The organism is Streptomyces sp. NPDC004732 (genome assembly GCF_040609235.1).
Taxonomy (GTDB): Bacteria; Actinomycetota; Actinomycetes; order Streptomycetales; family Streptomycetaceae; genus Streptomyces.
Map to the genome: position 1 here is coordinate 1 of NZ_JBEXJR010000026.1, position 54157 is coordinate 54157.

The following is a 54157-nucleotide window of genomic DNA, read 5'->3' on the forward strand; positions in this document are numbered from 1 at the left end:
GTATCGGGGCGACCCTCCGCCTTGCGATCGCACGCACCGGACGCCGCGGGGCCCGCCCTCCGGGCGAACGACGGGACTTCCGACACAGGCCCTAGACGGCTGCCGGGGCCGCTTCCGGAGTGGTGGCCTGGGCGGCTGCCGCGCGGTCGCGCTTCTCCCTGCGGACCAGGACCACCCAGCCGACCGGGACGCCCGCGGCGAACAGCCACCACTGGACCGCGTACGCCATGTGCGGGCCGATGCCGCTGTGGTCGGGCTCGCCGATCAGCTGGGGGGAGTTGTCCTTCGTCTCGGGCGCGGACTGCTCGACGTATCCGCCGAGGACCTGCTTGCCCAGGGCGTCGGCCTGCTGGCCGCTGCTGATCAGCATGATCTGACGGTCCGGCAGCCCGCGGACGTCCTTGATGCCGCTGGCGGCGGACGTCTCGTCGGCCATCAGACGGCCGGTGATGGTCAGCTCACCCTTGGGGGGCGCGGGGATCTTGGGGAAGGCGGTCTGCGGGCCGTCGGCGGGGATCCAGCCGCGGTTGACGAGCAGGACCTTGCCGTCGTCCAGGACGAACGGCGTCAGGACGTGGAAGCCGACCGCCTCGTCGGAGTTGGTGCGGCGCCGCACCACGACCTCGTGCTCGGTGTCGTACGTCCCCTTGGCGCTCACCCGGCGGTAGAGATCGCCTCTGGGCACCTCGTGGCCGGGCGAGGTGAGCTGCTCGGCCGGGACGGGGTCGGCGGCCAGGGCGTCGGAGATCCGCTGGTTCTGCGCGACACGGTGCTCGTGCCGGTGCAGCTGCCAGAAACCCAGCTCGATCATCACGGGGATGAGTACGAGAGCGATGAGGGTGAGGATCACCCACTGCCGGGACAACAGGAAGCGGTACACGGCATTGACGGTACCCCGGCATGGTTCGGCCCCTGTCGGGCGGGTCCCGACGGGGGCCGGGAACCGCCGTGATCACACCCGGTCGACGATGCCCACCCGCCCTTCCGCGCGCGAGCAGTGGGCGCCGCAGTACCAGTGGCCGTCCGCCTCGACGCCCTGGCCGATGATGCGGCACCGGCAGTGCTCGCAGATGGGCGCCATGCGGTGGATGGCGCAGGAGAAGCTGTCGAAGACGTGCACGGCCCCTTGGGCGTGCACTTCAAAGGACATGCCGTAGTCGTTTCCGCAGACCTCGCAACGTGCCATGCGCCACAGGGTGGGACGCCGCGGCGGTGCGGGGCGAGCGGTCGGCGGGCGAGTCGTGCGGCAATCACCCGTCTGACGCCTGTGCGGTTACGACTCCGTGGCGGGTGCCACGTCCTGGAGGAGCTGCCCGAAGGCCGCCTCGTCGATCACCGGGGTGCCGAACGAGCGTGCCTTGACCGTCTTGGAGGTGCCGGAGTCCGGGTCGTTCGTGACGAGCAGGCTCGTGAGGCGGGACACACTCGTCGCGATGTGCAGCCCGGCGTCCACCGCGCGGTCCTCCAGGAGTTCGCGCTCCACGGAGGTGTCTCCGGAGAACGCGACCCGCATGCCCTGCTTGAGCGGTTTGCCCGGTTCATACCGTCCCGGGTTCGGGTACGGGCACGGCTGGCGCTTGCGCGAGGGGCGCCAACTTCCCGGCCGGTACGACGAGGCGGGCGCCGGGCCCGTCTGCTGGCGGCCGATGCGGGGCGCGCCGTCCGACCACTCGGTGAGCGGCCGGCACTCCAGGAGCGGCAGGCGGACGTTGTCCCCGGCCGCCGCAAGCAGGCTGGGGCGGAACGCCTCGGCGAGCACGCGTGCGTCGTCCAGGGCATTGTGCGCGTGGCGCTGCTCCACGCCGAAGTGCGCGGCCAGGGACTCCAGCTTGTGGTTGGGCAGCGGCAGCGCCAGCTCCTTGGAGAGCGCGATGGTGCACAGGCGTTGACGCACGGGGGCCGTGCGCTCCGCGCGCGCGTACTCCCTCGCGATCATCGACCAGTCGAAGACGGCGTTGTGCGCGACGAGGACGCGGCCGTCGAGCCGGGCCGCGAACTCCTCGGCGACGTCCTTGAAGAGCGGGGCGTCCGCGAGCATCTCGCTGGTGAGGCCGTGGATCCAGACGGGGCCCGGGTCGCGCTGGGGGTTGACCAGCGTGTACCAGTGGTCCTCGATGTCTCCCCGGGCGCTCACGCGGTAGACGGCGGCCGACACTATGCGGTCGTCGCGGGCCAGGCCGGTGGTCTCCACGTCGACGACCGCGTATCCCGTTGGATACGCGGCCGGCCAGGGCACTGCGGACGCTGCGGTCGTGTGGTCTTCGAGCATGGTCCATGAGGATACGGGCCACGACCGACAGTCAGGGCGCCGGTCCGAGAAGCCCGGCCACCAGAGCCCTGACCGAGGTGGCGAAAAGCGCCTCCGGATCGAGGGGTCCCGCCAGCGCACGGGCGAGCGCACCGTCCTGCTCCGCCGCCTGCGCCGTCCACAACTCGTCCTCGCCGGGCCGCTGCACGGGGGCCCGCTCCCGGTTGCGCTCGACCAGGACGTGGCCGACGACGTGGACCTGGACGGCGCGTACGGCCTCGGCGGCGCGGACGCCGCGCAGGCCCGCCTCGTGGACCTCGTGCACGAGCGTGCGCTGGGCGGGCAGGAACATCCTCTCCGTCAGACCCCGTTCGTGGACCATCGCGACGAGGTGCGGGTGGTCCAGGAGCTGGCGGCGCAGGGCGCGGGCCACGGAGGCGACGCGCTGTGCGGGGGTGCGGCCGGTGGCGCGGATCTCACCGAGGTCGGCGAGGGTGCGCTCGACGAGGGCGTCCAGGAGCGACTCGCGGTTGCCGACGTGCCAGTAGATCGAGGTGACGGCGGTGCCGAGCTCGGCGGCGAGCGCGCGCATCGTCAGGGCCTGCGGGCCGTGCCGCTTGACGAGGCGGGCGGCGGCGGCGAGGACCGTCTCCCGGTCCAGATGCGCGCGGGGCTCCTGGGACGGCTGGTTCCGTGCCTCTTCGCGTTGCGTCTCTTTACCCTTCACGAGTCCTGTTGTAACTGTGTTACAGAACCGCCGCAAGTCCCGCCCGCGGACCCCTCGGTCCGCGCCGACGAAGGGTGGTACGACATGGCACGCATTCGCTATGGAGCGCGCGACGAGGCGGAGATCGCCGCCGCGCGCACCGCGAGTTCCAAGCTCCCCGACATCTGGTCCACGGGCGTGGTGGCCGTCTGGGAGAGCGATCCGGACGCGGTCGCGGCGGTCCTGCCGCCACCGCTGAAGCCCACCGGGCAGCCCCTGGTGCGGGTGAACATCAGCAAGGTCGACCTGCCCGGCTATCCGCTGGGCGCGGGCTCGGTCGCCGTCGCCGCCGAGCACGGGGGAGTGCGGGGCTGGTATCCGCTGGTGATGCCGATGACCCACGAGCGGGCCCTGATCGGCGGGCGCGAGGTCTTCGGGGAGCCGAAGAAGCTCGGCGAGGTGGAGGTCGAGCGCGACGGCCTGGTGGTGAGCGCCCGCCTCGCCCGGCACGGCATCGCCTTCGTCGAGGTGCGCGGCGCGGTCAGCGGCCCCCTGCCGCTGCCGGAGCCGACCCGGAAGACCGACTTCTACTTCAAGTTCCTGCCCGCGGTGGACGGTTCGGGCTTCGACGCGGACCCCGTGCTCGTGCACTGCGTGCGCAACGAGAAGGTCCGCAAGCTGGAGGCCGTCACCGGGGACGTGGTGCTGCGCGAGTCGATGTACGACCCGGTGGCCGACCTGCCGGTGCGCTCCCTCGTCGAGATCACCATCGGCGAGAAGACCACCGACCAGCAGGGCCGCGTCGTCGAGCGCGTCGACGCGCAGGCCCTGCTGCCCTACATCCACCAGCGCTACGACGACCCCGCACAGATCCTCGACGGTCCGCCCGAGGGGAGCGCCTGAGATGGAGCTGCGCACGGGACAGGTCGCCGTCGTCACGGGCGCGGCGAGCGGCATCGGGCTCGCCATGGCGCGCCGGTTCGCGGCGGACGGCCTGCGGGTGGTCCTCGCGGACGTCGAGGAGAGCGCACTGGAGAAGGCGGCCGCCTCCCTGCGGGAGGACGGCGCGGCGGTGCACGCGCGCGTGGTGGACGTCGGGGTGCGCGAGCAGGTCTTCGCCCTCGCCGACGAGGCGTACGACAGGTTCGGCGCCGTCCATGTGCTGTGCAACAACGCGGGGGTCGGCTCGGGCGCCGAGGGACGCATGTGGGAGCACGAGCCGAACGACTGGAAGTGGGCCTTCGAGGTCAACGTCTGGGGTGTCTTCCACGGCATCCAGGCCTTCGTGCCCCGGATGATCGCGGGCGGCGAGGCGGGCCACGTCGTCAACACCTCGTCCGGTGACGGCGGCATCGCGCCGCTGCCCACCGCCTCCGTGTACGCGGTCACCAAGGCCGCCGTGGTCACGATGACCGAGTCGCTGTACGCGCACCTGAAGGCGGAGCACGCGCGCGTGGGCGCCTCGGTGCTCTTCCCCGGCCCCCACATGCTCCGCACCGGCCTGTGGGAGTCGCACCGCAACCGGCCGGGCCGGTACGCCAAGTCCCGCCCCCGCAGGACTCCTTACCGCAGCCTCGGCCAGTGGGAGGCCGCCATGAAGGAGGCGGGCCAGGAGATCGAGTTCACGCCGGTCGAGCAGGTCGCGGACTTCGTGGCCGAAGGCATCGCGGCCGACCGCTTCTGGCTGCTTCCGGAGAGCGAGCACAGCGACCGGCAGATCAAGGCGAGGTCGCGCTCGATGCTGGACCGGGCCGACCCGGCGTACCTGGAGAGCTTCATCCTGGACTGAAGGGGCGTGTGACCGATGACCGACCAGGACCACCAGAACGATCCCGATCCCTACCTGATCATCTCCTCCGACTGCCACGCCGGGCTCCCCACCGAGGAGTACCGGCCCTACCTCGACAGCCGCTTCCACCGCCAGTTCGACGAATTCCTCGGCCAGGCGCAGGCCCGCCGCGAGGAGTCGACCCGCCTCGGCATCCGCAACGACGCCTTCGCCGAGAAGTGGTTCAACGACAACGAAGAGGGCCTGCGCGGCGGCTGGGACTCCGCGCAGCGCCTCAAGGAGCTGGACGGCGACGGGGTGGCCGCCGAGGTCGTCTTCCCCGACGCGGACGCCGTGGACAGCCAGACGGCCGCGCCCTTCGGGGTCGGGCTCGGCCTCTCCGGAGACCAGGACCCGGAGCTCGGCATGGCGGGCGCGCAGGCGCACAACCGCTGGCTCGCCGAATTCGTCTCCGAGCACCCCGAACGGCACTGCGGTGTCGCCCTGCTGCCCATCACCGGAGAGGTCGACCGGGTCGTCGCCGAGGTCCACCGCGCCAAGGAGTCGGGGCTCGGCGCGCTGATGATCCCCTCCATGTGGGTCGACAAGGCGCCCTACCACGAACGGCGTTACGACCCGGTGTGGGCCGCGGCGGCCGAGTGCGCGATGCCCGTGGTCACCCACTCCGGAGCGGCGCCACGCCACGAGTACGGCGACCACCTCGGGATCTACGTCTCCGAAGTGACCTGGTGGCCCGCCCGGCCCCTGTGGTTCATGCTCTGGTCCGGTGTCTTCGAACGCCACCCGGGGCTGAAGTTCGGCGTCGCGGAGTCGGGCTGCTGGTGGCTGCCGAACCTCCTGTGGTTCATGGACCGCCTCTACCTGGGCGCGCACGGCGGCAAGAAGCTCTCCCCGTTCGAGGAGCTGAAGCGCCCGCCGCACGAGTACCTGGACCGGCAGCTCTTCGTCTGCGCCACCAACACCAAGCGGCGCGAGCTCGCCCAGCGGTACGAGATAGGCGTCGACAACATCCTGTGGGGCAGCGACTTCCCGCACCCCGAGGGCACCTGGCCCGACACGCGCGCGTGGCTGAAGAAGACCTTCCACGACATTCCGGTGGGGGAGACCCGCCGGATGCTGGGTCTGGCGGCGGCCGAGGTCTTCGGCTTCGACACCGCGGAGCTCGCGCCGCTGGCCCACCGCATCGGCCCGACACCCGCCGACCTCGGCCAGGCCACCGAGGGCGCGGCCCAGGCGTCCGTGGAGGCCTCCTGGGCGCGCTCGCGCGAGGTGGGCCGCCACTGGCTGACCGACCACGACTTCCCGGTACTGGGGGCGGACGCATGAGTTCACGGCACAGCAGCGAGGACCGCTACACCGTCATCTCCGCGGACTGCCACGCGGGAGCCGATCTCCTGGACTACCGGCCGTACTTGGAGTCGCGCCACCACGACGCGTTCGACGACTGGGCGGCCACCTACGTCAATCCGTACGAGGACCTCCTCGCGGACACCGCGGACCGCAACTGGAACTCCGACCGCCGCGTCGCCGAACTGGAGGCGGACGGCATCGTCGCCGAGGTCGTCTTCCCCAACACCATCCCGCCCTTCTTCCCCTCGGCGTCCCTGATGGCCCCGGCCCCGACCCCCGAGGAGTTCGAGCAGCGCTGGGCCGGTCTGCGCGCCCACAACCGCTGGCTCGCGGACTTCTGCGCCGCCGCGCCCGGCCGCAGGGCGGGCGTCTTCCAGATCCTCCTGAACGACGTGGACCTGGCCGTGGAGGAGATCCACCGGTCGGTGGAGGCGGGCCTGACGGGCGGCCTCATGCTGCCCGGCACCCCGCCTGGCTCGGGCCTGCCCGAGCTCTACTCGGCGGCGTACGACCCGATCTGGACGGCCTGTGCCGAACTGGGCGTGCCGGTCAACCACCACGCGGGCTCGGCATCGCCGCCGCTCGGCGAGGAACCGGCCGCGCGCGCGGTGTTCATGGTCGAGACGACGTGGTTCTCGCACCGGGCGCTGTGGCACCTCGCCTTCGGCGGGGCCTTCCGCCGCCACCCGGAGCTCAAGCTGGTCCTCACCGAGCAGGGCTCGGGCTGGATCCCCGGGGTGCTCGACATGCTGGACTACTACCACGCGCGCCTGGTCGCCGCGGCGCAACGGGCGGGCGGCGCGGGGACGGCGGAGTCGAAGTTCGGCGCGGGCCTCGCCGACGCGATGGGCAAGGGGCCCTCCGAAGTGTGGCGCGACAACTGCTTCGTGGGCGCCAGCTTCATGCGCCCCCACGAGGCGGCCATGCGCGACCGGATCGGCCTCGACAAGATCATGTGGGGCAGCGACTACCCGCACGACGAGGGGACGTATCCCTACTCGCGCGAGGGCCTGCGCATCTCCTACGCAGGTCTCCCCAGGGACGAGATCGCCGCCATGGTCGGCGGCAACGCGGCCCGCGTCTACGGCTTCGACCTGGAACGGCTCGGACAGATCGCCGCGCGCGTGGGACCCACGGTCGGAGAACTGGACGACCCCCTCAAGAAGACACCCGCCGACGCGACGAGCCCCGTGTTCGCGACGGGAGGGTCGGTGAGGGTCTGGTGACGCACGGCGGTTGATGAGCGGTACGCCGGGGCGGCACCCGTTTTCGGGAGACGCCCCGGCCCCCCTATGGGATCCTGGCCCGCGCGAAGTTGACCGGCAGGGGGAGGCGGCAGGCCGTGGGGGAAAGCAGGAGAGCGCTGGTCATCGCGGTGCCGCGGTACGAACTTGAGGAGAAGTTCGAGGAGTTGACACCCGCCGTCCGGCGGGACGCGGAGCTGCTCACCGAGTCGCTGCACGCGTCGGGGTACAGCGTCGAGGTGCTCGGCCTCGAACCCGACAGGCCCGCCCAGCGCTCCCGCATCCGGAGCGCGATCAGCCGCATCTGCTGCACCGCGCCGGAGGACGGCGTCGTCCTGATCCACTTCACCGGACACGGCCTCGCCGTCGGCGGCGCCGACCATCTCGTGCCCGCCGACGCCCAGTTGAGCTGGGCCACCGAACCGCCCGAGGTCGCGCTCGACAGCCTTATCGGTCTTGACCTGGCCGCGCTCCTCCGCGGCAGCCGGGCGGACACCGTCCTGCTCACCGTCGACGCCTGCCGCGACCCGGCGGACGAGGGCGGCCGGTCCGAGGGTGGCCGCGCCACCGCCTTCCCCGCGGGACACGACCGCGTGGCCGTCCTGTTCGGCTGCGGCCAGGGCCAGAGCTGCGGCTCCGACGGGGAGCACGGCAGCCACTTCACACGCGCCCTCGCCGAGGCCCTGGCCGCCGACACCGCGCCGCGCACCGTCGGTGACGTCATCGCGTACGCCACCAGGAGGACCACCGAACTGGCCCGCGCGGCACGGCAGGCGCAGACCCCCGCCCCGCAGTACGCGCCGAGCGGCCCCGACGCCATCGCCGCGGTGCCGCTGTGCACCGGACGCACCCTTCAGGAGTCGTGGGCGCGCGCGGTCCGCGATCCCGAGCTGTGGGCGGCCGCCCGCTGCGACGACGAACGGCGCGCGGCGCTTCAGCGGGCACTCGTCCAGCTCACCCGGGAGTGCGCCCGGTGGTGCGACTCCGCGACGGCGGGGGTGCACGACCCGTGGGCGGACGACGACTATCCCGTACGCGTCCTCACCAAGGGCCTGAGGCTGCTCCTGGCGCCCTCGCAGACGCAGGGCGGGCCGCTCCTGGACGCGGGTGAGCTCGCGGTCCTCGCGGCGGCTCCCTTCGTGCGGGAGGCGCTGTACGCCCTCGGCGTCAAGGCGGCCGTCGCGGCCGACGCCTTCCGGCTCGAACCCGCCGTCGGTGGTCCCGGGGCGGACACTGAGCGCGCGGATCTCGAACACACCTTTGCCGCCCATGCGTTGATCTGGCGCAAGGGTCGCGAGCTGGCGGGCCGGGGGCGCGACGAGGACGCACGGGCCGTCGCCGCCTGGCTCATGCACCGGCACGTGCGGGGCAAGGAGGAGCTGTGGGACGACGCGTACGTCGCCCAGCTCCTTCGCCCGCTGGCCAGGGCGCTGCTTGGTGAGGGCACACCGGCCCCGCGTGTGGCGGAACTCGTCGACGAACTCGTGCGCGTGTGCCGCCAGACCGGCGTCGTACCCGCGCAGCCGGGCGGCGACGACCGCGAACCGCCCTACCGACTCACCGAACTCGTGCACTCCGGCGCCCCGGGAACGAGCGAGGTGACGGAGAGCTGGCGCCCCCGCGAGCTGTCCTGGCTGATCGCCGTCGCGGGGTTGCTCGGCGGCGACCTGAGGGACCTGCCCGGCGTCCTCGTCGACAACATCGGTGTCACCGACGGCCTCGTGCCCGGCCAGGCCATCGCGAGCGTACGGGGGTTGCGCTGGGCCAGAGGCCAGTACACCCGGACCGTCGACCTCGATCTGCAGTGCCCGCACCCGGCCGTGCACGCCGCCCTGGAGACACTGACCGGCTGGGCGGACGACGCCGTGCAGCGGGTGCGGGAGCACGCGGGCGCGGCGCCGGACCCGGCCCTCGCGCACCTTCCCGGGCGGGTCACCTGCCGCCGCCTCAGGCCCGAGTGGGACACGCTGGCCAAGGAGACCCTTTACGGCGTCCCGCTGATGCGCTTCGGCCTCGCCGAGGACGAGATGCGCGAACTCCTCATGGGCACCCAGCTGTACGGCGACCCCAACCTCGCCCTGCGCGAGCTCTACCAGAACGCGCTGGACGCCTGCCGCTACCGCCAGGCCAGGCTGCGCTACGGGGCGGCCGACAAGAAGATCCCGTACACCTGGCAGGGCGAGATCGTCTTCCGGCAGGGCGTCGACGACGAGGGCCGCCCCTACGTGGAGTGCGCGGACAACGGCGTCGGCATGGGCCGTGACGCGCTGCGGGGCACCTTCTCGCGCGCGGGTCGCCGCTTCGAGCAGTCCCGCGAATACCGCAGGGAACAGGCGCGCTGGCGGCGGGCCGACGAGAATCTGCGCATCTACCCCAACAGCCGCTTCGGCGTCGGGGTGTTCAGCTACTTCATGCTGGCTGACGAGATCAGCATCCGCACGCGCGCGACGGACGGATACGGCCGCCCCGAGTCCGGCCAGGGGCTGCGCGTGGACATCGCGTCCAGCGGCAGTCTGTTCCGCATCAAGCCCCAGGACGAGTCGCAGCCCGGCGGCGGGACCACAGTGCGGCTCTACCTCCAGGACGATGCCGTCGACGTGGCGGCCCAACTGGGGGCGCTGGTGTGGCGCACCGACTTCGTCATGCGGGTGGAGCGCGACGGACACACCGTGCGCGAGTGGGAGCCGGACACGCTCTACTACGAAGGGGACGCCTCACGGGCGGTGCGGGCGTCGCGGGATCTGTGGTGGGTGCCGGGGGCGGGGCGGCTGCTGGCCGACGGGGTGCTGGTGGGAGAGCCGGGGGCGGAGGCGGGACAGATGGAGTTCCACCTGCCCCGGTGGCAACGGCAGGACGACTTCGAGGAGCGTTCGGAATCCCGGCAGCAGGGCTTCCCGTTCGGTTGCGTGATGGACCTCAGGGGGACCCACGCGCCGGACATCAGCACCAGCAGAACCCGGGTCTTCTCCTACGACCAGGAGTGGGTGACACACGAGATCGTCGATGCCGGTGCGCAGTTCGAGGCGCCGGAGTGGTTCTACCTGGAGTGGCTCTGGGACTTCGCCTGGTGGGTGCCGGAAGCGGCCGCGCGGATCACGGCACGGATGCTGGCCGAGGACGCCCACGTCGCGTCCGTGCTGACCTGGGACCAGGCGACCCTGATCCCGTTCCGCCGGGTGGGCTACTTCGCCACCGATATGGCCCTCGCCGCCCAGCGTGACGCGTCCAGGTTCGGCTACTCGTCGGCGGACGAACGCCTTCTCGCCTGGCGGTCGGGCCTTCTGCGGGACGTCGGGGTCAGGCGGGGCGAACGGCAGCTGCACCTTCCGGTACCGGATTCCATCGAGGGGTATCCGTCTCCGCGCGCCTGGGAGGCCCGGGCCGTCGAGGGCTACCTGTACGCGTCCGACTTCCCGCTCCGGGCCGCCCTGCCGCCGATGCCCGAGGAGTGCACGCTCGGCCGGCTGCTCATCCGGTGCAGGCGGCACGCCATCACGGGCATCGACGTTCCCGAGGTGCTCGACCTCGAAGCGGTCCACGCCATGGACTTGGATGCCGTCGACCGTCGCCTGCTCCTGGGCGCAGGGTCCTATGACAGCTTGCGGGTCTACTGGCGGCGCGACCCCGAGAACGACGGCATCAAGGACGTGCCCTGGCTCCTCGAACGGTTCTCCATGAAGGCCGGTCTTCCGCTGCGGGAAGCGCTGGACCGGATCCGGCGGTTCGCCGCGGTCGGGTTCGCCTTCCGCGCCCCGGACACCGTCTCGCGGTCGCCCGCCGAGCACGTGGCCACTGCTGAGGAGCTCCACGCCCTGTCCTGGCACCCCTGGTACGCGGGGCGTGCCGGGCGCGGCGACCGTCCGGACCCTCAAGTGTACGAAGAGACGCTGCGAAGCTACGCCTGGCTGGGGTTGCCCGAGCTCCCCCCTGTCGAGCGGCCCGCCGATGCGCGGCCCACCCGTGAGCGCCGTGGCCTCACCGACAGTGAGCAGGACGCGTTCTCCCGGTTCTTCAGCCTGCGCACGGACGACGCGAAGGTGTCGCTCGTGCAGATGGTCATTGCCTCGGCGGAGCTGTCCGTGACGTTCGCCGAAGTCGTCGAGCGGTACGCCGAGACCTTCGATGCGCTGGGCCTGGAAGTCCCCAACCTTGGTGAGCTCGCCGGTCACGTATCCAGCAGGCTCGACTGCGAGCTGCTGAAGGGGCCCCGTGGCCGCTTCCGTCCGCTGAGTCTGCGGCCGATCCCCGCCCCGCTCGCCAACACGGCGCTCGCGGTCCAGGGCGTGCGGGCCGAGGCCGAGCAGGTGCGCCAGGCCCTCGTACGGCTCGCGGCCGGCGGTGTCGTACATTCTTCGGCGCCCGGACTCGTCGACAGTTGGCGGGAGTTGACCAGTGATGACCTAGCGTTGCTGCCAAACGACCTGGGCCTGCACGGGTTGCTGGACCGGGCGGAATTCACCGGGTTCGCGGAATTCACCGGGTTCAGTGACGAGCAGGACGCTCTCGACATGCCCTACGGACTGGTGGCCGCGGCGGCCACCGGGCGGTCGCTCGGCGCCGCCTTCGACCGGCTCGCCGCTCTCGGCCCCCTGACCGGCTACGACGCCCCGCTGAGGCTGCCGTCCCCGGAGCAGCTCGCCGGGGTGCGCCCGTCCAAGGCGGATGCCGCCGCCTGCTGCCTGCGAGGCCAGCGGGGCGTGATCTGGCGCGAGGACTCCGACGTACCCCTCCTGATCGCACATGCCCGCGAGGGGGACCGCACGCTGGGGGAGAGCCTGGACATCCTCTCCGTGTACTCCGAACTCGGCGCCCCGTGGCGGCAGATCACGGGCGGCGACCGGGCGTGGCGCGAGCACCGGCCGACCCCGCACGACACCGCCCTCTTCCAGGACGACCTGGTCGGCGGCGACCGCCGCGTCACCCCCATCGATCTCGTCCGCGTCGCCGCCCGCTTCGGCTGGCCCGTGGACCGGGCCTGGGACAGGATCGCGCTCTACCGCCCCTTCGGCGTCGAACTGACCATGGCGCGCCCGGAGATGACGACCGTGCCGTGCTGGCAGGACCTGATCCTGCTCACCGCGCGGTACACGGGCCGTGCCCCCGCCCTGGCCGGACAGGTGCCGCCCGGTCACATCGCCGTCGCCGCCCGCGAGGTCGAGGAGGCCACGCACTGGGTACGTGACCGGCTCGCCCTGTACGCCCCGCTGTTCGGCCTGACCCTGCCCGCCGACTGCCCCGCCGAGCCCGCCCCCTTCCCGCCCGCGCTCCCGTACCGGCGCGCCGCGGACTGAGTTCCCGGAAGGCCCGTATGCCCGACCATCAGCCGACTCCCTTCCAGGAGGCGGAAGTCCAGCCCGTCGACGACTTCACCGTGGTGCGCTCGCCGGACGGCCGCTGGTACACCGTGACCGGCCGCTGCCCCACCTGCCGGGCCCGCACCGTCTTCCGGGTGGCCCACGGTGTGCTCGGCCCGCTCAAGAGGCGCCTGCGCCACCGGCGCGTGCGGCCCGAACCGCTGACCGGGTCGATCCCGGTCTACTGCCAGTGCGGCTACCCGCACCCCGACCGGCCCCCGGAGTCGCCGGACGCGGGCTGCGGCGCCTTCTGGGACGTCCCGGTGCCGCCACCCGCCGAGAGCGGTGACGCGCCATGACCGACCTCACCAAGAAGCGGTTCGCCCAGCTCGGGCAGCAGCTCCAGCTCGACCAGCTGAGCGCCGTCCGCAAGCAGGCCGAGGGCTGGCGCAACGGGCTCGCCGGACTCACGGGCCTGGTCGGCGTCGTCTTCGTACTGAAGGGGCGGGAATCCGTCGCGGGTCTGCCCGCGGCCTGGCGCTGGTGCACCGCCGCCCTGCTCGTGTCGGCCTTCGCGCTGCTCCTGGCGGGGGCCCTCCGCGCGGTGCGGGCCGCGCACGGCCAGTTGGGCGCGCAGACGTGGCTCACCGGCGACCGGCTCTTCACGGCAGTGCTCGACGAGGTCGAAAGGACCCAGGACGCGCTCACGACCGCGCGGCGCTGCTCCGTGGCCGGGCTGTGCGCGATCGTCGCGGCGATCGCGGTGAGCTGGACCGTGCCCCTGGACGAGCCGAAGGAGAAGGAGGGGAAGGGCCCGGTGGGCCGGGGGGCGGCGTCGTACGTCCTCGTGGAGACCCGGCACGGCACCCGCTGCGGGCAGTTCGTGGCGAGCGACGACCGGGGCGTGCTGCTGGTCTCCAAGAAGGCGGCAGGGTCCGACGGGCCTTCCCGGCAGCGGATCCCCGCCGACGAGGTGCGCTCGGTCACGGCCGTCCCGCGCTGCTGAGCGCGGGACGGCGTGCCCCGGCGGCCGGGTGGCGGCCGGGGTGAGACCCTCCCCGGGTGAGTGACCGGACAGAACCTCCCGACCACGACGAGGCGCACGGCGGCGCCCTCGGATCCCGGCTCAACTGGCTGCGGGCCGCCGTCCTCGGCGCCAACGACGGCATCGTCTCCACCGCGGGACTCGTCGTCGGCGTCGCGGGTGCCACCGACGACCGCGGCGCACTGCTCACCGCGGGCCTCGCCGGGCTGCTGGCGGGGTCCATGTCCATGGCCGCGGGCGAATACGTCTCCGTCTCCACCCAGCGCGACTCGGAGAAGGCCGCCCTGGCCATGGAGAAGCGCGAGCTGCGCGAGCAGCCGGAGGCGGAACTTGCCGAGCTGACCGCGCTGTTGGAGGAGCGCGGGCTCAGCCGGGAGGTGGCGCGCGAGGCCGCCGGGCAGCTCACCGAGCGGGACGCGCTGCGGGCCCACGCGCGCGTGGAGCTCGGCATCGACCCCGATGAGCTCACCAACCCCTGGCACGCCGCGTGGGCCAGCTTCGTCGCCTTCACCGTGGGCGCGCTGCTTCCGCTGCTCGCGATCGTGCTGCCGCCCGCCGACTGGCGCCTCGGCGTCACGGTGCTCTCCGTCCTCGCGGCCCTTGCCCTCACGGGCTGGGGCAGCGCCCGCCTCGGCGCGGCCGACGTGCGTCCCGCGGTGCTGCGGAACATGGCGGGCGGGGCGCTCGCGATGGCGGTCACCTACGGGGCCGGGGCACTGCTGGGTGCGGTCGGCGTTTGAGGCGCCTCCTTTGGTGAGGATCACCAACAACCCGCCCCGTACCGTCGGTAATACTTGTCGGTAACAACCCCTAGTCGTGGGCCGACAGCCGTTCTACCGTGCACGCATGTCCCCGAACCTGCCCGATGTCGTGCTGTGGTCCATCCCGGCCTTCGTGCTGCTCACCGTCGTCGAGATCGTGAGCCACCGGATCCATCCCGACGACGATGCCGTGGGGTACGAGACCAAGGACGCCGCGACCAGCATCACCATGGGGCTCGGCAGCCTCGTCTTCGACTTCCTGTGGAAGATCCCCATCGTCGCGATCTACTCGGGCGTCTACGCACTGACACCGCTGAGCGTGCCCGTCCTGTGGTGGACGGTTCCGCTGATGCTGCTCGGGCAGGACTTCTTCTACTACTGGTCGCACCGCGGCCACCACGTGATCCGTGTCCTGTGGGCCTGCCACGTGGTGCACCACTCCAGCGAGAAGTTCAACCTCACCACCGCGCTCCGCCAGCCCTGGACGAGCCTGACGGTGTGGCCGTTCTACCTGCCGCTGATCGCCCTCGGCGTCCACCCGGCGGCGCTCGCGTTCTGCTCGTCCGCCAACCTGGTCTACCAGTTCTGGATCCACACCGAGCGCATCGGGAAGCTGCCCCGCCCCTTCGAGTACGTCTTCAACACGCCCTCGCACCACCGCGTGCACCACGCCTCCCAGGGCGGCTACCTCGACCGCAACTTCGGCGGCATCCTCATCATCTGGGACCGCATGTTCGGCTCGTGGGTGGCCGAGACCGACCGTCCCGTGTACGGCCTCACGAAGAACATCCACACGTACAACCCCCTGCGCGTGGCGACCCACGAGTACGCCGCCATCGCCAAGGACCTGAAGGCGGCCACCGGCTGGCGCGAGCGGGCCGGGCGGATCTTCCGCGGCCCCGGCTGGCAGCCCGCGGCGCCCGTCACCTCTGAGGCCTCTGAGGCGCCGCAGGCCGCCCTGCCCGCCTCCGACGCGACCGTCCCGGAGCGCGCGGCATGACGGGACGGCCGTCGCCGCGGCTGCTCATCGGCGCCTTCGGCGTCGCCGCGCTCGGCGACCTGCTCGCGCTCCTCGCGGACTTCGGCCCCGGCCACGCCGTCTGCAAGCCGCTGCTCATGCCGCTCCTGGCGGCCTACGTGGCCGCCCGGCGCGGGCCCCGGCTGCTCGTCGCCGCCCTCCTCTTCGGCTGGGGCGGCGACACCTTCCTGCTCTTCGACGCCGAGCTGGCCTTCCTGGCCGGGATGGGCTCGTTCGCCGCGGGGCACGTCTGCTACCTCGTGCTCTTCAAGCGGTACGGAACCGGAGCGCCCCGCGCGCGTGGGGCGGGCCTCGTGGCCGTGTACGCCCTCGCGCTCATCGGCACCGTGGCGCTGCTCTGGCCCGACCTCCCCGCCGACATGCGGGGGCCCGTGGCGGGCTACAGCCTGCTGCTCACCGCCATGGCGTTCGGCGCGACCACGCTCGGGCCCACGGCGGGCGCGGGCGGGGCGCTGTTCCTGCTCTCGGACACCCTCATAGCGACCGGCGTCGCCGAGTGGCCCCAGCTGCCCCGGCCCGACTTCGCGATCATGCTCACGTACATCGCGGCCCAGTACCTACTGTCCCAGGGAGTGCTTGCGGCGGCCGGGCGGACCGCGCCGGAGGTCACCAGCGAATCGGTACCGGCACCGCGGTGAGCAGCGCGGACAGTACTACGACGACGCCCAGCGCAATCACTTCCCCGCGCGCGGGAACATAGGCAGAGACGCGGTCCGCCGTGCGGCGCAGCCTGCGGCGGGCCAGCAGGGCGAGCAGTGCGACGGCCAGCACGAGCAGCACCTTGGCGAGCAGGGTGCGGCCGTAGGCCGTCCCGGTGAGCTGGTCGACGACCGTGCTCGCGGGCATCCGGCGCAGCGTGCTGCACACCCCGGTCGCCGTGATCGCGGCGAACAGGACGGCGGCCACGCGCGCGTAGAGCCCCAGTACCGCGACGGCCTGCTCCGGAGAGGACGTCCGCCACCGGCGCAGCATGCGCAGGACGTACAGCAGCCCGCCCGCCCACAGTGCCCCGCACGTCAGATGGACGAGCGTGAGACCGCTGCCCAGGAGTGGGTTGTCCTCCACCGGAGGGTGGGCCCGCAGCGCCTCCGCGACGATCACCGCGGCCAACGGGAGCACCGCCCCCGACGGACGCCGTGAACGGGCGCACAGCGCGGCCACGATGAACGCGTTGACCTCCAGGAGGGCCAGCCGCCCGTCCCGGGTGTCGTACAGCCGCCCGATGTCCAGGTCGGAGAGCTCCTGCGGGACCAGGTTGCCGTTCGCCACGATCGCCGCGAGCCCCAGCGCCGCGACGCACCCCGCCCAGGCCGCGTACGACGACCAGCTGCGCGGCGCCCGGTCGAGCGGCGCCCCCGGCACCCGGCGGGCGAGCCGGGTCGCGAACACCTCACCCAGCTGCACGCACAGGGCGGCGAACAGGACCGTCCGCAGGAGCGTGATCCCGGCCGTGCCGGGCGCGCGGGCCTCACCGGTGCCCTGCAGCGCCGCCGAAGGGCCGAGCAGGGGGATCAGCGCGGCGACGGCCACGAGGACGAGCACGGCGGCGGCGCGGCCCACGGAGGGGCGGTGGCGCGGGGCGCGGTGCGAGACGGGGGCGGTGGCCGGTATACCTGGCGCGGCATCGCCTCCGGGCTCGACGGACGGTCGTATGGGGCTCACTACAAGATCTTCACCAGGGCTCCCGGCGGCGGGCAAGTCCTGAGGGACAACTGGCGCAAAGGTGTTCCGATCGGACCGAGTCACTCATCTCTACCCGAGTCCCTCCCGGGTCAACTGCTCGCCGACCACCACAGCCTGACCGACTTCTCCGGCTCCGAGGGCCGCAGCTCCCATCCCTGCGCGGTCGCCGTCCGGACGACGTAGTGCCCGCCGCAGCCCCGGTAGGCGCGCCGCGGGATCTCGCACTCGGAGACCGGCATCGACTTGTTGGGTATGCGAGGGGCCGTCGCCTTGGCCGTCCACTTGGCGAGCAGCTTGTCGACCTCCGCGCGGTAGTGGTCGGCATCCCCCTCGTGGCGTACCTCGGACCAGCGCACGCACCAGCGGGGCAGGGTGAAGACGCGGCCCAGCGTCCGGTCCATGAACCGGTCGAACGCCTTCTCGTACGACGAGCTCACCGCAGCGATCACCTCGGTGATCAGGCCGATGGCGAGGGTGCCGAGGAACATCGCGATCCCGAACACGACCCAGAACGGCATGAGCAGCACCGTGCCGACGAACCGGGTCACCAGCTGCCACCGGGGGCGGGTGGGCCATGCCACCCAGTGCTCCGTGCCGGAGACGACGAACTCGGAGTTTCTGTACTCGTACATGACACACGATCCTCTCGTGGAGCGACAGGAAAGGGCCGGGCGGCCCCCAAGCCGCCCGGCCCGCCCTGTCGCGCCGTGGTGCTACTTGCGCACGGCGTTCAGCGCGTCGGCCATGCCCGCGCCGTAGAAGCCGTTCTTGTTCCTGCCGCCCTCGCAGACCGCGTCGACCTTGCCGTCACCGTCGTAGTCGTACGGATCGGTGCACGCCATCGCGTCCGCCTGGCGGTAGAGCAGCGCCTTGATCCGCGCCGCCGAGGCGTGCGGATGCGTCGACTTCAGCAGCGCGGCGACGCCCGCGGCGTGCGGCGACGCCATCGACGTACCGGCCTTGTAGCCGAACTTGCCGCCCGGCAGCGTCGACAGGATCCTGCCGTCCACGGCCGGTGCGTTCGGCGCCTGGTACTTCGTGGAGTCACCGCCGGGCGCCGTGATGTCGACGACGCCGTTGCCGTAGTTCGAGTACGACGACTTGAGGCCCTTCGCGCCGGTGGCCGAGACCGTCACGACACCGGGCAGCTGCGACGGAAGGTCGAGGCAGTCCTTGGTCTTGATGGTCCGCGGCACCGGGGTGGTGTCGTCGGGGCTCGACTCGTCGAGGATCTCGTCCTGAGCGAGGTCGGTCTTGGCGTTGCCCGCGGCCGCGACGTTCACCGCGCCCTTGCGCTCCGCGTACTTGGAGGCCCGCCCGACCGCGTCGACCAGCGCCTTCTGGTCGTCGTCGGTCTTGCAGTTGAACAGCCACGGGTCGGTGTAATAGCTGCTGTTGGTGACGTCGACGCCGTGGTCGGCGGCCCACACGAAGCCGCAGACCACGGCCTCCGTGTAGTACATGCCGGTGGCGGGCTCGGCCACCTTCAGGCTCGCGACCTTGACGCCCGGCGCGACGCCGGTGACGCCGGTGCCGTTCTTCGCCGCGGCGATGGTGCCCGCCACGTGCATGCCGTGGTCGCTCTCGTTGGCCACGGGACGCCACGCGTCGTCCTTCTGGACGGGCACGCCGCCCAGGCAGCTCGCGGACGCCCGGCGGTCGAAGTTCGGCGCGATGTCGGGGTGCGTGTCGTCGACCCCGGAGTCGAGCACGCCGACCGTGACCTTGCTGCTGCCGAGCGAGATCTCGTGCGCCTTGTCCGCCTTCATGGCGGGCAGGTCCCACTGCAGCGGCTCGAGCTCGTCCTGGCCCGCCGACGCCTTGCCCGCCGCGGCCTTCGCCTCCTGGGCGGTCAGCGGCCGCTCCGACTCCAGGGCGTCGTCGGCCTGCGCCGACAGCGGGGCGGTCCGCGTCGCGCCCGCCGAGTCGACGCCCTTGACCTTGCGGATCGTCTTCGCGAAGTCGGGGTTCGCCGAGTGGACGACGATGACGCCGATCCGGTCGTACGCGATGACGACGTCACCGCCCGCCTTGGCGATGGCCTTCTTCGCGCGCTCCGAACTCCCCTTGCCGGGGCGGACGTTCACGACGTAGCTCATCGACGCGGCGTCCGAGGCCGTGGCTCCCGAAGCCGCCGACGCCGAGGCCGGGGCGTCCGGCATCGCCGCGGGCCTGGCCGAGGCCGTGCCCGGCAGGAAGGCGACGGCCGAGACCATCGCGACGCCGAGCGGCAGGGCCAGCGCGCGGCGCGAGCGCAGGAAGGCCGCCGCCGATATGTGGGACTTGTTCACGTTCTGTCTCCCCGTCACTTCTTCTTCACGGCGTCGAGCGCGTCGACGAGCCCACTGCCGTAGAAGCTGTTGTCGTGCTTGCCGCCGCTCTGGCAGACCGCGTCGACGTCGCCGTCACCGTCGGGGTCGTACGGACCGGACGGGCACTCCAGCCGGTCGGCCTGCTTCTTCAGGAGCCGCTGCACCTCGGCGGGGCTCGCCTTGGGGTGCGTGGACTTGATCAGCGCGGCGACGCCCGAGGCGTGCGGCGCGGCCATCGAGGTGCCCTGCAGCCAGCCGTACTCGCCGCCCGGCATGGTGGAGAGGATGCGGCCGTTCTTCGACGGGGTGTCGGCCGGGATCTGGAACTTGTCGCCGCCGGGGGCGGTGATGTCGACGACGCCCTTGCCGTAGCTGGAGTAGATCGACTTCAGGTTCTGCACACCCGTCGCGCTGGTGGTGACGACGCCGGGCAGCTGGGTCGGCACGTCGAGGCACTCGTGCGGGTCGATGGTGCGGGACACCGGAGTGGAGTCGTCCGGGCTGGAGGTGTCGACGATCGCGTCGGAGTCCAGGTCATGGTTGGAGTTGCCCGCGGAGGCGACGTTGACGGCGCCCTTCTTCTGGGCGTACAGCTGCGCGCGGTTGACCGCGTCGAGGATCGCCTTCTGGTCCGGGTCGTCCTTGCAGTTGTACAGCCACGGGTCCACGTAGTAGCTGTTGTTGGTGACCTCGACGCTATGCTCGGCGGCGAACACGAAGGCGCAGACCACGTTCTCCGGGTAGAACAGCTCGTCGACCGGGTCGGCCACCCTGATGGCCGAGACCTTGACGCCGGGCGCCACGCCCGCGACGCCGACGCCGTTGCGCGCGGCGGCGATCTCACCGGCCACGTGCGTGCCGTGGTAGCTGTCCTTCGACGACGGGCGCCAGGCCCCCGGCGAGGTGTCCGCCTTGCCGCCGACACAGCTCGCGGACTGCGAGGGCGAGAAGTTGGCCGCGAGGTCGGGGTGGGTGTCGTCGATGCCGGTGTCGATCACGGCGACGGTGACCTTCTTGCTGCCCGGGTTGATCTTCGCGGCCTTGTCGGCGCCTATCGCGCGCAGGTCCCACTGGTCCGCTTCCATCGGCTCGGCGCCCGGGGCGGCGCTCCGCTTCAGGGCCTTGGCCTCGGCCTTGGAGAGCAGCTTCGCCTTGCCGTCGTCCGTGGTTCCCGCGGCCTTCAGCGGCGACGTGTGGGTCGCGCCCGCGGACTGGACACCGCGTACGTCACGTATCTGCTTGCCGAAATCGGGATTCGACGAGTGCGCGACGATCACGCCGATCTTCTCGTGCGTGACGACGACAGAGCCACCGGCCCTGGCTATCGCCTTCTTGACGTACGCCAGCGTCTTGCGGTCCGTGCGGGTGTTGACGACGTACGCGAAGACGGGGGCGTCCTCCGCGGCCTTCGCCGACACGGGGGCGGGCGACTCGCCGGTGGCCGCGGTCGCGGCGCCGGGCACGAAGCCGACCGAGGCGGCGAGCGCGAGACCGAGCGGCACGATCAGTGCCGCGCGACGTCTGGAACGCAGATGAGCCATGGGATCTCCACATCATCCGGAGACGGAGCCGTATGCGGAATTGCATACGGAACTGCCCGAACACGACTGGTGCTCGGGCAGGTACATGACGGGCCGTTCAGGGTGAAGCTAACCCTGAAGCTCCCAGGCCAGCAATGACTTACCGAAGAAATGGGGGAGTTCGACCACGTCGCACACGCCGTGAGGACGTTGAGCAGACAACGGAAGCAACATCAACCCCCTGTCGGATCACGTCCCATGGCCTTAGCATCGCCATCCGTGGCTCACGTGATCCGCGTCACGCTGGATGTGAGACCAGAGAGCCCATGGAACAACTGTCCGTCCCCACCCCACCCGCACCACGAGGAGACTCCGTGGCCACCGACGCACCGCCCCCTTCGAAGGGCGGCGGAGGAAAAGAATCCGCTCCCCACGCACCCTCCACGGAGGAGTTCACCGAGGTGCAGGAGAGCGCGGAATTCGGTGAACTGCGCACCGCGCACCGCTCGTTCGCCTTCCCGCTCACCGTCGCCTTCATCGCCTGGTACCTCGTGTACGTCCTGCTCTCCAACTACGCGGGCGACTTCATGGGCACCAAGCTCTTCGGCAACATCAACGTCGCCCTGGTCCTCGGCCTCGGGCAGTTCCTGACCACCTTCCTCATCGCCTGGTTCTACTCGCGCCACGCCGCGACGAAGCTCGACCCGAAGTCCGAGGCGATCAGGTCCCGCATGGAGAACCGCCCGCAGACCCGCCTGGAGGGCGACGCATGAGCCCCGCGCATCCCGCCGTCATCGAGCTGGCGGCCGCGTCCGACGCCTCCGAGCACCGGACGCTGATCATCAGCCTCTTCGCGGCCTTCGTCGTCGCGACCCTCTTCATCACCGTCTGGGCCGGCCGCCAGACCAAGAGCGCCGCCGACTTCTACGCGGGCGGCCGCCAGTTCACCGGCTTCCAGAACGGCCTGGCGATCTCCGGCGACTACATGTCCGCCGCGTCCTTCCTCGGCATCGCGGGCGCCATCGCCCTCTTCGGCTACGACGGTTTCCTCTACTCCATCGGCTTCCTGGTCGCCTGGCTGGTGGCGCTCCTCCTGGTCGCCGAACCGCTGCGCAACTCCGGGCGCTACACGATGGGCGACGTCCTCGCGTACCGCATGCGCCAGCGCCCGGTCCGCACCGCGGCGGGCACCTCCACCATCGTCGTCTCGATCTTCTACCTGCTCGCGCAGATGGCGGGCGCGGGCGTCCTGGTCTCGCTGCTGCTCGGCATCACCAGCGACGCGGGCAAGATCCTCATCGTCGCCCTCGTCGGCGTCCTGATGATCGTGTACGTCACCATCGGCGGCATGAAGGGCACCACCTGGGTGCAGATGGTCAAGGCCGTCCTGCTCATCACCGGCACCATCCTCATCACCTTCCTGATCCTGCTGAAGTTCAACTTCAACGTCTCCGACCTGCTCGGCACCGCCGCCTCCAACAGCGGCAAGGGATCGGCCTTCCTGGAGCCCGGCCTCAAGTACGGCGCCTCCGGCACCTCGAAGCTGGACTTCATCTCGCTCGGCATCGCCCTGGTCCTCGGCACCGCGGGCCTGCCGCACATCCTGATCCGCTTCTACACGGTGCCCACCGCCAAGGCCGCCCGTAAGTCCGTGAACTGGGCGATCGGCATCATCGGCGCCTTCTACCTGATGACGATCGTCCTCGGCTTCGGCGCCGCGGCCCTGCTCAAGCCCGGCGAGATCATCGCCTCCAACAAGGCGGGCAACACGGCGGCACCGCTCGCCGCCATGGAGATCGGCGGCGGTGGCGACTCGACCGGCGGCGCGATCCTGCTCGCGGTGATCTCCGCGGTCGCCTTCGCCACGATCCTCGCGGTCGTCGCGGGCCTCACCCTCGCCTCGTCGTCCTCGTTCGCGCACGACATCTACGCGAACGTCATCCGCAAGGGCAAGGCCACCGAGAAGGAGGAGATGAAGGCGGCCCGCTGGTCGACCGTGTTCATCGGCATCGTCTCCATCGCCCTGGGAGCCATGGCCCGAGATCTCAACGTGGCGGGCCTGGTCGCCCTCGCCTTCGCGGTCGCGGCCTCCGCGAACCTGCCGACGATCCTCTACAGCCTGTTCTGGAAGAGGTTCACCACACAGGGCGCACTCTGGTCCATCTACGGCGGCCTGATCGCCGCGGTCGGCCTGGTGCTGTTCTCACCGGTCGTCTCGGGCAAGCCGTCCTCGATGTTCCCCGACGCGAACTTCGACTTCTTCCCGCTGGAGAATCCGGGCCTGATCTCCATCCCGCTGGGCTTCCTGCTCGGCTGGCTCGGCTCGATCCTCTCCAAGGAGGAGCCGGACAAGGGCAAGTACGCGGAGCTTGAGGTCAAGTCCCTCACCGGCGTCGGAGCCCACTGATCGGGCATTGTTCACACGTTTGTAGCGGCCGCGTCGTAGAGTCCTACGACGCGGCCGTGCCGTTCCTCGTGGCAAATGGCCCATGGCGTTGTCAGAGGTCTGACGTAAGGTCGAAAGCAGTAGGAACAACAAGTCGGTTCCATCTGCATCCAACCGCCGGGGAGGGGCCGCAGTGCTCATCGACACCTATGGCCGTGTAGCCACTGACCTGCGCGTGTCACTGACAGATCGCTGCAATCTGCGCTGTACGTACTGCATGCCGGAAGAGGGCCTGCAGTGGCTGGCCAAGCCCGATCTGCTCACGGACGACGAGATCGTGCGTCTCGTGCGCATCGCCGTCACCCAGCTGGGCATCACCGAGGTCCGCTTCACCGGCGGCGAGCCGCTGCTGCGCCCCGGCCTCGTCGGCATCGTCGAGCGCTGCGCCCAGCTGGAGCCCCGCCCCAGGATGTCCCTGACGACGAACGGCATCGGCCTCAAGCGCACCGCGAAGGCCCTCAAGGCGGCAGGCCTCGACCGGGTCAACGTCTCCCTGGACACCCTGCGTCCCGACGTCTTCAAGACGCTCACCCGCCGCGACCGCCACAAGGACGTCCTGGAAGGCCTCGAAGCCGCCCGCGACGCGGGCCTCACCCCGGTCAAGGTCAACACCGTCCTGATGCCGGGCCTGAACGACGACGAGGCCCCCGACCTGCTCGCCTGGGCCGTGGAGAACGACTACGAACTGCGGTTCATCGAGCAGATGCCCCTGGACGCCCAGCACGGCTGGAAGCGCGACGGCATGATCACCGCGGGTGACATCCTGCAGTCCCTGCGCACCCGCTTCGAGCTCACCGAAGAGGGCTCCAAGGAGCGCGGCTCGGCACCCGCCGAGCGCTGGATCGTGGACGGCGGCCCGCACCGCGTCGGCGTCATCGCCTCCGTCACCCGCCCGTTCTGCTCGGCCTGCGACCGGACCCGGCTGACGGCCGACGGCCAGGTGCGCACCTGCCTGTTCGCCACCGAGGAGACGGACCTGCGCGGGGCGCTGCGTGCAGCCCCCGAAGACAGCACGGACGGCTCGGACGAGGCCATCGCCCGCATCTGGAAGCTCGCGATGTGGGGCAAGAAGGCGGGCTCCGGCCTGGACGACCCGTCGTTCCTGCAGCCGGAGCGCCCGATGTCGGCCATCGGCGGCTAGGGCCCTAGGGCCCTAGGCGTCCGGAGTCTCGCTCGCCTGCCACTCCGCCAGCGGCACGACGTCCTTCAGGAAGCTGCGCACGCCCAGGAACTGGGAGAGGTGCTCGCGGTGTTCGTCGCACGCGAGCCACGTCTTGCGCCGCTCCGGCGTGTGGATCTTGGGGTTGTTCCAGGCAAGCACCCAGACCGCGTCGACGCGGCAGCCCTTGGCGGAACAGATCGGGTTTTCGTCACTCACAGTCGCGTCCAAAGTGCTGCAAACAAGGCGACGCCGAGCAGCCACGGGGGGAGCTGCCCGGCGTCGGTCTGTCGCTCCGACGGGGGATGCGGAGCGCGTACGAAGTATGTCATGGGGGACCCGGCTACTGGCACCGGAACTACATGATTGATCTGAGGTTTTCTTGAGCTTGGCGCAACGTCGACGGTCAGTTCTGTCCGCTTGAACTGCCGCGCCGCTGGTCGTACGCGGGCCCCAGGGGATCTTCCGGGACGGATTCCGCGGCGGCGGCCGCGGCGGGCGGCGCCAGCATTGGCCGAGAAGGAGCGGGTGTGAACGTCGACGGCAGCGAAGGAGGCGTCTCCCGGCCCGCGTTGGCGATCACGACGGAGATGTACGGCAGGAGGATACCGAGCACCAGTGCGACGAGGGCGACGTGTCGCTCGACGTTCCACAGCACCGCGGCGGCCACCACGGACACGGTCCGGACCGACATAGAGATCACATAACGCCGCTGCCTGCCCCGCACGTCCTCCGCGAGACCCTGCCGGGCCCCAGTGATCCGGAAGACCTGGCCGCTGCTCTGCTTCCGCATCACGTTCCACCGCCCTGTCCGCTGTGCCGGACTCTCCCTGGTCGAGCGCCCCGGTCCGGCCCGGTCAACGTTACGCCGCGGCTGCGCCGCCTACGAGACCGGGGGAGCCTTCACCTCGGTGCCCTGCCTGCGCCGTGCCACGTATGGAGGTGCCCGACATGCGCCGTATGGAGGACGGGTCGACACTGGCGGTAACGCTCGTGTAGAGCCGACTAGGAGGCAGCTATGGGCTGGTTGTGGGCAATCATCGTGGGATTCGTACTGGGTCTGATTGCCAAGGCGATCCTGCCCGGGAAGCAGCACAGTCCGCTCTGGCTGACCACGGTGTTCGGCATCATCGGCGCGGTCGTCGGCAACTGGCTCGCGACGCAGTTCGGCATCAATGAGACCAGGGGCATCGACTGGGGCCGCCATGCGCTCCAGCTGGTCGCGGCGCTCGTCGTCGTCGGCCTCGGTGACGCGGCGTACACGATGGTCCGTGGCAACAAACGCAGGGCGTAGCCGCCTCGCGTGAGGACGCGAGGCCGCGAAGACGTGAAGAGGGGCCGGTCCTGGTGGACCGGCCCCTCTTCACGTGCGGGTGCGGGCTATCGGGTGACCTCGACCGCCGCCAGGTTCTTCTTGCCGCGGCGCAGCACCAGCCACCGCCCGTGCAGCAGCTCCTCGCGGGCCGGGACGGCGTCCTCGGCGGCGACCTTCACGTTGTTCACGTAGGCACCGCCCTCCTTCACCGTGCGCCGGGCGGCGGACTTGCTCGCCACCAGGCCGACCTCGGCGAGCAGATCCACGACCGGGCCGAGCTCGGCGACCTCGACGCGCGGCAGCTCGGAGAGCGCGGCGGCCAGCGTCGCCTCGTCCAGCTCGGCCAGGTCGCCCTGACCGAAGAGCGCCTTGGACGCGGCGATCACCGCGGCGCACTGGTCCGCGCCGTGCACCAGCGTGGTCAGCTCCTCGGCGAGCGCACGCTGCGCGGCGCGTGCCTGCGGGCGCTCCTCGGTCTGCTTCTCGATCTCCTCGAGTTCCTCGCGGGACTTGAAGGACAGGATCCGCATGTACGTCGAGATGTCCCGGTCGTCCGTGTTCAGCCAGAACTGGTAGAACGCGTACGGCGTCGTCATCGCCGGGTCGAGCCAGACGGCGCCGCCCTCGGACTTGCCGAACTTGGTGCCGTCCGACTTGAGCATCAGCGGCGTGCCGAGCGCGTGGACCGTGGCGTCCGGCTGCAGGCGGTGGATCAGGTCGATGCCCGCCGTGAGGTTGCCCCACTGGTCGCTGCCGCCGGTCTGCAGCGTGCAGCCGTACCGCCGGTTGAGCTCGAGGAAGTCCATGCCCTGGAGGAGCTGGTAGCTGAACTCCGTGTACGAGATGCCCTCCTGGGACTCCAGGCGGCGGGCCACGGAGTCCTTGGTCAGCATCTTGTTCACGCGGAAGTGCTTGCCGATGTCGCGCAGGAACTCGATCGCGGACAGACCCGCGGTCCAGTCGAGGTTGTTCACCATCGTCGCGCCGTTCTCGCCCTCGAAGGACAGGAAAGGCTCGATCTGCGAGCGCAGCCTGGCCACCCAGTTCGCGACCGTCTCCGGGTCGTTCAGGGTGCGCTCGGCGGTCGGCCGCGGGTCGCCGATCTGGCCCGTGGCCCCGCCGACCAGCGCCAGCGGGCGGTGCCCCGCCTGCTGGAGCCTGCGGACGGTGAGAACCTGCACGAGATGCCCGACGTGCAGGCTCGCCGCGGTCGGGTCGAAGCCGCAATAGAACGTGACGGGACCGTCCGCGAGCGCCTTGCGCAGTGCGTCTTCATCGGTGGACAGGGCGAAAAGCCCGCGCCACTTCAGCTCGTCGACGATGTCCGTCACGGTCTCGTGTCTCCTTGGGTGTGCTTACACAGTGCACGTAGGTGCAGGGTCCGAGGTTATACGCCCTGGCTGACCGAACTCATATTGAAATCCGGGACGCGCAGCGCGGGCATCGCGGCCCGGGTGAAGTAGTCGCCCCACTCGCGCGGCAGCGTCTTCTCCGTGCGGCCCGCCTCGGAGGCCCGCCCGAGCAGGTCCACGGGCGATTCGTTGAACCGGAAGTTGTTCACCTCGCCCACGACCTCGCCGTTCTCGACGAGGTACACGCCGTCCCTGGTCAGCCCGGTGAGCAGCAGCGTCGCCGGGTCCACCTCGCGGATGTACCAGAGGCAGGTCAGCAGCAGCCCGCGCTCGGTGGCCGCGACCATCTCCTCCAGCGTGCGGTCGCCGCCGCCGTCCAGGACGAGGTTGTCGACGGCCGGGGTCACCGGGAGCCCGGTCAGCTCCGCGCTGTGCCGACTGGTGGCGAGGTGAGCGAGCTCACCGGCGCGGATCCACTCGGTGGCGGTCAGCGGCAGGCCGTTGTCGAAGACCGAGGCGTCGCCGCCCGAGGCGTGCGCGAGCACGAAGGGCGCCGACTCCAGGCCCGGCTCGTGCGGGTCGCTGCGCAGGGTCAGCGGCAGCTCGGTGAGCCGCTCGCCCAGGCGGGTGGCACCGCCCGGCTTGGAGAACACCGTGCGGCCCTCGGCGGCGTCGCGGGCCGACGACTGCCACAGCTGGTAGATCAGCAGGTCCGCGACGGCGGTCGGCGGCAGCAGCGTCTCGTACCGCCCGGCGGGCAGGTCGATGCGCCGCTGCGCCCACCCGAGGCGCTGGGCGAGCTCGGAGTCGAGGGCGGCCGGGTCGACGTCCTTGAAGTCGCGGGTGGCGCGTCCCGCCCAGGCCGACTTGGTGCGGTCGGGCGACTTGGCGTTGAGCTCCAGGGTGCCGTTGGGCTGGTCGTGCCGGAGGCGGAGCCCCGTCGACGTACCGAGGTAGCTCGACACGAATGCGTGGTTCGCGAAGCCGTACAGCTCCCGCCCGCCCGCGCGGGCCCGGGCGAACGCCTCGCCGAGCGCCGGGGCGAACTCCGCGAAGACCGCGGAGGACGTCTCGACGGGCGCCTCGGTGAAGTCGGCGGAGGCCGCCGTGCCGGTCACCAGTGGCTGCGCGTCCTCGGCGGGCCCCGCCCCGCGCGCTGCTTCCTCGGCGGCCCGCACCAGCGGCTCCAGGTCGTCCGCGGTCACGGCCGCGCGCGTCACGACACCGGAGGCGGTGCCTTCCTTGCCGTCGACGGTCGCGATGACGGTGAGGGTGCGGCCGCGGGTCACACCGTTGGTGGTCAGGGCGTTGCCCGCCCACCGCAGGTTCGCCGACGACTCCTCGTCGGCGATCACGACACAGCCGTCCGCGGTGGACAGTTCGAGGGCGCGCTCGACGATCTCGTGCGGCTTGGTGGCGCTGCGGCTCATCGACCGGCCTCCTGCGTGGTGTTCAGAATGTTCACGCCCCGGAACAGGGCGGACGGGCAGCCGTGCGAGACCGCGGCGACCTGGCCGGGCTGGGCCTTGCCGCAGTTGAAGGCGCCCCCGAGGACGTACGTCTGCGGGCCGCCGACCGCGGCCATCGAGCCCCAGAAGTCGGTGGTCGACGCCTGGTAGGCGACGTCGCGCAGCTGCCCGGCGAGGCGGCCGTTCTCGATCTTGTAGAAGCGCTGCCCGGTGAACTGGAAGTTGTAGCGCTGCATGTCAATGGACCACGACCGGTCGCCCACGACGTAGATCCCGCGGTCGACGCCCCCGATCAGGTCCTCCGTGGAGAGCCCGCCGGGGTCGGGCTGGAGCGACACGTTCGCCATGCGCTGCACCGGGACGTGCCCGGGGGAGTCGGCGTACGCGCAGCCGTTGGAGCGCTCGAAGCCGGTGAGCTTCGCGATGCGCCGGTCGAGTTGATACCCGACCAAGGTCCCGTCCTTCACCAGGTCCCAGGACTGCCCGGCCACGCCCTCGTCGTCGTACCCGATCGTCGCGAGCCCGTGCTCGGCCGTCCGGTCGCCCGTCACGTTCATCAGCGAGGAGCCGTACGCCAACTTGCCGAGCTGGTCGAAGGTGGCGAACGAGGTGCCCGCGTACGCCGCCTCGTAGCCCAGCGCCCGGTCCAGCTCGGTGGCGTGGCCGATGGACTCGTGAATCGTCAGCCAGAGGTTGGACGGATCGACGATCAAGTCGTACGCGCCCGCCCGGACGCTCGGCGCCCGCATCTTCTCCGCCAAATGCTCGGGAATCTCGGAGAGCTCCCGCTCCCAGTCCCAGCCGGTCCCCGTGAGGTACTCCCAGCCGCGGCCGACCGGCGGCGCGATCGTCCGCATCGAGTCGAACTCGCCGGTCGAACCGTCGACGGCCACCGCGGTCAGCTGCGGGTGCAGCCGCACGCGCTGCTGCGTGGTCGTCGTCCCCGCCGTGTCCGCGTAGAACTTGTTCTCGTGCACGGTGAGCAGCGAGGCGTCGACGTGCGTGACGCCGTCGGCGGCGAGCAGCCGCGCGCTCCAGTCGGCGAGCAGCCCCGCCTTCTCCTCGTCCGGCACGGCGAACGGATCGATCTCGTACGAGGACACCCAGGTCTTCTCGGCGTGCACCGGCTCCTGCGCGAGCTCGACGCGCTCGTCCGACCCGGCGGCCTTGATGACCTGCGCGGACAGCTTCGCCATCGCGACGGCCTGCGAGGCGACGCGCGCCGCCGCGTCCATCGTCATGTCGACGCCCGAGGCGAAGCCCCAGGTGCCGCCGTGCACGACCCGGACCGCGTATCCGAGGTCGGTGGTGTCGGAGGTGCCCGCCGGTCTGGCGTCGCGCAGCAGCCAGGACGCGCTGCGCACCCGCTCCAGGCGGAAGTCCGCGTGGTCGGCGCCGAGCGCCCGTGCGCGGGCGAGCGCGGCGTCGGCGAGCGCCCGCAGCGGCAGTGCCGTGAAGGCTTCATCGATGGAATGAGGCACGGATGTCTCCCTGCTTTCGGCTCCGGTCAGGTCCGATCATGTCGCGCCCGACGCCCCGGCGGCCAGGGTTTTCTGTAGGGATCCGACAGGGAGTCCTCTTCGCCACTGTCGGTCGTCGATTCTCCGTATCGCGACAGGTACCGATAGGTTTTCGAGGTACCAGACCGCTATCGAAAGGGTGATCCGTTGAGCCGCTCGGTTCTCGTCACCGGAGGAAACCGGGGCATCGGCCTCGCCATCGCCCGCGCCTTCGCCGACGCCGGCGAGAAGGTCGCGATCACCTACCGCTCGGGTGAGCCGCCGAAGCTCCTCACCGACGCCGGTGTCCTCGCCGTCAAGTGCGACATCACCGACGCCGAGCAGGTGGAGCAGGCCTACAAGGAGATCGAGGAGAAGCACGGGAACGTCGAGGTCCTGGTCGCCAATGCGGGCATCACCAAGGACCAGCTCCTGATGCGCATGACCGAGGAGGACTTCACGTCCGTCCTCGACACCAACCTCACCGGCACCTTCCGCGTCGTGAAGCGTGCCAATCGCGGCATGCTGCGCGCCAAGAAGGGCCGCGTCGTCCTCATCTCCTCGGTCGTGGGCCTGACGGGCGGCGCCGGACAGGCGAACTACGCCGCCTCCAAGGCGGGTCTGGTCGGCTTCGCGCGCTCCCTCGCCCGCGAGCTCGGTTCGCGCAACCTCACCTTCAACGTCGTCGCCCCCGGTTTTGTCGACACCGACATGACCAAGGTGCTGACGGACGAGCAGCGTGAGGGCATCGTCTCTCAGGTGCCGCTCGGCCGTTACGCGCAGCCCGAGGAGATCGCCGCCGCGGTGAAGTTCCTCGCGTCGGACGACGCTTCTTACATCACTGGAGCCGTCATCCCCGTTGACGGCGGATTGGGCATGGGTCACTGATCACATGAGCGGAATTCTCGACGGCAAGCGCATCCTCGTCACCGGTGTGCTGACGGAGGCCTCCATCGCCTTCCACGCGGCCAAGGTGGCCCAGGAGCAGGGCGCCGAGGTCATCCTGACCGCCTTCCCGCGGCCCACGCTCACCGAGCGCATCGCCAGGAAGCTCCCCAAGCCCGCCAAGGTCATCGAGCTCGACGTGACCAACCAGGAGCACCTGGACCGCCTCGCGGGCGTCGTGAAGGAGGAGCTCGGCGGCCTCGACGGCATCGTGCACTCCATCGGCTTCGCGCCGCAGGGTGCCTTCAACTTCCTTGAGGCGACCTTCGAGGACGTCTCGACGGCGATGCACGTCTCGGCGTACTCCCTGAAGTCGCTCACCATGGCCTGCCGCCCGCTCTTCGAGGGCGGGGCGTCGGTCGTCGGCCTCACCTTCGACGCGCAGTACGCCTGGCCGAAGTACGACTGGATGGGCCCGGCCAAGGCCGCCCTGGAGGCCACCAGCCGCTACCTCGCCCGCGACCTGGGCAAGGAGGACATCCGCTGCAACCTGATCTCCGCGGGGCCGCTCGGCTCCATGGCCGCCAAGTCCATCCCGGGCTTCGGCGAGCTCGCGGAGGTCTGGGACACCCGCTCCCCGCTGAACTGGGACATGGCCGACCCGGAGCCCGCGGGCCGCGGTGTCGTCGCCCTGCTCTCGGACTTCTTCCCGAAGACCACCGGCGAGATCATCCACGTCGACGGCGGCGTGCACATGATGGGTGCCTGACCAGGCACTCGCCCCGGTAGCGGGTACGTTTTCGAGGCCCCGTCCCCCGCAATGCGCGGGTGGCGGGGCCTCACCCGTTCGGCCCCCTGGCCGGGCGGCGACGGGGGAGTGCCGCGCACTCTGAAGTGTGCGTCTTACCGGTGCGGTGCTCGTGGCTCTCGCTCTTGTGGTCGCCGCGCCGAGCGGCGTGCCGCAGGGTCCCCTCTCCGCGCGCGCGGAGGAGGAGAAACCCCGGCCCCGGCCCTTCGGCTCGGAGTGCCGCACCGGTGTCGCGGGCTCCCAGGTCGTCGCGTACTGCCACAACCCCTACCCCGAGACCGACCGGGTCCGCCTCCACGTGGAGTGCGACCAGTGGTGGGACATCGACACCGACTCCCGGCCCGTCGAGGCGGGGCCCGCGATGACGGTGCGTCTCACGGGGCGGTGCTGGAAAGCGGTCCGCTCGGTCTGGGTCAGCCACCAGAAGTGAGTGCCCGGTCCCGGTCGTCGCCCTTGGTGAGCCGCTCGGGGCGGCACATGAAGGGGTAGCCCGCCGCCTCCGTGGCGGCGGCCTCCGCGTCGCCCGCCCGGATCGCGTCGACCAGCCGGGTGTGGTCCATGTGCGCCTCGGGCGTCAGCTCCTCGCCGATGTCCTCGCGCAGCCAGTCCCGCAGCACCTCGCCGAGGTCCGCGTACAGCGCCGTCATGACGTCGTTGTGCGAGGCGGCGACGACGGCCATGTGGAACGTCGCGTCGGCCGTCACGAACGCCTCGGTGTCCCCGGACGCCCAGCTCTCCTCGCGGCGCACCAGCAGCGCGTCGAGCTGCTTGAGGTCGCGCTCGGTGCGGCGCTCGGCGGCGAGCTTGGCGGCGCTGGACTCCAGCGTGCTGCGCAGCTCGGCGATGTGCCGCGGGTCCGCGTCGGCGAACCTGCGCTGCATCACGCCTGCGAGCTCGCTCGTCGCGACCACATAGGTCCCCGAGCCCTGCCGGATGTCGAGCAGGCCGTTGTGCGCGAGGGCGCGCACGGCCTCCCTGACCGTGTTCCTGGCCACGCCCAGCTGATCCACCAGCTCCGGCTCGGTGGGGATGCGGGAACCGACCGGCCACTCGCCCGAAGAGATCTGGTTGCGCAGCTCGGAGATGACCTGTTCGGAGAGTGCGGAACGGCGAGGGGTGGTCAGCGGCATGACGTTCCTTCGTGCGTGGCCTGTGTGGGTGAGCCCTGTGGACGAGCGGTGCGGATGCGTGGTGTGGATGAGCAGTGTGACGTAATCGGATTGGACAGCCAATCATCCCATGATTCTATGATGGCTCCATGGCTAGTGAGAAAACCCCGACGATGACCCCGACAGCGACAGCCCCCGCACCCACCGAGGCGCCGGAGAAACAGGCCCCCACGCGCGCGTGGGCGACGCGCCTCGTCATCGTCGGCATCGTCCTCGCGGCCATGAACCTCCGCCCGGCCATCACCAGCCTCGGCGCCCTCCTCGAAGAGGTGCGCGACGGCCTCGGCATGAGCGGCACCCTCGCGGGCCTGCTCACCTCCGTACCGCCCCTCTGCTTCGCGATCTTCGGCGTGATGGCACCCCGCCTGGCCAAGCGCTTCGGGCCCAGCGCCGTGGTCTGCGTCGGCATGGTCGCCATCGCCGCAGGACTGGTGCTCCGGCCCTTCATCGGGGGCGTCGCGGGCTTCCTCGCCGCCACCGCCCTCGCCCTCGCGGGCATCGCCGTCAGCAACGTCCTGATGCCCGTCATCGTCAAGCGCTGGTTCCCCGACCGGGTCGGCTCGATGACCGGCCTGTACTCGATGGCGCTCGCGCTCGGCACGTCCCTCGCGGCCGCCCTCACCGTGCCCGTCACCGACGGCCTCGGCGGACGCTGGCAGTCCGGCCTCGCCGTGTGGGCCCTGCTCGCCGTCGTCGCCGTCATCCCCTGGATCCCGCTCGTCCGCGACCGCAGCCGCACGGCCGCCGCGGTGCCGGAGCACGTCAGCGCCGCCGTCCGACGCGAGGACGACGGGCTGCGCATCACCTCCAGCCGCACCGCCTGGGCGCTCGCCGTCTTCTTCGGCCTCCAGGCCACCGCCGCGTACATCACCATGGGCTGGATGCCGCAGATCTTCCGCGACGCGGGTGTCCCCGCGGGCGAGGCGGGCGTCCTGCTCGCCGTCACGATGGCCATGGGCGTACCCCTGGCGTTCGTCATCCCACGGGTCGCCACGCGCCTGACCAACCAGGGCCCGGTCGTGATCGTCCTCGGCGCCTGCGGACTCGCCGGGTACGCGGGCCTCTACCTCGCCCCCGCGGGCGGCGCCTGGGTCTGGGCGCTGCTGCTCGGCATCTCCAACTGCGCCTTCCCGCTCGCCCTCACCATGGTCGGGATGCGCGCGAAGAGCAGCGTGGGCGTGGCCAAGCTGTCCGCCTTCGCGCAGAGCACGGGCTACCTGATCTCCATCCCGGGCCCGCTCCTGGTGGGCGTGCTCTACCAGCACAGCGGCGGCTGGGGACTGCCCCTCACGATGATGGCGGGCCTCATGGTGCCGCAGATCGTCATCGGCACCCTCGCGGGCCGCAACCGCACGGTCGAGGACGAGGTGGCGGCCAAGGCCGCGGCGGCCTGACCCCGCCGGAGGGAGGACGGGCAAAGGGTGCGAGACTGGCCGTATGCCCGTCCTCGATCCGAACCCTCAGAACGGCCAGAAGAAGCTGCTCATCGTGCTCGGCGCGATGCTGGCCATCACCGTGATCATCGGCATCATCGCCTCCATCGCCTCGCCGTGATCGCTTTCACCCCGATCGCCTTCACCCCGATCGCCTTCACCGTCCTGCCGTGAACCGGCCCCCGACGGAGCGATGGTGGGGCTAGCCCCCCTATCCCCTAGGGGGTCAGTGTCAGGGTCAAGTGGGTGGATCTCCGGATGGGTTGAGGGTCGCCGATCGCCTAACTTCGAGTTGTGGCCGCGAAGACGCGGACACGACCACTCGAGGACCACGGAGGCGACATGTCGGCCCGATCGCACACCCTGCGCGACCCGGCGAAGTCGGGCAGCATCGAGGTCCAGCTCCCCTGGTGGGCGATCGCCCTGCCCGCCGTCGCCTTCGCGTCCCTGCTCCTGCTGATTCTGAACCCGGCGGACGCGCACGCGGCGACCAGCGAGCCGGTGATCACCAACCTCCTGGAGCGCATACAGACGATGATCCTGCGCACGGCCTGATGACCCCGCTCCCGCAGGCTCCGTCACCCGCGCCGGGGGACCGCGCCAACTCCCTGCGCCCCGTGGCGCGTTTCATGCGAAGCTGGGATGCATGAGCGTCGCAGAACCCCGCAGGATTGTCCTCTTCCGGCATGCGAAGGCCGACTGGCCTCAGGTTGCCGACCACGAGCGGCCGCTCGCCGAGCGCGGACGCAGGGACGCCCCCGTCGCCGGGCGCAAGCTGGCCGACAGCGGCAGCGCCTTCGACCTGGCCCTCTGCTCGACCGCGGCCCGGACTCGCGAGACGTGGAAGCTCGCCGTCCAGGAGCTGCCGCAGCGACCGAAGACCGTCTACGAGGAGCGGTTGTACGAAGCCTCTCCCGGCGAGCTGATCGCCGTGCTCAACGAAATCCCGGACGACGTGCAGGACCTCGTCCTGATCGGCCACAACCCCGGCGTCCAGGGCCTGACCGACGTCCTCGCGGGGGACTCCGAGGGTGACGCCAGAACGAGGCTGAACCGCAGGGGCTTCCCGACCGCGGCCTTCGCCGTTCTGACGTACTCCGGTTCGTGGAAGGCGCTCGAGCCCGGCGTGGCCACCCTCGTCGACTACTGGGCGCCGTCCGAGTAGTTCCTCTCCCCGTCCACCGTCAGGGGCCCGGCACCATGGTGGTGCCGGGCCCCTTTGACGTACGTACGCGATCCGCGCGGGGTGGTCAGTCCGTGTGCGTGTCCGCCGCCTCGACCTCTTCGCGGGTGATGCCGAGGAGATAGAGGACGGTGTCCAGGAAGGGGACGTTCACCGCGGTGTGCGCCGCCTCGCGGACCAGGGGTTTGGCGTTGAAGGCGACACCGAGCCCCGCCGCGTTCAGCATGTCCAGGTCGTTCGCGCCGTCGCCGATCGCGACGGTCTGCTCCAGCGGGACCCCGGCCTCCGTGGCGAAACGGCGCAGCAGCCGGGCCTTGCCCGCACGGTCGACGATCTCGCCGGTCACCTTGCCGGTGAGCTTGCCGTCGACGATCTCCAGGGTGTTGGCCTGGGCGAAGTCGAGGCCGAGACGTTCCTTCAGATCGTCGGTGACCTGAGTGAACCCGCCCGAGACGACGCCCACTTGGTAGCCGAGGCGCTTGAGGGTGCGGATGAGGGTGCGGGCACCCGGAGTGAGCCGGACCTCGGAGCGGACCTTGTCCACGACCGAGGCGTCCAGGCCCGCGAGGAGTGCGACGCGGGCGTGCAGCGACTGCTCGAAGTCCAGTTCGCCGCGCATCGCGGCCGACGTCACCTCGGCGACCTCTTGCTCGCATCCGGCGTGCGCCGCGAAGAGCTCGATCACCTCGTCCTGGATGAGCGTCGAGTCGACGTCCATCACGACCAGGCGCTGGGCGCGGCGGTGCAGGCCCGCCGAGACGACCGCGACGTCCACGCCGAGCCGCGCGGCCTCTATGGCGAGGGCGGTGCGCAGCGGCTCCGTCTCGGTGCCGGACACCGCGAACTCGACGGCGGTGACCGGGTACTTGGCGAGCCGGAAGATGCGGTCGATGTTGCCGCCGGTGGCAGTGATGCTCGCGGCGATCGCGGCGGTCGACTCGGAGGTCAGCGGGTGGCCGAGGACGGTCACGAGCGAACGCCCGAGGCCACGCGGCCGGTTGTCGCCGATGCCGGAGATGATCTCGGCCTGCATCTTCATGGACTCCGCCCAGCTGTGGACGGTGGCCCGCAGATCGCCCTCCAGACCGGCGGGCGGCTCGGTCACGAGCGCGCACAGCACGATCCGGCCACGGGTGACGACCTGCTCGATGTCGACGACGTCGACGGAGTAGGCGGCGAGGGTGTCGAAGAGGCCGGCGGTGATGCCGGGGCGGTCCTTGCCGAAGATCTTGACGAGAAGCGTCGGGATGTCGGCGGGCTGAGGGGGCTGCGAAGCACTCATGGTGATCCCTACGGTATCCGCCCCCCTGGTGCGGGTGTCCTGCGGTCCGAGTGCCGGACATCCGATGTTCTCGGGCTCGGCGCCTACGGTCTGCTGTTTCGTTGCATCGTGTTGCGTCGTGCGGTGTGGTGTCGGGCGGTGTTCCTGTACCGCCGCTTCGCGGCGGATCTCTCCCACCCGCCCACCCGTTTGCCCCGCGACGTGTTGTCGCCGCCCGCGCCCGGTGTGCCGGGTCAGCGCGAGGGGCCCTTCTTCGGGGGCGGTGGGGGAGGCGGCGGCGGTGGTGGCCAGTCGCCCGAGCGGGGGCGGCGGCGGTTCGGTGGGGGTGGGGGCGCCACCGGGCCCATCACCGTCGGCGCGCCGGAGACGTCACGGTCGGGCTGCGGGGAGTCGTCCCGGGACCGGGAGGGCGGGCGGGCCGCGTCCGTCGTACGCAGGTAGGGGTTCGTGTCGGGGTTCGGCGGCCGGTACGGAGCCCCGGGGGCGTACGGTCCCGCCCCCGAAGCGGCAGGCACGTCCGAACCCGGTCCGGCAGGGAGGACCCCCGCGCCGGAGGCCAGCGCGAACCGCGAGGCCCTGCTGCCCGCAGCCCCTGTGGCCAGGGCGAGCAACGCCCCCACCACCCCCGCTCCGAAGCCCCACGCTGCCCCGAGCAGCGCCGCCGTCCCCAGCCGCCCGTGCAACTCGACCCCCGCGCCGAACGCGTCGAAGCCGAACACGGAGAGCGAGGCGTCGGCGGACACCTCGGTCAGCCAGGCCAGGAGCGGAAGCCCGAGCGCCGTCACGACCCCGAGCCGCACCCCGCACCGCCCCGCGAACCCGAGGGCGGACACGTCAGGGGCGGACAGCGCGTCCCGGACGCGAGGAGTCCGCGCAGCCGTCAGCACCCCCGCGAACAGCATCATCACCGCCGCCGCGACGCCCAGCAGCCAGACTCTGCTGTCGAGTTCGGCCAGCCGCCCGAGCGTGAGCGGTTTGTCGGACGGCCCCGTCAGGAGATCGTCCACGGGATCGGGCAGGAAGCGCGTGAGCGCACCCGTCGCCCTGCCGTCCCACGGCACGAAGAGCCCGACCGGGATGCCGAGCCACACGCCGTTCGGCGCCCCGAGCAGCGCCGCGCCCGCGATCCGCTTCGGGTGATCGTCGCCGACCATCGCGTACGCCGCCGCGGCGAACCCCGCGGCGACCGCCACCAGCACCACCGTGACCAGCGCGGAGACGGCCGGTCGCACCACCCGGTGCAGGCCGTCGAGGGCGCGCGGCAGCGGTGTGCGCCGTGACGCGAGGAGAGCGATGAGCAGCACGCCGATCACCCAGACCGCACCGCCGAGCAGCGTCGGCCCGGTGTCGACGGTGAACCCGACCGAGGCCTTCGCCTTCGCCAGGTCCCCGAGCCGGTCCGGGAGCAGCCCGCCGATGTCCCCGATGCCGCCGGGCAGCTTGTCGGCGATGCCGTCCGGCAACTGGTCGATGCCCTCCCCGATGCCCTTGTCGATGCCGAGCTGCTTGCCGTCGATCGTGATGATGTCGTGACCGGCCCAGGCGAGCCCCGCGAGCATCGCGAGGAAGAGGGCGATCACCGCGCCCAGGCGCGCGCAGAGTTCGGCGACCGGAATGAAGGCGCCCGCCCCGCGCAGGGAGCGCAGGAAGAAGTGGGCGAGGAGCAGTGCGCCGACCAAACCCACACCGAGTGGCGCAATATCGACCGCTGTGGTCGCCTCGGCGCCGTCCAGGCCGAACGCCGAGACGTCGCCGGACGGTGTGACCGAGCCTCCCGCGCCCAGCGCGACGGTCGCCGCCGTCATCGGCCCGAGCGCGCCGACCGCGTCCGCGCCGAGCAGATGGAGTCCGAGCGCCGCCGTCCCCGCCATGCCGACCAGTGCCCAGCTGACCGCGGCGATCGCGGAGAGCAGCACATCGCCCCACCGCACGCCCCGGCTTTCACTGTGGTGTTCTTCGGCCTGCATCAGGACCCCCCGGACCGCAGCGCGTTGCCCCAAATGCACTTAATGCTCTCAATGAGCATGATCCGTATGCACTGATGGGCGCTTACTACTCTCCGGGGCGATTTCTTCTCCGTCAACGGGGCAACCCGTCACGCCCGTACGCAGTCTTCACAAGGCCCGACTTTCGGTCAGAGCCCTCCGCCTGAAATAGTTCCTCCCGATGTTCGACATCCCTAGACTCCCCATCGATGGGGGCTAGCTCGGGGGACAACTCAGTGGGGCATGGAGTGCCGGAACTCGTACTGGAAATGAATGGCAGGACCTGGACGCTGGATGCGTCCAGGCCGTACACCCTCGGACGTGATCCGCAGGGGGATATCTCGCTCGACGACGCCAGGGTGTCCTGGCGTCACGCGTCGATCAGCTGGAGCGGCCGCAGTTGGGTCATTGAGGACCACGGCAGCACCAACGGCACCTTTGTGCAGGGCCAGCGGATCCACCAGATGGAAATCGGCCCGGGTTCGGCGGTGCACCTCGGCAACGCGACCGACGGTCCGCTGGTGAACGTGTCCGGTGGTGCCGCGGGTGCGGCGGCCGCGGCCGTCTCCGCGCCGCAGCACGCCCAGCAGCAGGCCGCGCCGCAACACGCGCCCCAGCAGCATCAGCAGGAAGCTCCCGGCTGGGCCGCTCAGGCCCCGCAGCAGCAGGCGCCCCAGCAGCAGGCCCCGTACCAGGCGCAGCAGCAGGGGTGGCAGCAACAGCAGCAACAGCAGCCGCCGCAGCACCAGCAGCACCAGCCTCAGCAGCAGCACCAGCCGCACGTGCCCCAGCAGCAGGGTGGCCCGTCCGAGCAGTTCGCGCAGAAAGCTCCGGGTTCCGGCGGCGCCGCGGGGGCACCGCCGGTCTACGGCGACCGCAGCCCGACGACGTTCCACCAGCTGGCACTGGGCCGCAAGATGCGCATCGGTCGTGCGCTCGAGAACGAGCTGGTCGTCTCCGACCTGCAGGTCTCGCGCCACCACGCCGAGTTCACGGCGACGCCCGACGGCCGTTTCGAGATCCACGACCTCGGGTCCCACAACGGCACGTACGTCAACGGCCAGCCGATCGCGAAGTCCTCGACGGTCCTGATCGGCCCGAACGACATCGTCGGCGTCGGCCACTCGACCTTCCGCCTCGTCGGCGGACAGCTCGAGGAGTTCGTCGACACCGGTGACGTCTCCTTCTCGGCCCGTCACCTCACGGTCACGGTCGACGGCGGCAAGCAGATCCTCAAGGACGTCTCCTTCGGCGTCCCCGAGAAGTCGCTCATCGCGGTCATCGGTCCCTCGGGTTCCGGAAAGTCCACCCTGCTCAAGGCGCTGACCGGCTACCGGCCCGCCAACCAGGGCGACGTTCTGTACGACAACAGGAACCTCTACAAGCAGTTCGCGGAACTGCGTCAGCGCATCGGTCTGGTCCCGCAGGACGACATCCTGCACAAGGAGCTGACCGTCAAGAAGGCCCTCAAGTACGCGGCCAAGCTGCGCTTCCCCGCGGACACCACGGAGGCCGAGCGCGAGTCCCGCATCGACGAGGTCCTGCGCGAGCTCAAGCTGGACATCCACAAGGAGAAGAAGGTCACCTCCCTCTCCGGTGGTCAGCGCAAGCGCGTGTCCGTGGCCCTCGAGCTGCTGACCAAGCCCTCGCTGATCTTCCTGGACGAGCCGACCTCCGGCCTCGACCCGGGCATGGACCGCGATGTCATGCAGCTGCTTCGCGGCCTCGCCGACGACGGCCGCACGGTCCTCGTCGTCACGCACTCGGTCGCCGAGCTGGCGATCTGCGACAAGCTCCTGGTGATGGCGCCGGGCGGTTCTGTGGCGTACTTCGGTCCGCCGGAGGAAGCCCTCAACTTCTTCGGCTACAGCACCTGGGCCGACGTCTTCTCCGCCTTCGAGAACTACCGCGACTACGACTGGGCGGGCCGCTGGAAGGGCTCGCAGCACTACCAGATGTACGCCGCGGACATCGACGCCGTCGCCGCACAGTCCGTACAGATGGCGCCGCCCCAGGCTGTGCGGCCGCCGAAACCGCAGGGCTGGGGGTCACAGCTGTGGACCCTGATCCGGCGGTACGTCTCGGTGATCGCCTCCGACAAGGGCTTCCTGGGCCTGATGGTGATCCTGCCCGCGGTCCTCGGCATCGTCAGCGTCGTGATCCCGGCCGACTTCGGCCTCGGTCCGCCGAAGCCGCCGGTCAAGTTCAACGCCGACGCAGGCACGATCATGCTGATCCTCGCGGTCGGCATGTGCTTCTCCGGCGCGGCCAACTCCGTACGTGAGCTGATCAAGGAACGGGTCATCTACGAACGGGAACGGGCGACCGGCCTGTCCCGCTCGGCGTACCTGATGTCCAAGGTCATCGTCCTCGGCGTGATCACGGCCATCCAGGGCGTCATCATCTGCGGCATCGGCTTCGCGCCGCGCGACCTGCCTGCCGAGGGCCTGATCATGCCCCCGGCCGTGGAGATCTGCCTGACGATCATCGCGCTCGGCTTCACGTCGATGATGTTCGGCCTGGTCATCTCCTCGCTGGTGAAGACCTCCGAGAAGACCATGCCGCTCCTGGTGATGTTCGCGATCGTCCAGGTCGTCTTCACCGGTGTCCTCTTCCAGATCTACGGCTCGCCGGGCCTGGAGCAGTTCGCCTGGCTGATGCCGTCCCGCTGGGCCATCGCGGGCGCGGGCTCCACGCTCGACCTGGCGCACCTCATGCCGCCGTGGGACCCGAAGAAGCCGGGCGACCTCGATCCGCTGTGGGACCACTCGGTCGGCCAGTGGAGCCTGAACATCACGGTCCTGATCCTGCTCGGTGTCATCTGCGGCCTCGCGGTCGCGCGCCTGCTGCGCCGCCACGAGCCGGAGGTCATGCGCAAGTAACTGCGTCACGACGTACGAGAAGGGCGGCACCCCGTGTGGGGTGCCGCCCTTCGGCGTCTTGAGAACCTCGGCTTCGGCTGAAGAGGTCCAGTGATCAGGCGATCAAGGCTCAGTAGGCGCCGTTCACGTTGTCCATCGAGCCGTACCGGTCGGCGGCGTAGTTGGCCGCGGCCGTGATGTTGGCGACCGGGTCGTAGATGTTCGTCGAGGTGCCGTCGACGTGGTACGCGTTGAACGTCGGCTGGATGACCTGGAGCAGGCCGATCGACGGGGTGCCGTTGATGGCGTTGATGTCCCAGCCGTTCACGGCCTGCGGGTTGCCCGCGGACTCACGGATGATGTTGCGGTGCAGACCCTCGTACGAGCCGGGGATGCCCTTGGACTTCATGATGTCCAGGGACTGGCGGATCCAGCCGTCGAGGTTGTTGGTGTAGACGGGCTTGCGGGCGGCGGCGCGGCTCGCGGCCTCCTCGGCCTTGCGCTCGTCCTCGGCCTTCTTCTTCGCGGCGGCCTCGTCGGCGGCCTTCTTGGCCTCGTCGGCCTTCTTCTTCTCCGCGGCGGCCTTCTCGGCGGCGTCCTTGGCCTGCTTGTCGGCGTTGGACTGCTGCTTCGAGACGTTGGCGTGGACGGCCTGCTGCGCGTTGGCGCCCGCGGCGAAGGCCACGGGGGAGACGTCGCCGGCGGCCTGGGTGGTGGCCTCGGAATTGCCCGGCACGAGGGAGAACGCGAGGGCGGCGGCGCCGAGCGTGGCGACACCGGCGATCGAGAGCTTCTGGGTCTTGGTCACGGTCGAGCGACTATGGCCAGGAAGGCTGTGCTTGGACATGCGAGTTGGACCTCTTCGAATAGCGGAGGTCGCTCTGGTCCGGCTGGGGGACAGGTTGCTTCTCCGGCACAAACGCCGCGGTGGTGAGACCGCGGCGCCGAGCGACGGGAGCAATTCTTAGCGGCAGCAAAATTCTGTGGCAAAGGCGTGACGTACGAACCCGGATAGTGGATCAGGGGGTCGGGATGTGCCCTTTATGGCCATGGACCCCCCGAACATAAAGGGATTTCTTATCCACTAGGGACCTTCGTACGTGATGTGCGTCCTATGCGCGGGCTCACATCGAACACGTAACAGTCTCACCAGGAGTTGCCGTCGCAATGCTCTCGGTGAGGATCCTCATCCCGGAGGATGAGGTGGACGTCCCCGAACTCGTGCCACAGGTAGAGACGGCGTACCGCCTCCGCATAACCCCGCTCGACCGCCGCCCGCCCCGCGACGGCCTCCAGCATCAGCAGATGCGACGCCTCCGGCTCATGGAGCCCCGTCAGCAGGCCGTCCACCACACGCACCCCGCGCTCCGGGGTCACCACGAGCTCGGTCCTGCCCGCCGCCGCCCGCACCACCCCGTCGGACCCCGCGGCGGACTCCACGGCGCGCACGGCCGTCGTGCCGACCGCGACGACCCGGCCCCCGCCCGCCCGCGCGGCATTGATCAGCCGCGCCGACGTCTCCGGCACCTCGAAGAGCTCCGGGTAGGGCGGCTCGTGCGCCTCCTGCGACGCGACACCGGTGTGCAGCACCACCGGCGCGAACTGCACGCCCCTGCTCACCAGCTCCGCCACCATCGACGCCGTGAACGGCCGCCCCGCACTCGGCATCTCCGCACTCCCCGCCCCGTCGGCCGACGGCAGCCCGAACACGGTCTGGTAGGCGGCGAGCGGCTGGTCCCTCTCTGTATAGGAGTAACGAATGGGACGCCCGTGCCGCCGCAGCAGCGCGGGCACGTCGGCCGACACCCGCACCCACCACAGCCGCAGGCTCTGAGCCGCCATCGGCTCCTCATATACAAGGCGTACGTTTCCGGGGAGCCGCACCACCGAACCGGCCGGACCGCCACCACGCGCGCGTGTGGTGCCCTTCCCGTCCGGATCGCGCAGCTCCACCGCCCACCGCCCGTCCGCGCCCCGGGTGGAGAAGTGCACCACCACGCGCGCGTGCCCGAGTCTCCCGTCCACCGCCGCGGGCAGCGTCGTCGACGTGTTGACCACGAGCAGGTCCCCGGCCCGCAGCAGCGCGGGCAGCTCCGTGAAGGCGCGGTGCGTGACCTCGGTGCCCCGCGACACCAGCAGCCGCACCGCGTCCCTGCCGAGCCCCGCACCACGCTCCTCGGCGGGCACCCGGGCGACGAGGGAGTCAGGCACGCACAGCGGCGCGCCCAGGACGTTCACAGGGCACCCGCGGACAGCAGCGCGGACGCCGTGTAGCGCCCACTGGCGGGCCGCTCGGCGAGCAGCCGCACGAAGGCCGGTGCCACGGCCTCGGGCAGCGGCCTCCCGGACGGATCGTCGACGGGCACAGCGGCCCGGTACAGGTCCGTCCGCATGTCCCCGGGGTCGACGGCCCACACCCGGACCCCTGGCTCCTCCTCGGCGAGAACCGCGGAGAGCTGGTCGAGGGCGGCCTTGGACGCGCCGTACCCGCCCCACGTCCCGTACGCCTCGACGGCCGCGTCGGAGCTGACGTCGACCACCGCCCCCGCGGACTCCCGCAGCAGCGGCAACGCCTCCTGCACCAGCCCGAGCGCCGCCACCACATTGGTCTCCAGCGCCGCCCGCAGCCCGTCGAGCGCGAGCTCGTCCAGCCGTACGAGAGGCTCCGCACCCAGCGCGCTCGCGTTGTTCACCAGCAGATCCAGACCCCCGAGCCGCCGCGCCGCCGCCACCAGGTCCGCCCGGTGCCCCGCATCCGTGACGTCCCCGGCCAGCGCTTCCACACGCGTGCCGTACGTGCGCAGCCCGCGCGCCGACTCCTCCAGGACCTCGGCGCTCCGCGCGTCGAGCACGAGATCCCACCCGGACTCCGCGAGGGCCGCGCCCACCGCACGCCCCAGACCCTTCGAAGCCCCCGTGATGATTGCTACCGGCATGACATCCGTCCCCTCGGTTGGCTCGACCGGACCACCACCGTAGGAACGCCCACACCCCGGGCACCTCGTGCGGGAGCCGCAACTCCCCGGGGCCCTTCGCCCTAGTACCGGACCATCGACCTAGGCCCCGGGCCCTAGGCGGAGGCCTCCACAGGTCGGATACGCACTGTCACACCCCGCCGGTACCGTGTGACCATGAGTCAAGGACCCCGATCCGGCCTGACCGCGGTGAGCTCCGCGCTCCTCGCCATGAGCAGGCACCTTGAGGTGCGCGACGTCCTCAAGACGATCGTCGCCTCGGCCCGTGAGCTGCTCGACGCCGAGTACGCCGCGCTCGGGGTCCCGGACGACCACGGCGGCTTCGCCCAGTTCGTCGTCGACGGCGTCAGCGAGGACCAGTGGAAGGCCATCGGCCCGCTGCCCCGGCAGCACGGCATCCTCGCCTCGATGCTCCAGAAGGGCGAGACCGTCCGCCTCGGCGACGTGCGCGAGGACCCCCGCTTCGGCGGCTGGCCCTCCGCCCACCCCGACATGTCCGACTTCCTCGGCGTGCCCATCCGCTCCGACGACGAGACGCTCGGCGCGCTCTTCCTCGCCAACAAGAACTGCCCCAAGATCCAGGGCACTTGCGGCTTCACCGAGGACGACGCGGAGCTCCTCGCGATCCTCGCCCAGCACGCCGCCATCGCCCTCACCAACGCCCGTCTGTACGAGCGCAGTCGCGAGCTGACCATCGCCGAGGAGCGCTCGCGCCTCGCCCACGAACTGCACGACGCCGTCAGCCAGAAGCTCTTCTCCCTGCGCCTGACGGCACAGGCCGCCACGGCCCTGGTGGACCGCGATCCGTGCCGGGCCAAGGACGAACTGCAGCAGGTGGCGGTGCTCGCCGCCGAGGCCGCCGACGAACTGCGCGCGGCCGTCGTGGAGTTGCGCCCCGCGGCCCTCGACGAGGACGGCCTGGTGGCCACCCTGCGCACGCACATCCAGGTGCTGCACCGCGCGCACTCCGCCCGGGTCACCTTCGAGAGCAACGGAGTGCGGGCACTCCCCGCCTCCCAGGAAGAAGCCATGCTGCGGGTCGCCCAGGAGGCCCTGCACAACGCTCTGCGCCACTCCGGCGCGGAGCACGTCGCCGTGCTCCTGGACAAGCGCGGCGCCGGTGCCGCCCTGCGCGTGGTCGACGACGGCTCGGGCTTCGACCCGAAGTCGATACGCCGCGCGGGGCGCCACCTCGGCCTGGTCTCCATGCGGGACCGGGCGAGCGGGGTCGGCGGACGGCTGACCGTGGAATCGGAGCCCGGCAAGGGCACAACGATCGAGATGGAGGTCCCCGGTGGCTGACGCGGTGCTCAATGCGAAGACTGGGATCCGGGTGCTGCTGGTCGACGACCACCAGGTGGTCCGCCGAGGCCTGCGCACGTTCCTGGAGATCCAGGACGACATCGACGTCGTCGGAGAGGCTTCGGACGGCGCCGAAGGAGTCGCGCAGGCCGAGGAGTTGAAGCCGGACGTCGTCCTGATGGACGTCAAGATGCCCGGCATGGACGGCGTCGAGGCGCTGCGCAAGCTCCGCGAACTGGCCAATCCCGCGCGCGTGCTCATCGTCACCAGCTTCACCGAGCAGCGCACGGTCGTCCCGGCCCTGCGCGCAGGCGCAGCGGGGTATGTGTACAAGGACGTCGACCCGGACGCCCTCGCCGGAGCCATCCGCTCCGTGCACGCGGGGCACGTGCTCCTGCAGCCCGAGGTGGCGGGCGCGCTGCTCTCCCAGGAGGAGACGGGCGGCGGCCAGGGCAGGGGCGGTTCGCTCACCGAGCGCGAGCGCGAGGTCCTCTCCCTGATCGCCGACGGCCGCTCGAACCGGGAGATCGCCCGCGCCCTCGTCCTCTCCGAGAAGACCGTCAAGACACACGTCTCGAACATCCTGATGAAGCTGGACCTGGCCGACCGCACCCAGGCCGCGCTCTGGGCCGTACGCCATGGCGTGACCGGCTGAGCAGGCCACGAGCCCGGTGCGGGGGCGGCTCCGGAGCGCGCCAGGAGCGTCGACTTGCGGTCTGAGATTCATACCGTCGTGTGGATGTCCCCCGGATGGCGTATCCCCCGGGGCGGTCGAGCGTTCTCCAGTGCGTGCTGCGGCGGCTGGCCGCAGCTTCTGCTCAGGAGGATCGTAGAAGTGAAGAACCTCAAGAAGGCCGCTGCCGTCACGATGGTGGCCGGTGGCCTGGTTGCGGCCGGCGCCGGCATGGCTTCCGCCCACGGTGGCGCGCAGGCCGACGGAGTCGCCAAGAACTCGCCCGGCGTCGTCTCCGGCAACCTGGTCCAGGCCCCGGTCCACGTCCCGGTGAACGTCTGCGGCAACACCGTCACCGTCATCGGCGGCCTCAACCCGACGTTCGGCAACGTCTGCGAAAACCTCTGATCGCACCCTGCGAGCAGCACACCCCCTGACCCCGCCACCGGGGTCGCCCATGTCAGCAGGAGGAGCACGTCCCATGAACAGCATCGCCAAGAAGGCCGCCCTGGCCGTCGTCGCCGCCGGTCTCGCCGCGGGCGCGTCCGCCGGAGTCGCGTCCGCCACCTCGGACGCCCAGGCCGACGGCGTCGCCACGAACTCCCCGGGCGTCGGCTCCGGCAACCTCGTCCAGGTGCCGATCGACATCCCGGTCAACGCCACCGGCAACAGCGTGAACGTCATCGGCGTTCTCAACCCGGCGTTCGCCAACCACACGGTGAACCACTGAGGCACACGCCCCAGCGCGGCCCCGCGGACCTCACCGGTCCGCGGGGCCCGCGGCGTTCCCGGGCCCCGCCGGTCACGGCAGCGGGCTCAGCGCCCGCCCCGCTCCCGCTCCTCGACACTCGAGTTGTACGCGGCCACCTGCGCCCTCCGCGCCGTCCGCTCCACCGGCCGCAGCGCCTGACCCCGCGCCGCCATCTCCGACGCGCTCACGGCACCGCCGGGCCCGTTCTCGTACGCCAGTGAGATCAGCAGACCGATCCGCTGAGCCAGCTCCAACACCCGTACCGCACGCGGCGGATAGCCGGGCGCCAGCAGCTCGCGCCCCCGCTCCGCCCGCGCCCGGTACGCGTCGAGCGCGGCCTCGGCCACCGGTCCCGACCCGGCGACGTCCAGCCGGGACAGCACCTCCGTCGCCTCCCGCAGGGCCTCCGCGAGCTCACGCTCCGCCTCGCCGAGCGAGGGCACATCGGCGGGCGGTGCCTCGCGCACGGGCAGGCAGTGCCAGACGACCTCCACGTGCACGTCGCCGTCGGGCCCCGCCTCGTACACCTCGGGCACGAGCCCGTACGGCGCGCCGAACCCGACGACGGCTTCCTCCGCGTCCAGAGCACGCGCATTGAACTCGGGCGGCCCGCTCAGCCCCAGGGGATGCCCCGGTGCGGGCAGCGCCACCCGCAGCCCGGTCACCCCCAGGGAGCGCAGCCGCCCCATGGCGAGCGTGAGCCCGACCGGGCCCGGCTCCCCGGGAAGTCCTTCGACCCGGTGCACCGCGTCGTCGCCGACCATCGCGAGCACGGCGTCATCCGGAGAAACAAGTCCGGCCAAAAGGGCATTTCCCCATGCGGCCAGGCGTCCTGAGCGTGGTTCCGAGAGCATGCACACAGCCTAAGGACCGGGCTCACGACAGGAACGGTCGGCCGGTGGCGTAGGTTTTATCCGGGGGCCGCGTCCACAGGCGCGAGCGACGACCAAGACTGCAATGGGAGACAGCGCGCTCATGAGCGATGTACTGGAGCTTGAGGACGTATCTGTGGTCCGCGAGGGCCGGGCTCTGGTGGACCAGGTCTCCTGGTCGGTCAAGGAGGGCGAGCGCTGGGTCATCCTCGGACCGAACGGCGCGGGCAAGACCACCCTCCTCAACGTCGCGTCCAGCTACCTCTACCCGAGCACCGGCACCGCCACCATCCTCGGCGAGACCCTCGGCAAGCCCGGCACGGACGTCTTCGAACTGCGCCCGCGCATCGGCGTCGCTGGCATCGCGATGGCGGAGAAGCTGCCCAAGCGGCAGACCGTCCTGCAGACCGTGCTCACCGCGGCGTACGGCATGACCGCAGGCTGGCACGAGGACTACGAGGACGTGGACGAGCAGCGCGCCCGCGCCTTCCTCGACCGCCTCGGCATGAGCGACTACCTCGACCGCAGGTTCGGCACCCTCTCCGAGGGCGAGCGCAAGCGCACCCTGATCGCCCGCGCCCTGATGACCGACCCCGAGCTGCTGCTCCTCGACGAGCCCGCCGCGGGCCTCGACCTCGGCGGCCGCGAAGACCTCGTGCGCCGCCTCGGCCGCCTCGCCCGCGACCCGATCGCCCCCTCGATGATCATGGTCACGCACCACGTCGAGGAGATCGCGCCCGGCTTCACACACGTCCTGATGATCCGCCAGGGCAAGGTCCTCGCCGCGGGCCCGCTGGAGCTGGAGCTCAGCTCCCGCAACCTCTCCCTCTGCTTCGGCCTTCCGCTGGTCGTCGAGCAGAAGAACGACCGCTGGACCGCCACGGGTCTTCCGCTCAGCTGATCGGTGCCCTGTCCCGAAAGGGACCTGCGGTCCTACCATGACCATGTGGACATCGACGCATGGGTGTGGTGGCTGATCGGGGCGGCCGCGCTCGGAATCCCGCTCGTACTGACCGCGATGCCGGAGCTCGGCATGCTCGCCGTGGGCGCCGTCGCGGCCGCCGTGACCGCGGGCCTCGGCGGCGGCACCGTGCTGCAGGTCGTGGTCTTCGCCGCGGTCTCGGTGGCGCTCATCGCCGTCGTGCGCCCGGTCGCGACCAGGCACCGCTCCCAACGGCCCGAACTGGCGACGGGCGTCGAGGCGCTGAAGGGCAGATCGGCCGTCGTCCTCGAACGGGTCGACGGCTCCGGCGGCCGCATCAAGCTGGCGGGCGAGATCTGGTCGGCCCGCTCACTCGACACCGACCGCGCCTACGAGGCGGGCCAAGAGGTCGACGTCGTCGAGATCGACGGAGCGACAGCCGTCGTCATGTGAATGACCCACGGTCCGTACGACGGTCTGACAGACTCGACCAGCAAGATCTTCGCGACGCGCGGGATCTTCCGGGAACACCGAGGCACGAAGGGTACGGGGAGCCACGATGGAACCAATCATCATCGTCCTGATCATTCTGGTGGTGCTGGTTTTCATCGCCCTGATCAAGACCATCCAGGTCATTCCACAGGCCAGCGCGGCCATCGTCGAGCGCTTCGGCCGCTACACCCGCACGCTGAACGCCGGACTGAACATCGTCGTCCCGTTCATCGACTCGATCCGCAACCGCATCGACCTGCGTGAACAGGTCGTCCCCTTCCCGCCCCAGCCGGTGATCACCCAGGACAACCTGGTGGTCAACATCGACACCGTCATCTACTACCAGGTGACCGACGCCAGGGCGGCGACGTACGAGGTCGCCAGCTACATCCAGGCGATCGAGCAGCTCACCGTCACCACCCTGCGCAACATCATCGGTGGCATGGACCTGGAGCGGACCCTGACCTCCCGCGAGGAGATCAACGCGGCCCTGCGCGGCGTCCTCGACGAGGCGACCGGCAAGTGGGGCATCCGCGTCAACCGCGTCGAGCTCAAGGCGATCGAGCCGCCGACCTCCATCCAGGACTCGATGGAGAAGCAGATGCGCGCCGACCGTGACAAGCGCGCGGCGATCCTCCAGGCCGAAGGTGTCCGGCAGTCGGAGATCCTGCGCGCCGAGGGCGAGAAGCAGTCCGCGATCCTGCGCGCCGAAGGTGAGGCCAAGGCGGCCGCCCTGCGCGCCGAGGGCGAGGCCCAGGCGATCCGCACGGTCTTCGAGTCCATCCACGCGGGCGACCCCGACCAGAAGCTCCTCTCCTACCAGTACCTCCAGATGCTCCCGAAGATCGCCGAGGGCGACGCCAACAAGCTCTGGATCGTGCCCAGCGAGATCGGCGACGCCCTCAAGGGCCTCGGCGGGGCGCTCGGCAACTTCGGCCCGCTGGGCGGCGGCTCCGGCGGATCGGCCCCCGCCACCGAGCGCCGCGAACAGCCACCGATCGACTGATACGCCGGTCGTCCGACCCGGCGTACGACGAACCCCGCGCCCCTCCGAGGAGGAACGCGGGGTTCGTCGTACGTCCACCGGCCACTCTGCCGTCCGGCATCGCGACTATGCGGCGGGCTGGGCCAGCCAATCGGGCAGCGAGGCCAACTCGTCCCTGCCGAGCGACAGGAGCATCGCGTCTGCGGGCGTCGGCTCGAACGGCTGCCGCAGCAACGGCATACCGGCCTCCTCCGGAGTACGGTCCGCCTTGCGGTGGTTGTCCATCGCGCACGAAGCCACCGTGTTCAGCCAGGAGTCGGCGCCGCCCTGCGACCGCGGCACCACGTGGTCCACCGTCGTGGCACGCCTGCCGCAGTACGCACACCGGTGCCGGTCCCGGACCAGCACACCCCGCCTCGACCACGGCGCCTGTCTTCGGAACGGCACTCGCACGTACCTGCACAGCCTGATCACCCGGGGCACGGGGATGTCGATCGCCGCGGCGCGCACACGGAGTCCGGGGTGGGCGTGTTCGACCACGGCCTTGTCCTGGAGCACCAGAACGACGGCCCGGTTGAGCGACACCGTCGAGAGCGGCTCGAAGCTCGCGTTCAGCACCAGCGTGTCCCGCATCAACCTGCCCACCTCCCGTATGCACCGGCCCACCGCCTGGCGGGCTGGGATCAACTCTGGCCGGGCACGCCGAGATGGACAACGCAATAAAAAATGCCCGCCTCTGATCACTTCCATGACCAGGGGCGGGCAAACAATCGGTGAACGCTCCGTACTCGAGAGCCGCTCAGCTCTCCGCGGGAGCCGCGTACTCGGCGATCACCTGGGCGCGCGCCAGCGTGTGGAACCGGAGGTTGAAGCCCACGAACGCGGGCGGGGCGTCCGAGTCGGGACCCAGCTTCTCCTGGTCCACCGCGTACACGGTGAACACATAGCGGTGCGGCCGGTCGCCCGGAGGCGGCGCCGCACCCCCGAAGTCCTTCGTCCCGAAGTCGTTGCGCACCTGCACCGCACCCTCGGGCAGCCCCTCGAACTTCCCGCTGCCCGCACCGCCCGGCAGCCCGGTCGTCGAGACCGGGATGTCGAAGACGGTCCAGTGCCAGAACCCGCTGCCCGTGGGGGCGTCCGGGTCGAAGCACGTCACGGCGAAGCTCTTGGTCTCCGGCGGGAAGCCCTCCCACCGCAGCTGCGGCGAGGTGTTCCCGGCCGCGTGGACCTGAGCGTCCTTGAGGACCGCACCCGGCTCGAAGTCCTCGCTCACGACCGTGAACGACGGCACGGGCGGATGGAAGTCATGGGGCAGCGGCGGCCTCTTGAGCTCGCTCACGTCGGCACCTCCTGGTTGATTGCTGGTCCTCGCTGATCCTCTCCGAGCCTAGAACCAGTTGCGCTTGCTGCCGACCTGGGACAGCCACTCGTTCAGGTACGCCGCCCAGTCGGTGCCCTGGAAGTCGTTCAGCCCGACCTTGAATGAACGGAACGAGTCACTGCCCTCGCTGAACAGACCGGGCTTCTTGTCCATCTCCAGGACGACGTCCATCTCGCGGTCGTCGGCGACGAAGCTCAGCTCGACCTGGTTGAGCCCGCGGTACTGCTGCGGCGGGTAGAACTCGACCTCCTGGTAGAAGGGCAGCTTCTGCCGCGTGCCGCGGATGTGACCGCGCTCCATGTCCGCGCTCTTGAAGCGGAAGCCCAGCTGGATGAAGGCGTCCAGGATGGCCTGCTGCGCCGGCAGCGGGTGCACGTTGATCGGGTCCAGGTCACTGGAGTCCACGGCGCGCGCGATCTCCAGCTCGGTGGTCACACCGATGTTCATGCCGCGCAGCTGCTGCCCGTCGATGCTCGTGACCGGGGTCTCCCAGGGGATCTCCAGGGTGAACTGCACGGCGTGCACCTGGTTGGCCTGCAGCGTGAAGGCGCCGCCGAGCCGCACCTTGGTGAACTCGATGTCCTGCTTGGTCTCCTGGTCGTTGCCCTCGACCTCGACCCGGGCCTGCAGACCGACGGAGAGACCCTCGATCTCCTGGTCCACCGAGCCGCCCTGGATCCGCACCTCACCCTGGACGACGCCGCCCGGGACCACGTTGACCTCGGCCAGCACGGTCTCCACCGAGGCGCCGCCGGCACCCAGACTCGCGAGCAGCTTCTTGAACCCCATGACACTCCATCCCCAGGCCGCCGCCTGTGGCTCGTCTCGACGTGAATACTTGATCGATAGATACGCGAGGGAACGGTGCGCGGTTCCGCACCATCCCCGGTCAACCGAGCGGCCCTTGGGCCCCCCGAGAACGTAGACCATGTGCACTACGCTCGTACGGCATGATCGCGAGCCCTGACCGTACGCCTCTCACCCGGGACTTCTTCGACCGACCGGTCCTGGAGGTCGCCCCGGATCTGCTCGGCCGCATCCTCGTACGTGAGTCGGCGGACGGCCCGATCGAAGTCCGCCTGACAGAGGTGGAGGCGTATGCGGGGGAGGTCGACCCCGGCTCCCATGCCTACCGCGGCCGCACCGCCCGCAACAGCGTGATGTTCGGACAGCCCGGCCACATGTACGTCTACTTCACCTACGGCATGTGGCACTGCATGAACCTGGTGTGCGGTCCCGAGGGCATGGCCAGTGCGGTCCTGCTGCGCGCGGGAGAGATCACGGAGGGTGCTGAGCTGGCCCGTAAACGTCGACTCTCGGCCCGTAACGACAAGGAACTGGCCAAAGGCCCCGCACGCCTGGCCACTGCCCTCGACGTGGATCGACGGCTCGACGGCGCCGACGTCTGCGCGGACCCGTCCTCCCCCTTCACCGTGTTGACCGGGGCTCCCGTCCCGTCCGACCAGGTCAGCAGCGGACCTCGCACGGGCGTAGCGGGAGAGGGCGGCGTTCACCCGTGGCGCTTCTGGACGACCAACGACCCTACGGTCAGCCCTTATCGGGCCCATACGCCTCGGCAGCGACGAACTTGACGCAGCGTTGGTGCCTCCGTAATGTAGTCCGAGTCGCTTGAACCGGGTACGGCAATCTGCCAGCAGCCGGAAGCGGCCAACCACTACCTAACATCTTCCCCTCGGCGGGGTCTTATTCGGCGTGCCCGCATGCCCGAATTCGAACTCGCGGAACTCGATTATGAGTTGCGGAGGGAATCCGCTAAAGTAGTGAACACGCCGAAAGGCATAAGGCCCTCCAACGGCCACCGGAAATGAAATCCGAACCGGAAACGGAACGGAAAACGGATCTGGTAGAGTTGGAAACGCAAGAACAAAAGAAACACCGAAGGGAAGCGCCCGGAGGAAAGCCCCAGAAAATGTTCTGTGGGTGAGTACAAAGGAAGCGTCCGTTCC

53 protein-coding genes are annotated in these 54157 nt (G+C 70.7%); 30 read left to right on the forward strand and 23 right to left on the reverse strand.

All coding sequences use genetic code 11. The features are described 5' to 3' along the window. Window positions 1-91: 91 nt before the first annotated feature. The 4 genes from ABZV77_RS41660 to ABZV77_RS41675 all read right to left on the reverse strand — a co-directional run bounded on the left by ABZV77_RS41660 (window position 92) and on the right by ABZV77_RS41675 (window position 2909). A complete protein-coding gene (locus ABZV77_RS41660; RefSeq protein ID WP_356268454.1) occupies window positions 92-880 on the reverse strand; it encodes an SURF1 family protein in 789 nt (262 codons plus the stop codon). A 72-nt stretch (window positions 881-952) separates the two neighbouring features. Further along, entirely contained in the window at window positions 953-1186 is a 234-nt protein-coding gene (locus ABZV77_RS41665; RefSeq protein WP_356268456.1) for a hypothetical protein, read from the reverse strand. An 87-nt stretch (window positions 1187-1273) separates the two neighbouring features. Then, window positions 1274-2269 carry a DEDDh family exonuclease gene (locus ABZV77_RS41670; protein ID WP_356268458.1) on the reverse strand — a complete coding sequence of 332 codons (996 nt, stop codon included), beginning with the start codon at window positions 2267-2269 and terminating at the stop codon, window positions 1274-1276. A 31-nt stretch (window positions 2270-2300) separates the two neighbouring features. After that, window positions 2301-2909 carry a TetR family transcriptional regulator gene (locus tag ABZV77_RS41675; protein ID WP_356268534.1) on the reverse strand — a complete coding sequence of 203 codons (609 nt, stop codon included), beginning with the start codon at window positions 2907-2909 and terminating at the stop codon, window positions 2301-2303. Window positions 2910-3059: 150 nt separating this feature from the next. Here ABZV77_RS41675 and ABZV77_RS41680 point away from each other — a divergent pair, with 150 nt between their 5' ends. From ABZV77_RS41680 to ABZV77_RS41725, 10 genes are all read left to right on the forward strand, one after another. After that, on the forward strand, window positions 3060-3857 hold the full coding sequence (locus tag ABZV77_RS41680) for an acetoacetate decarboxylase family protein (protein ID WP_356268459.1): 798 nt from the start codon (window positions 3060-3062) through the stop codon (window positions 3855-3857). A 1-nt stretch (window position 3858) separates the two neighbouring features. Next, on the forward strand, window positions 3859-4743 hold the full coding sequence (locus tag ABZV77_RS41685) for an SDR family NAD(P)-dependent oxidoreductase (RefSeq protein ID WP_356268461.1): 885 nt from the start codon (window positions 3859-3861) through the stop codon (window positions 4741-4743). 15 nt (window positions 4744-4758) lie between these two features. Further along, entirely contained in the window at window positions 4759-6069 is a 1311-nt protein-coding gene (locus ABZV77_RS41690) for an amidohydrolase family protein (protein WP_356268462.1), read from the forward strand. Beyond that, window positions 6066-7319: an amidohydrolase family protein gene (locus ABZV77_RS41695; RefSeq protein WP_356268464.1), complete on the forward strand. Its 1254-nt coding sequence runs from the start codon at window positions 6066-6068 to the stop codon at window positions 7317-7319. Before ABZV77_RS41690 ends, ABZV77_RS41695 begins: the two co-directional genes overlap by 4 nt. 116 nt (window positions 7320-7435) lie before the next feature. Beyond that, window positions 7436-12628, forward strand: coding sequence for a caspase family protein (locus tag ABZV77_RS41700; RefSeq protein WP_356268466.1), 5193 nt, complete (start codon window positions 7436-7438; stop codon window positions 12626-12628). 17 nt (window positions 12629-12645) lie between these two features. Next, a complete protein-coding gene (locus ABZV77_RS41705; RefSeq protein ID WP_356268468.1) occupies window positions 12646-12990 on the forward strand; it encodes a hypothetical protein in 345 nt (114 codons plus the stop codon). Continuing rightward, window positions 12987-13637 carry a hypothetical protein gene (locus ABZV77_RS41710; RefSeq protein ID WP_356268469.1) on the forward strand — a complete coding sequence of 217 codons (651 nt, stop codon included), beginning with the start codon at window positions 12987-12989 and terminating at the stop codon, window positions 13635-13637. The genes ABZV77_RS41705 and ABZV77_RS41710 overlap by 4 nt, the downstream gene beginning before the upstream one ends. 56 nt (window positions 13638-13693) lie before the next feature. Next, window positions 13694-14416 carry a VIT family protein gene (locus ABZV77_RS41715; protein WP_356268471.1) on the forward strand — a complete coding sequence of 241 codons (723 nt, stop codon included), beginning with the start codon at window positions 13694-13696 and terminating at the stop codon, window positions 14414-14416. A gap of 106 nt (window positions 14417-14522) precedes the next feature. Beyond that, window positions 14523-15437 carry a sterol desaturase family protein gene (locus ABZV77_RS41720; RefSeq protein WP_356268473.1) on the forward strand — a complete coding sequence of 305 codons (915 nt, stop codon included), beginning with the start codon at window positions 14523-14525 and terminating at the stop codon, window positions 15435-15437. Then, the gene (locus ABZV77_RS41725) at window positions 15434-16114 is read left to right on the forward strand and encodes a lysoplasmalogenase (protein ID WP_356268475.1); all 681 of its coding nucleotides are present in this window, start codon (window positions 15434-15436) and stop codon (window positions 16112-16114) included. The genes ABZV77_RS41720 and ABZV77_RS41725 overlap by 4 nt, the downstream gene beginning before the upstream one ends. On the opposite strand, the gene ABZV77_RS41730 is transcribed toward ABZV77_RS41725, so the two are convergent. The 4 genes from ABZV77_RS41730 to ABZV77_RS41745 all read right to left on the reverse strand — a co-directional run bounded on the left by ABZV77_RS41730 (window position 16083) and on the right by ABZV77_RS41745 (window position 21012). Beyond that, window positions 16083-17087: a CopD family protein gene (locus ABZV77_RS41730; protein WP_356268536.1), complete on the reverse strand. Its 1005-nt coding sequence runs from the start codon at window positions 17085-17087 to the stop codon at window positions 16083-16085. The two genes, ABZV77_RS41725 and ABZV77_RS41730, sit on opposite strands and share 32 nt — an antisense overlap. A gap of 161 nt (window positions 17088-17248) precedes the next feature. Further along, window positions 17249-17791 carry a hypothetical protein gene (locus tag ABZV77_RS41735; protein ID WP_356268477.1) on the reverse strand — a complete coding sequence of 181 codons (543 nt, stop codon included), beginning with the start codon at window positions 17789-17791 and terminating at the stop codon, window positions 17249-17251. A gap of 81 nt (window positions 17792-17872) precedes the next feature. Beyond that, window positions 17873-19375: a S8 family serine peptidase gene (locus tag ABZV77_RS41740; RefSeq protein ID WP_356268538.1), complete on the reverse strand. Its 1503-nt coding sequence runs from the start codon at window positions 19373-19375 to the stop codon at window positions 17873-17875. 89 nt (window positions 19376-19464) lie between these two features. Then, on the reverse strand, window positions 19465-21012 hold the full coding sequence (locus tag ABZV77_RS41745; protein WP_356268478.1) for a S8 family serine peptidase: 1548 nt from the start codon (window positions 21010-21012) through the stop codon (window positions 19465-19467). A gap of 353 nt (window positions 21013-21365) precedes the next feature. Here ABZV77_RS41745 and ABZV77_RS41750 point away from each other — a divergent pair, with 353 nt between their 5' ends. The 3 genes from ABZV77_RS41750 (at window position 21366) to moaA (ending at window position 24578) form a co-directional block, all read left to right on the forward strand. Next, window positions 21366-21764 carry a DUF485 domain-containing protein gene (locus tag ABZV77_RS41750; protein ID WP_356268480.1) on the forward strand — a complete coding sequence of 133 codons (399 nt, stop codon included), beginning with the start codon at window positions 21366-21368 and terminating at the stop codon, window positions 21762-21764. Continuing rightward, on the forward strand, window positions 21761-23398 hold the full coding sequence (locus ABZV77_RS41755; protein WP_356268482.1) for a cation acetate symporter: 1638 nt from the start codon (window positions 21761-21763) through the stop codon (window positions 23396-23398). The genes ABZV77_RS41750 and ABZV77_RS41755 overlap by 4 nt, the downstream gene beginning before the upstream one ends. 172 nt (window positions 23399-23570) lie before the next feature. Then, window positions 23571-24578 carry a GTP 3',8-cyclase MoaA gene (gene moaA / locus ABZV77_RS41760; protein WP_356268484.1) on the forward strand — a complete coding sequence of 336 codons (1008 nt, stop codon included), beginning with the start codon at window positions 23571-23573 and terminating at the stop codon, window positions 24576-24578. Window positions 24579-24590: 12 nt separating this feature from the next. On the opposite strand, the gene ABZV77_RS41765 is transcribed toward moaA, so the two are convergent. Together ABZV77_RS41765 and ABZV77_RS41770 are read right to left on the reverse strand one after the other, a co-directional pair. Continuing rightward, on the reverse strand, window positions 24591-24815 hold the full coding sequence (locus ABZV77_RS41765) for a hypothetical protein (protein WP_356268486.1): 225 nt from the start codon (window positions 24813-24815) through the stop codon (window positions 24591-24593). Window positions 24816-25002: 187 nt separating this feature from the next. Next, entirely contained in the window at window positions 25003-25389 is a 387-nt protein-coding gene (locus ABZV77_RS41770) for a DUF3099 domain-containing protein (protein WP_356268488.1), read from the reverse strand. A 225-nt stretch (window positions 25390-25614) separates the two neighbouring features. Here ABZV77_RS41770 and ABZV77_RS41775 point away from each other — a divergent pair, with 225 nt between their 5' ends. Beyond that, window positions 25615-25890, forward strand: a complete 276-nt coding sequence (locus ABZV77_RS41775; protein ID WP_356268490.1) for a GlsB/YeaQ/YmgE family stress response membrane protein — start codon at window positions 25615-25617, stop codon at window positions 25888-25890. 86 nt (window positions 25891-25976) lie between these two features. On the opposite strand, the gene tyrS is transcribed toward ABZV77_RS41775, so the two are convergent. Genes tyrS through ABZV77_RS41790 form a run of 3 tightly spaced genes read right to left on the reverse strand, consistent with a single transcriptional unit; the run spans window position 25977 to window position 30213 of the window. Then, window positions 25977-27242: a tyrosine--tRNA ligase gene (gene tyrS, locus ABZV77_RS41780; RefSeq protein ID WP_356268492.1), complete on the reverse strand. Its 1266-nt coding sequence runs from the start codon at window positions 27240-27242 to the stop codon at window positions 25977-25979. A gap of 56 nt (window positions 27243-27298) precedes the next feature. Beyond that, window positions 27299-28693: a metallopeptidase TldD-related protein gene (locus tag ABZV77_RS41785; RefSeq protein WP_356268494.1), complete on the reverse strand. Its 1395-nt coding sequence runs from the start codon at window positions 28691-28693 to the stop codon at window positions 27299-27301. Then, window positions 28690-30213 (reverse strand): TldD/PmbA family protein, encoded by a 1524-nt coding sequence (locus ABZV77_RS41790; protein WP_356268495.1) that lies wholly within the window; start codon window positions 30211-30213, stop codon window positions 28690-28692. Before ABZV77_RS41790 ends, ABZV77_RS41785 begins: the two co-directional genes overlap by 4 nt. Before the next feature lie 186 nt (window positions 30214-30399). Between ABZV77_RS41790 and fabG the strand changes: the two genes are divergently transcribed. The 3 genes from fabG to ABZV77_RS41805 all read left to right on the forward strand — a co-directional run bounded on the left by fabG (window position 30400) and on the right by ABZV77_RS41805 (window position 32354). Continuing rightward, on the forward strand, window positions 30400-31119 hold the full coding sequence (gene fabG / locus ABZV77_RS41795) for a 3-oxoacyl-[acyl-carrier-protein] reductase (protein WP_356268497.1): 720 nt from the start codon (window positions 30400-30402) through the stop codon (window positions 31117-31119). A 4-nt stretch (window positions 31120-31123) separates the two neighbouring features. Beyond that, window positions 31124-31885: an enoyl-ACP reductase FabI gene (gene fabI, locus ABZV77_RS41800; RefSeq protein WP_356268499.1), complete on the forward strand. Its 762-nt coding sequence runs from the start codon at window positions 31124-31126 to the stop codon at window positions 31883-31885. 187 nt (window positions 31886-32072) lie between these two features. Then, window positions 32073-32354 carry a hypothetical protein gene (locus tag ABZV77_RS41805; RefSeq protein WP_356268540.1) on the forward strand — a complete coding sequence of 94 codons (282 nt, stop codon included), beginning with the start codon at window positions 32073-32075 and terminating at the stop codon, window positions 32352-32354. On the opposite strand, the gene ABZV77_RS41810 is transcribed toward ABZV77_RS41805, so the two are convergent. Continuing rightward, window positions 32338-33054, reverse strand: a complete 717-nt coding sequence (locus tag ABZV77_RS41810) for a FadR/GntR family transcriptional regulator (RefSeq protein ID WP_356268501.1) — start codon at window positions 33052-33054, stop codon at window positions 32338-32340. The genes ABZV77_RS41805 and ABZV77_RS41810 overlap by 17 nt on opposite strands. Window positions 33055-33206: 152 nt before the next feature. Here ABZV77_RS41810 and ABZV77_RS41815 point away from each other — a divergent pair, with 152 nt between their 5' ends. The 4 genes from ABZV77_RS41815 (at window position 33207) to ABZV77_RS41830 (ending at window position 35691) form a co-directional block, all read left to right on the forward strand. Next, entirely contained in the window at window positions 33207-34487 is a 1281-nt protein-coding gene (locus tag ABZV77_RS41815) for an MFS transporter (RefSeq protein WP_356268542.1), read from the forward strand. Window positions 34488-34530: 43 nt separating this feature from the next. Then, a complete protein-coding gene (locus ABZV77_RS41820; RefSeq protein WP_107059069.1) occupies window positions 34531-34647 on the forward strand; it encodes an SGM_5486 family transporter-associated protein in 117 nt (38 codons plus the stop codon). Window positions 34648-34868: 221 nt separating this feature from the next. Continuing rightward, complete coding sequence (locus ABZV77_RS41825; protein WP_356268502.1) at window positions 34869-35081, forward strand: hypothetical protein; 213 nt, start codon at window positions 34869-34871, stop codon at window positions 35079-35081. A 91-nt stretch (window positions 35082-35172) separates the two neighbouring features. Continuing rightward, window positions 35173-35691: a histidine phosphatase family protein gene (locus ABZV77_RS41830; protein ID WP_356268504.1), complete on the forward strand. Its 519-nt coding sequence runs from the start codon at window positions 35173-35175 to the stop codon at window positions 35689-35691. 85 nt (window positions 35692-35776) lie between these two features. Here ABZV77_RS41830 and serB read toward each other — a convergent pair whose 3' ends face one another. Beyond that, the gene (gene serB / locus ABZV77_RS41835; RefSeq protein WP_356268506.1) at window positions 35777-36991 is read right to left on the reverse strand and encodes a phosphoserine phosphatase SerB; all 1215 of its coding nucleotides are present in this window, start codon (window positions 36989-36991) and stop codon (window positions 35777-35779) included. Between the two features lie 233 nt (window positions 36992-37224). Beyond that, window positions 37225-38958: a streptophobe family protein gene (locus ABZV77_RS41840; RefSeq protein ID WP_356268507.1), complete on the reverse strand. Its 1734-nt coding sequence runs from the start codon at window positions 38956-38958 to the stop codon at window positions 37225-37227. Window positions 38959-39245: 287 nt separating this feature from the next. Here ABZV77_RS41840 and ABZV77_RS41845 point away from each other — a divergent pair, with 287 nt between their 5' ends. Then, entirely contained in the window at window positions 39246-41858 is a 2613-nt protein-coding gene (locus ABZV77_RS41845; RefSeq protein WP_356268509.1) for an FHA domain-containing protein, read from the forward strand. A gap of 109 nt (window positions 41859-41967) precedes the next feature. Here ABZV77_RS41845 and ABZV77_RS41850 read toward each other — a convergent pair whose 3' ends face one another. The 3 genes from ABZV77_RS41850 to ABZV77_RS41860 all read right to left on the reverse strand — a co-directional run bounded on the left by ABZV77_RS41850 (window position 41968) and on the right by ABZV77_RS41860 (window position 44773). Continuing rightward, window positions 41968-42684 (reverse strand): transglycosylase SLT domain-containing protein, encoded by a 717-nt coding sequence (locus ABZV77_RS41850; protein ID WP_356268511.1) that lies wholly within the window; start codon window positions 42682-42684, stop codon window positions 41968-41970. A gap of 299 nt (window positions 42685-42983) precedes the next feature. Next, window positions 42984-44066 (reverse strand): S-adenosylmethionine:tRNA ribosyltransferase-isomerase, encoded by a 1083-nt coding sequence (locus ABZV77_RS41855; protein WP_356268544.1) that lies wholly within the window; start codon window positions 44064-44066, stop codon window positions 42984-42986. Window positions 44067-44071: 5 nt separating this feature from the next. After that, complete coding sequence (locus ABZV77_RS41860; RefSeq protein ID WP_356268513.1) at window positions 44072-44773, reverse strand: SDR family oxidoreductase; 702 nt, start codon at window positions 44771-44773, stop codon at window positions 44072-44074. Window positions 44774-44968: 195 nt separating this feature from the next. Between ABZV77_RS41860 and ABZV77_RS41865 the strand changes: the two genes are divergently transcribed. From ABZV77_RS41865 to ABZV77_RS41880, 4 genes are all read left to right on the forward strand, one after another. Next, window positions 44969-46114, forward strand: coding sequence for a GAF domain-containing sensor histidine kinase (locus tag ABZV77_RS41865; protein ID WP_356268515.1), 1146 nt, complete (start codon window positions 44969-44971; stop codon window positions 46112-46114). Further along, window positions 46107-46769, forward strand: coding sequence for a response regulator transcription factor (locus ABZV77_RS41870; protein ID WP_356268517.1), 663 nt, complete (start codon window positions 46107-46109; stop codon window positions 46767-46769). The genes ABZV77_RS41865 and ABZV77_RS41870 overlap by 8 nt, the downstream gene beginning before the upstream one ends. 180 nt (window positions 46770-46949) lie before the next feature. Next, a complete protein-coding gene (locus tag ABZV77_RS41875) occupies window positions 46950-47195 on the forward strand; it encodes a chaplin (protein WP_356268519.1) in 246 nt (81 codons plus the stop codon). A 73-nt stretch (window positions 47196-47268) separates the two neighbouring features. Then, window positions 47269-47517 carry a chaplin gene (locus ABZV77_RS41880; RefSeq protein WP_356268520.1) on the forward strand — a complete coding sequence of 83 codons (249 nt, stop codon included), beginning with the start codon at window positions 47269-47271 and terminating at the stop codon, window positions 47515-47517. An 86-nt stretch (window positions 47518-47603) separates the two neighbouring features. On the opposite strand, the gene ABZV77_RS41885 is transcribed toward ABZV77_RS41880, so the two are convergent. Next, the gene (locus ABZV77_RS41885) at window positions 47604-48392 is read right to left on the reverse strand and encodes a hypothetical protein (RefSeq protein ID WP_356268521.1); all 789 of its coding nucleotides are present in this window, start codon (window positions 48390-48392) and stop codon (window positions 47604-47606) included. Window positions 48393-48513: 121 nt separating this feature from the next. On the opposite strand from ABZV77_RS41885, the gene ABZV77_RS41890 reads away from it, so the two are divergent. The 3 genes from ABZV77_RS41890 to ABZV77_RS41900 all read left to right on the forward strand — a co-directional run bounded on the left by ABZV77_RS41890 (window position 48514) and on the right by ABZV77_RS41900 (window position 50830). Continuing rightward, on the forward strand, window positions 48514-49311 hold the full coding sequence (locus tag ABZV77_RS41890) for an ABC transporter ATP-binding protein (RefSeq protein ID WP_356268523.1): 798 nt from the start codon (window positions 48514-48516) through the stop codon (window positions 49309-49311). Between the two features lie 45 nt (window positions 49312-49356). After that, entirely contained in the window at window positions 49357-49785 is a 429-nt protein-coding gene (locus ABZV77_RS41895; protein ID WP_356268525.1) for an NfeD family protein, read from the forward strand. A 106-nt stretch (window positions 49786-49891) separates the two neighbouring features. Beyond that, a complete protein-coding gene (locus ABZV77_RS41900) occupies window positions 49892-50830 on the forward strand; it encodes an SPFH domain-containing protein (protein WP_055569440.1) in 939 nt (312 codons plus the stop codon). A gap of 105 nt (window positions 50831-50935) precedes the next feature. Here ABZV77_RS41900 and ABZV77_RS41905 read toward each other — a convergent pair whose 3' ends face one another. From ABZV77_RS41905 to ABZV77_RS41915, 3 genes are all read right to left on the reverse strand, one after another. Beyond that, on the reverse strand, window positions 50936-51442 hold the full coding sequence (locus ABZV77_RS41905; RefSeq protein WP_356268527.1) for an HNH endonuclease: 507 nt from the start codon (window positions 51440-51442) through the stop codon (window positions 50936-50938). Between the two features lie 166 nt (window positions 51443-51608). Then, the gene (locus ABZV77_RS41910; RefSeq protein WP_356268529.1) at window positions 51609-52148 is read right to left on the reverse strand and encodes a YbhB/YbcL family Raf kinase inhibitor-like protein; all 540 of its coding nucleotides are present in this window, start codon (window positions 52146-52148) and stop codon (window positions 51609-51611) included. 48 nt (window positions 52149-52196) lie between these two features. Continuing rightward, window positions 52197-52979, reverse strand: a complete 783-nt coding sequence (locus tag ABZV77_RS41915) for a sporulation protein (protein ID WP_356268531.1) — start codon at window positions 52977-52979, stop codon at window positions 52197-52199. 161 nt (window positions 52980-53140) lie between these two features. Between ABZV77_RS41915 and ABZV77_RS41920 the strand changes: the two genes are divergently transcribed. Then, a complete protein-coding gene (locus tag ABZV77_RS41920) occupies window positions 53141-53782 on the forward strand; it encodes a DNA-3-methyladenine glycosylase (RefSeq protein WP_356268533.1) in 642 nt (213 codons plus the stop codon). Window positions 53783-54157: the final 375 nt, after the last annotated feature.

What these genes read in the sequence shown, in the direction of transcription:
- ABZV77_RS41745 (WP_356268478.1), bottom strand. Translation starts at nt 21,012, where the DNA reads ATGGCTCATCTGCGTTCCAGACGTCGCGCGGCACTGATCGTGCCGCTC.
- ABZV77_RS41680 (WP_356268459.1), top strand. Translation starts at nt 3,060, where the DNA reads ATGGCACGCATTCGCTATGGAGCGCGCGACGAGGCGGAGATCGCCGCC.
- ABZV77_RS41850 (WP_356268511.1), bottom strand. Translation starts at nt 42,684, where the DNA reads ATGTCCAAGCACAGCCTTCCTGGCCATAGTCGCTCGACCGTGACCAAG.
- ABZV77_RS41915 (WP_356268531.1), bottom strand. Translation starts at nt 52,979, where the DNA reads ATGGGGTTCAAGAAGCTGCTCGCGAGTCTGGGTGCCGGCGGCGCCTCG.
- ABZV77_RS41755 (WP_356268482.1), top strand. Translation starts at nt 21,761, where the DNA reads ATGAGCCCCGCGCATCCCGCCGTCATCGAGCTGGCGGCCGCGTCCGAC.
- ABZV77_RS41840 (WP_356268507.1), bottom strand. Translation starts at nt 38,958, where the DNA reads ATGCAGGCCGAAGAACACCACAGTGAAAGCCGGGGCGTGCGGTGGGGC.
- ABZV77_RS41815 (WP_356268542.1), top strand. Translation starts at nt 33,207, where the DNA reads ATGACCCCGACAGCGACAGCCCCCGCACCCACCGAGGCGCCGGAGAAA.
- ABZV77_RS41830 (WP_356268504.1), top strand. Translation starts at nt 35,173, where the DNA reads ATGAGCGTCGCAGAACCCCGCAGGATTGTCCTCTTCCGGCATGCGAAG.
- ABZV77_RS41665 (WP_356268456.1), bottom strand. Translation starts at nt 1,186, where the DNA reads ATGGCACGTTGCGAGGTCTGCGGAAACGACTACGGCATGTCCTTTGAA.
- ABZV77_RS41725 (WP_356268475.1), top strand. Translation starts at nt 15,434, where the DNA reads ATGACGGGACGGCCGTCGCCGCGGCTGCTCATCGGCGCCTTCGGCGTC.
- ABZV77_RS41865 (WP_356268515.1), top strand. Translation starts at nt 44,969, where the DNA reads ATGAGTCAAGGACCCCGATCCGGCCTGACCGCGGTGAGCTCCGCGCTC.
- ABZV77_RS41735 (WP_356268477.1), bottom strand. Translation starts at nt 17,791, where the DNA reads ATGTACGAGTACAGAAACTCCGAGTTCGTCGTCTCCGGCACGGAGCAC.
- serB (WP_356268506.1), bottom strand. Translation starts at nt 36,991, where the DNA reads ATGAGTGCTTCGCAGCCCCCTCAGCCCGCCGACATCCCGACGCTTCTC.
- ABZV77_RS41845 (WP_356268509.1), top strand. Translation starts at nt 39,246, where the DNA reads ATGAATGGCAGGACCTGGACGCTGGATGCGTCCAGGCCGTACACCCTC.
- ABZV77_RS41810 (WP_356268501.1), bottom strand. Translation starts at nt 33,054, where the DNA reads ATGCCGCTGACCACCCCTCGCCGTTCCGCACTCTCCGAACAGGTCATC.
- ABZV77_RS41695 (WP_356268464.1), top strand. Translation starts at nt 6,066, where the DNA reads ATGAGTTCACGGCACAGCAGCGAGGACCGCTACACCGTCATCTCCGCG.
- ABZV77_RS41860 (WP_356268513.1), bottom strand. Translation starts at nt 44,773, where the DNA reads ATGCCGGTAGCAATCATCACGGGGGCTTCGAAGGGTCTGGGGCGTGCG.
- ABZV77_RS41740 (WP_356268538.1), bottom strand. Translation starts at nt 19,375, where the DNA reads ATGGTCTCGGCCGTCGCCTTCCTGCCGGGCACGGCCTCGGCCAGGCCC.
- ABZV77_RS41670 (WP_356268458.1), bottom strand. Translation starts at nt 2,269, where the DNA reads ATGCTCGAAGACCACACGACCGCAGCGTCCGCAGTGCCCTGGCCGGCC.
- ABZV77_RS41900 (WP_055569440.1), top strand. Translation starts at nt 49,892, where the DNA reads ATGGAACCAATCATCATCGTCCTGATCATTCTGGTGGTGCTGGTTTTC.
- ABZV77_RS41710 (WP_356268469.1), top strand. Translation starts at nt 12,987, where the DNA reads ATGACCGACCTCACCAAGAAGCGGTTCGCCCAGCTCGGGCAGCAGCTC.
- ABZV77_RS41920 (WP_356268533.1), top strand. Translation starts at nt 53,141, where the DNA reads ATGATCGCGAGCCCTGACCGTACGCCTCTCACCCGGGACTTCTTCGAC.
- ABZV77_RS41825 (WP_356268502.1), top strand. Translation starts at nt 34,869, where the DNA reads ATGTCGGCCCGATCGCACACCCTGCGCGACCCGGCGAAGTCGGGCAGC.
- ABZV77_RS41890 (WP_356268523.1), top strand. Translation starts at nt 48,514, where the DNA reads ATGAGCGATGTACTGGAGCTTGAGGACGTATCTGTGGTCCGCGAGGGC.
- ABZV77_RS41785 (WP_356268494.1), bottom strand. Translation starts at nt 28,693, where the DNA reads ATGAGCCGCAGCGCCACCAAGCCGCACGAGATCGTCGAGCGCGCCCTC.
- ABZV77_RS41685 (WP_356268461.1), top strand. Translation starts at nt 3,859, where the DNA reads ATGGAGCTGCGCACGGGACAGGTCGCCGTCGTCACGGGCGCGGCGAGC.
- ABZV77_RS41820 (WP_107059069.1), top strand. Translation starts at nt 34,531, where the DNA reads ATGCCCGTCCTCGATCCGAACCCTCAGAACGGCCAGAAGAAGCTGCTC.
- ABZV77_RS41770 (WP_356268488.1), bottom strand. Translation starts at nt 25,389, where the DNA reads ATGCGGAAGCAGAGCAGCGGCCAGGTCTTCCGGATCACTGGGGCCCGG.
- ABZV77_RS41720 (WP_356268473.1), top strand. Translation starts at nt 14,523, where the DNA reads ATGTCCCCGAACCTGCCCGATGTCGTGCTGTGGTCCATCCCGGCCTTC.
- ABZV77_RS41885 (WP_356268521.1), bottom strand. Translation starts at nt 48,392, where the DNA reads ATGCTCTCGGAACCACGCTCAGGACGCCTGGCCGCATGGGGAAATGCC.
- ABZV77_RS41705 (WP_356268468.1), top strand. Translation starts at nt 12,646, where the DNA reads ATGCCCGACCATCAGCCGACTCCCTTCCAGGAGGCGGAAGTCCAGCCC.
- ABZV77_RS41880 (WP_356268520.1), top strand. Translation starts at nt 47,269, where the DNA reads ATGAACAGCATCGCCAAGAAGGCCGCCCTGGCCGTCGTCGCCGCCGGT.
- fabI (WP_356268499.1), top strand. Translation starts at nt 31,124, where the DNA reads ATGAGCGGAATTCTCGACGGCAAGCGCATCCTCGTCACCGGTGTGCTG.
- ABZV77_RS41905 (WP_356268527.1), bottom strand. Translation starts at nt 51,442, where the DNA reads ATGCGGGACACGCTGGTGCTGAACGCGAGCTTCGAGCCGCTCTCGACG.
- ABZV77_RS41775 (WP_356268490.1), top strand. Translation starts at nt 25,615, where the DNA reads ATGGGCTGGTTGTGGGCAATCATCGTGGGATTCGTACTGGGTCTGATT.
- ABZV77_RS41690 (WP_356268462.1), top strand. Translation starts at nt 4,759, where the DNA reads ATGACCGACCAGGACCACCAGAACGATCCCGATCCCTACCTGATCATC.